Annotated in this window: 55 protein-coding genes, 2 pseudogenes and 2 riboswitches (1 of these 59 cut by a window edge); of the genes and pseudogenes, 18 read left to right on the top strand and 39 right to left on the bottom strand. The window is 54.4% G+C overall.

Annotation, left to right across the window (positions count from 1 at the left end; genetic code table 11):
* Positions 1-161: 161 nt before the first annotated feature.
* The 16 genes from TAMC210_RS09410 to TAMC210_RS09335 form a co-directional block, all read right to left on the bottom strand.
* On the bottom strand, positions 162-1,352 hold the full coding sequence (locus tag TAMC210_RS09410; RefSeq protein WP_173298551.1) for an MFS transporter: 1,191 nt from the start codon (positions 1,350-1,352) through the stop codon (positions 162-164).
* Positions 1,353-1,558: 206 nt separating this feature from the next.
* The gene (locus TAMC210_RS09405) at positions 1,559-3,457 is read right to left on the bottom strand and encodes an aldehyde ferredoxin oxidoreductase family protein (protein ID WP_173298550.1); all 1,899 of its coding nucleotides are present in this window, start codon (positions 3,455-3,457) and stop codon (positions 1,559-1,561) included.
* Between the two features lie 63 nt (positions 3,458-3,520).
* On the bottom strand, positions 3,521-4,669 hold the full coding sequence (locus TAMC210_RS09400; protein WP_173298549.1) for an iron-containing alcohol dehydrogenase: 1,149 nt from the start codon (positions 4,667-4,669) through the stop codon (positions 3,521-3,523).
* Between the two features lie 106 nt (positions 4,670-4,775).
* On the bottom strand, positions 4,776-5,375 hold the full coding sequence (locus TAMC210_RS09395) for a C-GCAxxG-C-C family protein (RefSeq protein ID WP_173298548.1): 600 nt from the start codon (positions 5,373-5,375) through the stop codon (positions 4,776-4,778).
* 290 nt (positions 5,376-5,665) lie between these two features.
* Positions 5,666-6,634 (bottom strand): methyl-accepting chemotaxis protein, encoded by a 969-nt coding sequence (locus TAMC210_RS09390; protein ID WP_254388610.1) that lies wholly within the window; start codon positions 6,632-6,634, stop codon positions 5,666-5,668.
* A gap of 188 nt (positions 6,635-6,822) precedes the next feature.
* Positions 6,823-8,271, bottom strand: a complete 1,449-nt coding sequence (locus tag TAMC210_RS09385) for a sigma-54 interaction domain-containing protein (protein ID WP_173298547.1) — start codon at positions 8,269-8,271, stop codon at positions 6,823-6,825.
* Between the two features lie 386 nt (positions 8,272-8,657).
* Entirely contained in the window at positions 8,658-10,067 is a 1,410-nt protein-coding gene (locus tag TAMC210_RS09380; protein ID WP_173298546.1) for a sensor histidine kinase, read from the bottom strand.
* A gap of 15 nt (positions 10,068-10,082) precedes the next feature.
* Complete coding sequence (locus tag TAMC210_RS09375; protein ID WP_173298545.1) at positions 10,083-10,748, bottom strand: response regulator transcription factor; 666 nt, start codon at positions 10,746-10,748, stop codon at positions 10,083-10,085.
* 84 nt (positions 10,749-10,832) lie between these two features.
* On the bottom strand, positions 10,833-12,677 hold the full coding sequence (asnB, locus tag TAMC210_RS09370; RefSeq protein ID WP_173298544.1) for an asparagine synthase (glutamine-hydrolyzing): 1,845 nt from the start codon (positions 12,675-12,677) through the stop codon (positions 10,833-10,835).
* Between the two features lie 109 nt (positions 12,678-12,786).
* The gene (locus tag TAMC210_RS09365; RefSeq protein ID WP_173298543.1) at positions 12,787-13,524 is read right to left on the bottom strand and encodes a hypothetical protein; all 738 of its coding nucleotides are present in this window, start codon (positions 13,522-13,524) and stop codon (positions 12,787-12,789) included.
* A gap of 21 nt (positions 13,525-13,545) precedes the next feature.
* A complete protein-coding gene (locus TAMC210_RS09360; protein WP_173298542.1) occupies positions 13,546-14,781 on the bottom strand; it encodes an NAD(P)/FAD-dependent oxidoreductase in 1,236 nt (411 codons plus the stop codon).
* On the bottom strand, positions 14,778-15,233 hold the full coding sequence (locus tag TAMC210_RS09355; protein WP_173298541.1) for a 4Fe-4S dicluster domain-containing protein: 456 nt from the start codon (positions 15,231-15,233) through the stop codon (positions 14,778-14,780). The genes TAMC210_RS09360 and TAMC210_RS09355 overlap by 4 nt, the downstream gene beginning before the upstream one ends.
* A gap of 93 nt (positions 15,234-15,326) precedes the next feature.
* On the bottom strand, positions 15,327-16,835 hold the full coding sequence (locus TAMC210_RS09350; protein WP_173298540.1) for a glutamate synthase-related protein: 1,509 nt from the start codon (positions 16,833-16,835) through the stop codon (positions 15,327-15,329).
* Positions 16,817-17,923 carry a class II glutamine amidotransferase gene (locus TAMC210_RS09345; RefSeq protein ID WP_173298539.1) on the bottom strand — a complete coding sequence of 369 codons (1,107 nt, stop codon included), beginning with the start codon at positions 17,921-17,923 and terminating at the stop codon, positions 16,817-16,819. Before TAMC210_RS09345 ends, TAMC210_RS09350 begins: the two co-directional genes overlap by 19 nt.
* A 31-nt stretch (positions 17,924-17,954) precedes the next feature.
* The gene (gene glnA / locus TAMC210_RS09340; protein WP_173298538.1) at positions 17,955-19,292 is read right to left on the bottom strand and encodes a type I glutamate--ammonia ligase; all 1,338 of its coding nucleotides are present in this window, start codon (positions 19,290-19,292) and stop codon (positions 17,955-17,957) included.
* Positions 19,293-19,435: 143 nt separating this feature from the next.
* Complete coding sequence (locus tag TAMC210_RS09335) at positions 19,436-20,035, bottom strand: ANTAR domain-containing response regulator (protein ID WP_173298537.1); 600 nt, start codon at positions 20,033-20,035, stop codon at positions 19,436-19,438.
* A 246-nt stretch (positions 20,036-20,281) separates the two neighbouring features.
* On the opposite strand from TAMC210_RS09335, the pseudogene TAMC210_RS09330 reads away from it, so the two are divergent.
* Together TAMC210_RS09330 and tnpA are read left to right on the top strand one after the other, a co-directional pair.
* Positions 20,282-20,569, top strand: a pseudogene (locus TAMC210_RS09330) (hypothetical protein); the annotation flags it as partial.
* Positions 20,570-21,123: 554 nt separating this feature from the next.
* The gene (tnpA, locus tag TAMC210_RS09325) at positions 21,124-21,444 is read left to right on the top strand and encodes an IS66 family insertion sequence element accessory protein TnpA (protein WP_173298535.1); all 321 of its coding nucleotides are present in this window, start codon (positions 21,124-21,126) and stop codon (positions 21,442-21,444) included.
* A gap of 478 nt (positions 21,445-21,922) precedes the next feature.
* On the opposite strand, the gene TAMC210_RS09320 is transcribed toward tnpA, so the two are convergent.
* A complete protein-coding gene (locus TAMC210_RS09320; RefSeq protein ID WP_173298534.1) occupies positions 21,923-22,612 on the bottom strand; it encodes a hypothetical protein in 690 nt (229 codons plus the stop codon).
* A gap of 268 nt (positions 22,613-22,880) precedes the next feature.
* Between TAMC210_RS09320 and TAMC210_RS09315 the strand changes: the two genes are divergently transcribed.
* The 5 genes from TAMC210_RS09315 to TAMC210_RS09295 all read left to right on the top strand — a co-directional run bounded on the left by TAMC210_RS09315 (position 22,881) and on the right by TAMC210_RS09295 (position 26,513).
* On the top strand, positions 22,881-23,171 hold the full coding sequence (locus tag TAMC210_RS09315; RefSeq protein WP_173298533.1) for a UPF0175 family protein: 291 nt from the start codon (positions 22,881-22,883) through the stop codon (positions 23,169-23,171).
* Positions 23,155-23,637 carry a DUF3368 domain-containing protein gene (locus TAMC210_RS09310; protein WP_173298532.1) on the top strand — a complete coding sequence of 161 codons (483 nt, stop codon included), beginning with the start codon at positions 23,155-23,157 and terminating at the stop codon, positions 23,635-23,637. Before TAMC210_RS09315 ends, TAMC210_RS09310 begins: the two co-directional genes overlap by 17 nt.
* 263 nt (positions 23,638-23,900) lie before the next feature.
* On the top strand, positions 23,901-24,074 hold the full coding sequence (locus tag TAMC210_RS09305; RefSeq protein WP_173298531.1) for a hypothetical protein: 174 nt from the start codon (positions 23,901-23,903) through the stop codon (positions 24,072-24,074).
* Positions 24,071-25,681 (top strand): recombinase family protein, encoded by a 1,611-nt coding sequence (locus TAMC210_RS09300; protein ID WP_173298530.1) that lies wholly within the window; start codon positions 24,071-24,073, stop codon positions 25,679-25,681. The genes TAMC210_RS09305 and TAMC210_RS09300 overlap by 4 nt, the downstream gene beginning before the upstream one ends.
* Positions 25,638-26,513: a hypothetical protein gene (locus tag TAMC210_RS09295; RefSeq protein WP_173298529.1), complete on the top strand. Its 876-nt coding sequence runs from the start codon at positions 25,638-25,640 to the stop codon at positions 26,511-26,513. The genes TAMC210_RS09300 and TAMC210_RS09295 overlap by 44 nt, the downstream gene beginning before the upstream one ends.
* A 472-nt stretch (positions 26,514-26,985) precedes the next feature.
* Here the strand turns inward: TAMC210_RS09295 and TAMC210_RS09290 are convergent, their stop codons facing one another.
* Positions 26,986-27,681, bottom strand: coding sequence for a hypothetical protein (locus TAMC210_RS09290; RefSeq protein WP_173298528.1), 696 nt, complete (start codon positions 27,679-27,681; stop codon positions 26,986-26,988).
* A gap of 222 nt (positions 27,682-27,903) precedes the next feature.
* On the opposite strand from TAMC210_RS09290, the gene TAMC210_RS13655 reads away from it, so the two are divergent.
* A complete protein-coding gene (locus tag TAMC210_RS13655; RefSeq protein WP_173298722.1) occupies positions 27,904-28,137 on the top strand; it encodes a DUF996 domain-containing protein in 234 nt (77 codons plus the stop codon).
* A 213-nt stretch (positions 28,138-28,350) separates the two neighbouring features.
* Here TAMC210_RS13655 and TAMC210_RS09280 read toward each other — a convergent pair whose 3' ends face one another.
* The 4 genes from TAMC210_RS09280 to TAMC210_RS09265 form a co-directional block, all read right to left on the bottom strand.
* Positions 28,351-28,659 (bottom strand): DNA adenine methylase, encoded by a 309-nt coding sequence (locus tag TAMC210_RS09280; protein WP_173298721.1) that lies wholly within the window; start codon positions 28,657-28,659, stop codon positions 28,351-28,353.
* Positions 28,660-28,683: 24 nt separating this feature from the next.
* Entirely contained in the window at positions 28,684-28,824 is a 141-nt protein-coding gene (locus TAMC210_RS09275) for a hypothetical protein (protein WP_173298527.1), read from the bottom strand.
* Between the two features lie 486 nt (positions 28,825-29,310).
* Positions 29,311-30,516 carry an LUD domain-containing protein gene (locus tag TAMC210_RS09270; RefSeq protein ID WP_173298526.1) on the bottom strand — a complete coding sequence of 402 codons (1,206 nt, stop codon included), beginning with the start codon at positions 30,514-30,516 and terminating at the stop codon, positions 29,311-29,313.
* The gene (locus TAMC210_RS09265; protein ID WP_217267338.1) at positions 30,513-31,565 is read right to left on the bottom strand and encodes a (Fe-S)-binding protein; all 1,053 of its coding nucleotides are present in this window, start codon (positions 31,563-31,565) and stop codon (positions 30,513-30,515) included. The genes TAMC210_RS09270 and TAMC210_RS09265 overlap by 4 nt, the downstream gene beginning before the upstream one ends.
* Positions 31,566-31,949: 384 nt before the next feature.
* Between TAMC210_RS09265 and nadE the strand changes: the two genes are divergently transcribed.
* The 5 genes from nadE (at position 31,950) to mqnC (ending at position 37,001) form a co-directional block, all read left to right on the top strand.
* A complete protein-coding gene (gene nadE / locus TAMC210_RS09260; RefSeq protein WP_173298525.1) occupies positions 31,950-32,678 on the top strand; it encodes an NAD(+) synthase in 729 nt (242 codons plus the stop codon).
* A 412-nt stretch (positions 32,679-33,090) separates the two neighbouring features.
* The gene (locus TAMC210_RS09255; RefSeq protein ID WP_173298524.1) at positions 33,091-33,975 is read left to right on the top strand and encodes an MTAP family purine nucleoside phosphorylase; all 885 of its coding nucleotides are present in this window, start codon (positions 33,091-33,093) and stop codon (positions 33,973-33,975) included.
* 13 nt (positions 33,976-33,988) lie between these two features.
* Positions 33,989-35,089, top strand: coding sequence for an aminofutalosine synthase MqnE (gene mqnE, locus TAMC210_RS09250; RefSeq protein WP_173298523.1), 1,101 nt, complete (start codon positions 33,989-33,991; stop codon positions 35,087-35,089).
* Between the two features lie 24 nt (positions 35,090-35,113).
* Positions 35,114-35,962: a menaquinone biosynthetic enzyme MqnA/MqnD family protein gene (locus tag TAMC210_RS09245; protein ID WP_173298522.1), complete on the top strand. Its 849-nt coding sequence runs from the start codon at positions 35,114-35,116 to the stop codon at positions 35,960-35,962.
* Positions 35,943-37,001, top strand: a complete 1,059-nt coding sequence (mqnC, locus tag TAMC210_RS09240) for a cyclic dehypoxanthinyl futalosine synthase (RefSeq protein WP_173298521.1) — start codon at positions 35,943-35,945, stop codon at positions 36,999-37,001. Before TAMC210_RS09245 ends, mqnC begins: the two co-directional genes overlap by 20 nt.
* Position 37,002: 1 nt before the next feature.
* Here mqnC and TAMC210_RS09235 read toward each other — a convergent pair whose 3' ends face one another.
* From TAMC210_RS09235 to TAMC210_RS09215, 5 genes are all read right to left on the bottom strand, one after another.
* Entirely contained in the window at positions 37,003-37,287 is a 285-nt protein-coding gene (locus TAMC210_RS09235; protein ID WP_173298520.1) for a DUF3343 domain-containing protein, read from the bottom strand.
* A gap of 30 nt (positions 37,288-37,317) precedes the next feature.
* Positions 37,318-38,196 (bottom strand): ATP-binding cassette domain-containing protein, encoded by an 879-nt coding sequence (locus tag TAMC210_RS09230; RefSeq protein ID WP_217267337.1) that lies wholly within the window; start codon positions 38,194-38,196, stop codon positions 37,318-37,320.
* Complete coding sequence (gene cbiQ / locus TAMC210_RS09225; protein ID WP_173298518.1) at positions 38,162-38,968, bottom strand: cobalt ECF transporter T component CbiQ; 807 nt, start codon at positions 38,966-38,968, stop codon at positions 38,162-38,164. Before cbiQ ends, TAMC210_RS09230 begins: the two co-directional genes overlap by 35 nt.
* 68 nt (positions 38,969-39,036) lie before the next feature.
* Complete coding sequence (locus tag TAMC210_RS09220; RefSeq protein ID WP_173298517.1) at positions 39,037-39,330, bottom strand: energy-coupling factor ABC transporter substrate-binding protein; 294 nt, start codon at positions 39,328-39,330, stop codon at positions 39,037-39,039.
* Between the two features lie 17 nt (positions 39,331-39,347).
* Positions 39,348-40,046: an energy-coupling factor ABC transporter permease gene (locus TAMC210_RS09215; RefSeq protein WP_254388609.1), complete on the bottom strand. Its 699-nt coding sequence runs from the start codon at positions 40,044-40,046 to the stop codon at positions 39,348-39,350.
* Between the two features lie 326 nt (positions 40,047-40,372).
* Positions 40,373-40,567, bottom strand: a riboswitch (cobalamin riboswitch).
* A gap of 105 nt (positions 40,568-40,672) precedes the next feature.
* Here TAMC210_RS09215 and TAMC210_RS09210 point away from each other — a divergent pair.
* A complete protein-coding gene (locus TAMC210_RS09210) occupies positions 40,673-41,113 on the top strand; it encodes a hypothetical protein (protein WP_173298515.1) in 441 nt (146 codons plus the stop codon).
* 51 nt (positions 41,114-41,164) lie between these two features.
* Here the strand turns inward: TAMC210_RS09210 and TAMC210_RS09205 are convergent, their stop codons facing one another.
* The 6 genes from TAMC210_RS09205 to TAMC210_RS09180 form a co-directional block, all read right to left on the bottom strand.
* Positions 41,165-42,376, bottom strand: a complete 1,212-nt coding sequence (locus TAMC210_RS09205; protein WP_173298514.1) for an aspartate kinase — start codon at positions 42,374-42,376, stop codon at positions 41,165-41,167.
* A 52-nt stretch (positions 42,377-42,428) separates the two neighbouring features.
* The gene (thrB, locus tag TAMC210_RS09200; protein WP_173298513.1) at positions 42,429-43,319 is read right to left on the bottom strand and encodes a homoserine kinase; all 891 of its coding nucleotides are present in this window, start codon (positions 43,317-43,319) and stop codon (positions 42,429-42,431) included.
* 18 nt (positions 43,320-43,337) lie between these two features.
* On the bottom strand, positions 43,338-44,384 hold the full coding sequence (gene thrC, locus TAMC210_RS09195) for a threonine synthase (protein WP_173298512.1): 1,047 nt from the start codon (positions 44,382-44,384) through the stop codon (positions 43,338-43,340).
* On the bottom strand, positions 44,381-45,679 hold the full coding sequence (locus TAMC210_RS09190) for a homoserine dehydrogenase (RefSeq protein WP_173298511.1): 1,299 nt from the start codon (positions 45,677-45,679) through the stop codon (positions 44,381-44,383). Before TAMC210_RS09190 ends, thrC begins: the two co-directional genes overlap by 4 nt.
* A 260-nt stretch (positions 45,680-45,939) precedes the next feature.
* The gene (metX, locus tag TAMC210_RS09185; protein ID WP_173298509.1) at positions 45,940-47,082 is read right to left on the bottom strand and encodes a homoserine O-acetyltransferase MetX; all 1,143 of its coding nucleotides are present in this window, start codon (positions 47,080-47,082) and stop codon (positions 45,940-45,942) included.
* A 31-nt stretch (positions 47,083-47,113) separates the two neighbouring features.
* Positions 47,114-48,400: a homocysteine synthase gene (locus TAMC210_RS09180; protein ID WP_173298508.1), complete on the bottom strand. Its 1,287-nt coding sequence runs from the start codon at positions 48,398-48,400 to the stop codon at positions 47,114-47,116.
* 80 nt (positions 48,401-48,480) lie between these two features.
* Positions 48,481-48,593: riboswitch (SAM riboswitch) on the bottom strand.
* Between the two features lie 422 nt (positions 48,594-49,015).
* On the opposite strand from TAMC210_RS09180, the gene TAMC210_RS09175 reads away from it, so the two are divergent.
* The 4 genes from TAMC210_RS09175 to TAMC210_RS09160 are packed head-to-tail and all read left to right on the top strand — an operon-like array spanning position 49,016 to position 50,240.
* The gene (locus TAMC210_RS09175; RefSeq protein WP_173298506.1) at positions 49,016-49,414 is read left to right on the top strand and encodes a sensor histidine kinase; all 399 of its coding nucleotides are present in this window, start codon (positions 49,016-49,018) and stop codon (positions 49,412-49,414) included.
* Between the two features lie 26 nt (positions 49,415-49,440).
* Positions 49,441-49,635: a hypothetical protein gene (locus tag TAMC210_RS09170; RefSeq protein ID WP_173298505.1), complete on the top strand. Its 195-nt coding sequence runs from the start codon at positions 49,441-49,443 to the stop codon at positions 49,633-49,635.
* A 49-nt stretch (positions 49,636-49,684) separates the two neighbouring features.
* Positions 49,685-49,897, top strand: coding sequence for a sensor histidine kinase (locus TAMC210_RS09165; RefSeq protein ID WP_173298504.1), 213 nt, complete (start codon positions 49,685-49,687; stop codon positions 49,895-49,897).
* Positions 49,898-49,949: 52 nt separating this feature from the next.
* Positions 49,950-50,240 carry a hypothetical protein gene (locus tag TAMC210_RS09160; protein ID WP_173298503.1) on the top strand — a complete coding sequence of 97 codons (291 nt, stop codon included), beginning with the start codon at positions 49,950-49,952 and terminating at the stop codon, positions 50,238-50,240.
* A 245-nt stretch (positions 50,241-50,485) separates the two neighbouring features.
* Here TAMC210_RS09160 and TAMC210_RS09155 read toward each other — a convergent pair whose 3' ends face one another.
* From TAMC210_RS09155 to TAMC210_RS09130, 6 genes and pseudogenes are all read right to left on the bottom strand, one after another.
* Complete coding sequence (locus TAMC210_RS09155; RefSeq protein ID WP_173298502.1) at positions 50,486-52,663, bottom strand: sigma-54 interaction domain-containing protein; 2,178 nt, start codon at positions 52,661-52,663, stop codon at positions 50,486-50,488.
* 468 nt (positions 52,664-53,131) lie between these two features.
* Positions 53,132-54,088 (bottom strand): annotated as a pseudogene (locus TAMC210_RS09150) (MATE family efflux transporter).
* A 300-nt stretch (positions 54,089-54,388) separates the two neighbouring features.
* A complete protein-coding gene (locus tag TAMC210_RS09145) occupies positions 54,389-54,610 on the bottom strand; it encodes a hypothetical protein (protein WP_173298501.1) in 222 nt (73 codons plus the stop codon).
* A 1-nt stretch (position 54,611) separates the two neighbouring features.
* Complete coding sequence (locus tag TAMC210_RS09140; RefSeq protein WP_173298500.1) at positions 54,612-55,646, bottom strand: radical SAM protein; 1,035 nt, start codon at positions 55,644-55,646, stop codon at positions 54,612-54,614.
* A gap of 153 nt (positions 55,647-55,799) precedes the next feature.
* Positions 55,800-56,594 (bottom strand): MBL fold metallo-hydrolase, encoded by a 795-nt coding sequence (locus TAMC210_RS09135; RefSeq protein ID WP_173298499.1) that lies wholly within the window; start codon positions 56,592-56,594, stop codon positions 55,800-55,802.
* A 171-nt stretch (positions 56,595-56,765) separates the two neighbouring features.
* Positions 56,766-57,671: the 3' portion of a DUF169 domain-containing protein gene (locus tag TAMC210_RS09130; RefSeq protein WP_173298498.1), read on the bottom strand. The gene runs 63 nt beyond the window's last position; 906 of the gene's 969 nt are visible here — the last part of the coding sequence; its start codon lies off the right edge, out of view — the gene reads right to left on this strand; its stop codon occupies positions 56,766-56,768.

Below are 57,671 nucleotides of genomic sequence, written 5' to 3'. Positions count from 1 at the left end.
GGTGCCGCGTGGGCGGCACCCTTATGTGCTGCAATAAACCCCTCAGGGAGGCCCCACCCCCAGGCTTTCCCGCGACTATCCGCCCGGTTGTGGGGGCGAGGCTGTCATCCCACCGGCCTCAGATTACACCCGCTTTCTAGTCCTGGACCTTTTCCTGATCTCTAAGCGCTTATCTTGGAAGAGGCCGCCTCTCTGGCGTTCTTGGCCATACCCCAAATAAGGGCGAGAACGCCCATTATCCCCAACCATATGGCCCCGGTGATGAAGGCGTACATATTTATGTCAGAACTCATCAAAGCGGATAAGGGAGTTATAATGTAGGGGCACAAGAAAGAACCAAGGTTCTGTCCGGCCACCACAATGGAGGTGGCCAGGGGCACCGCCACCGGTTTAACCGACATGGAGGTTCCCACCATAATGCTGGCAAAAACCGTAGTCACCGAGAAACCGTATATCAGGCTTCCTAAGTGAACCAAAAAGATGTTGGGGGCAAAGGCTATGATAAGGTAGGCAATCACGCCCATAAACAGCCCCACGGCGAGGCTGGCGTTGCGGGCGAACTGGGCCAGTTTGCCATACACCAGGCCCATCAGGAAGCCGCCGATGGCAAAAATCATGGTGGCCTGCCCGGCGTCGGCTGCGGTTCCCAGGTTGTGGTCGGTCACCAGAAAGGCCAGGTAAGTTGCCAGAATCAATCCGCTTATAAAGAACACCAGCATGGTAACCGCCCACCCATAGGCCGCTGGCGTTAATTCCACTTTCTCTGCTGGCTCGCTCTTGGTAGCCCCCGACTTCATGGGCTTAATAGGAGGCAAGAAAGCCGCAGCACAAATCAACGAAATGAGGGCGATGAGGTGAACATAGAAGGTAATGTTCCATCCCATCATAGCCAGGTAGCCGCTCACAAACACCATAATGGCACAGCCTATCATTTGCGCCGAGGTCAGCTGGCCCATTACGTTGGAGCGCTCATCCCCCTCAAAGGAGGCTGCAACCAACGCCGGGGCCAGCACCTGTACCGTACCTACGCCGATACCGAGGATAGCCCGGCAAACGAGTATCAAGGAAAAAGACGTGAGGAAAGCAGGCAACACCCCTCCTGCCAGAAAGCATATTATACCGAGTAGGACCAGGGTCTTCATGGAAATATATTCCTGTAGCTTGCCTACTATGGGAGTAACCACGATAATGACAACGCACGGAAGGGTTATCAGCAGCTGGATGGAGGTCTGGGAAACCTCGGGAAAGCGCGCAGCAATCACCGACAGCCCGCTGGCAATGGCCATTACACCCATCATCAATATTCCGATACTCATGATGGCCAGCTTTACCCGGCTTTGGGACTGTTGCATAACAGTCACTCCTTTCCGCATTTAATCCCCTGCCTTAGGCAAGGTTTTCCTTCCTACCTCAGGTTGGTCCGCGGCCCGCCTCCCGGGTGCTCACCCTTTTCTGGCGGACCGCGGCTCTTGCAACCCATGGGGGAGGAGGACAGACATGGCGGTCCTCTATCGCCCTGCCCGGAAGGCCCCCCTCCCTGCCCGCCGGCCGGCTAAGATTACTTCCTGAGGGCGGTCCTGGCCTTTTCCACGGCTTCCGCCGTGTATTCCAGGCCCAGCTCTACCAGTTTCTCCTTGGTGGGCAGCCCCGTTTCCTTATCCCAACCCCGGGCTTCATAGTACTCGTCCAGCATCTTGTCGAGGTCTTCGCGGGAAATGAGCTGACCGGCCGAACCCCCGCTCTTTATGGGTTCCTCCATAAGCCTTGGCGGCAGCGTGTCGTCGGCCCGGCTAAAGCCCTCCCGGGCGAGGAAGACCCGGGCCAGGTTCATTATCCTTTCGCCCGCCTTCCAGATGTCTTCAGGAGATAGGCTCAGCCCGGAAGCAGCATTCAACAGGCCGGCTACAATCCTCGGGCCCTCAGGTCCTAGAACCGAGTTGAGGAAATTGCAGAAAGGCGGGGAGTCGAAACAGGCCGCCGAAAAGTCCTGGTTCCACTTACACAGTTTGCCTTTCCCTTCTACGGCCAGCCGATCCACCGGCTCGGGGACGGGGACTCCGAAGATTTCCTGGAAGGCGTAGCCGCGGTTATGGTCGGCTCCTGTGTACGAAGTGATATAATTCAGTCCATGGGCCTTGGCTCCCCGGATGTCATAGGCCGGTAGCTCCAGCCCCTTAATGTGCATGGCGTACCTCTCGGCACCCCGGCCGATACGCTGGGCGGCCAGGCGGGACCCGTCGGCCAGAACATCGCCAAATCCATCGCGATTGGCCATCTTAACGATGAGGTCCAGCACGGCCTGGGCGTTGCCAAAGCGGAGTTCCAGGCCATCGACTTCTTCCCGGCTCAGTATCCCCCGCTCGCAAAGCTCCAGGGCCATACCTATGGTGACACCGGCAGATATGGAATCCAGGCCGTACTCATCGCAGAGCCGGTCACCGGCGATGACTGCAAAGGGATCATCCACGCCCACATTGGTACCGAGGGAGTATATAGTTTCAAACTCAGGGCCTTCGCTCAGCACCCCCGCATACCGGCCGCTCCTTGCAAGCCTTACCTGGCTACAGCCCACAGGGCACCGGTAGCAGGGATTACGCCGGATGGTAAACTGGTCCAGGGCCTGGCTTCCCAGTTTGTCGACGGGACTAAAAACCCCGGTATCCATCCAGTTTTTGGCCGACCAGATGCCCATGGCCGAAGTTACATCAACGGCTGCGGAGGTGCCGACCTTGGACAAACCGGGGTAAAGGGCCGGGTCATCCCGCATGAGCTTGTGCATATCCCTCAAGACGGACGAGAAGGATTGGGGGTCGTCCACTTTGACTTTGCCGCTACCGCGGACCGCAATGGCCTTCAAGTTCTTGCTACCCATCACGGCTCCGACACCCTTCCTGCCGGCAGCCCGCCGCTCGTTGATAATACATGCAATACGGCAGAGCTTTTCGCCGGCAGGCCCTATGCAGGCTACCCGAGTATTGTGATCCCCTACTTCCTCTTTGATAAACAGCTGCGTGTCGGTGGTCATCATGCCCCAGAGCCGTTCGGCACTCCGGAACTGCACTTCACCGTCTTTGATGTAAAGGTACACCGGCTTCTCGGCCTTACCCTCAATTATGACGGCGTCAAAGCCGGCAAATTTGAGCTCGGCCGGGAAATGACCGGCGCTCAAGGCCACGGCCAGCCCGCCCGTTAGGGGTGAACGCGCAACGACGGCCATGCGGCTGGCACACGGCGCATCGGTCCCCGTCATTGGACCCGGCGCAAAGATCAGCACGTTCTCCGGGCTCAAAGGGTCTACTCCTGCAGGCAGAGCGTCGTAGAGGAGCTTGATCCCCAACCCGGCTCCGCCTATAAAGGCGGCAGCCAGGTTTGGATCGAGCTCTTCCACCCTCGTCTCCTTCCTGGTCAGGTTTACTCTGAGAATTTTGCCTGTATATCCGCCCTTAAGCGTTACCACTATTTAACCCTCCTCACATGCCCGTATCTGTTCTCCGCTCACTTCTCTTCACTTCATGAGGACCTATTCCATTGCTCGCAGCAGCTTGGCGGCAATCTCTACGGTCATCTTTTCGGGGCCGAAGTTCGCGCAGTCATCCGTGGGTACATCGGCGGCAATGCCCTCCAAGGCCGACTTGTCAAGGTTCAGCTGTTTAAGCCCGGTAATGCCCACCTTAGCGGCGAAGGACTTGATGGCAGCTGCCACCTCTTGTCCGAGCTCTTCGACCGGCATATCGTCCCTTAAGTCCAGCCCCATGGCTCGGCCGATAATCCTCACTTTATCGGGTACCAGGGACGCGACATGGGCGATGACCGGGCCGATGGCGAGGGCGCAAGCCGTGCCGTGGTGGACGTGGAAGTGGCCCCCCATGGTGTGGGCTATGGCATGGCCGAAGTGAGGCAAGGCGTCGTTAAAGGCAATACCCGCAATCAGCGAGGCCAGGGACATATTAGTTCTGGCCGTTATGTCGGAGCCGTTCTCCACGGCGATGGGGAGGTATCTGGTAATGAGCTGGATGGCCCGCTCGGCCAATATATCGGATATGGGGTTGGCAAGGCCGGAAGTGAGGGCCTCGGCCGCATGGGAAAAGGCGTCCATGCCCGTACCGGCGGTGAGGGCAGGCGGCAGTTTTATGGTGAGGGCGGGATCCACTATAGCCAGGGTAGCCGTACAGTAGTGCCCGATTACCCCGCTCTTTTTACTGGTACGGCTATCGCTAACCACCGAAATAGCGGTGGCTTCGCTGCCGGTACCCGATGTTGTGGGGGCCAGGACCAGCACTTTGCCCGGGTTCTTGCCTACATTAACCCCGTAGTAAGCAGTAATGGGCGGTGGATTGGTGAGGAGCACATTCACGGCCTTGGCCGCGTCCAGGACGCTACCGCCTCCCACTCCTACGACCCCGTCCACTCCTTCTGCCCTAGCTATGGACGCGCACTCCTCAATAGCATAATCCGGCGGGTCAGAGGGGACCTTATCGTATTGAACTACTCCCAGCCCGGCCGAGGTCAAGTGCTTCACTACCTCGTCTGTCACGCCGGCGCTCTTCAACCCGGCATCCGTGACCAGCATGACCTTCTTGCAGCCCAGCCCTTTTACCCTCTCACCGATCTGTTCAATAGCGCCTACGCCGAACAAAATCGGCGACGTACGGGTGATGTAAGATACCATAGTAGATACCTCCTTCTTAAATAATTAATTTCCTTAATTTCCTTAGAAGGGTGCGCAGCGGCGCCCCCACTCCGGCGTCTTAAACAACTCAAAAACTTAGATCCCCTTATCCTAACCGGGCGTTTAGCATCTCAACAGCCCTGGCTGCGGTATCGCCCACAACCTTGGCGCAACGGTCCTTCTGTATGTCTGAGCGAATACTTTCTTTTGCTTCGGCTCCCCACTTGAATAAAGAATCGCTACAGAGGGGGGAATAGGCTATGGTCTTAACCTTCGATTCGAATCTGCAGTAGGCCCCATGCTTATCGCTGGGGAACGGATAGGTGGCATACCAGGCCATGAGCTCCCTGATGACTTCAAAGTATTCCTTACAAACCAGGGCAATTATGGCCCCCGAACCGTTGATGGCTCCGCACACCGTACCCCACCCCACGACTCCGCCGGCGCCGTAACGAAACATGTCCGCCGGGATGCATGTAAAGGGGAAGCCGACCGTTTCCTGCAGGGTTAGCAGCAGGGCAGCAGCGCTCCCGTACATACAGTTGTCATTGTTAAAACAGAGTTCATATCCCCTCCTGCGTACTACTTCAGGGTCAAGCTTTTTATAAGGCCAGGGCAGAGGCGGTACTGCTAAACCTGTTCCTTGTATGTACTGCCCAGCTGCTCCTTCTACGCCGCTCACCGCTACCTTGGTATCACTGCTCACGGCGTTTCCCCCTCATTATTGAAGTGTAAGAAATCGGGGATTCCTGCAAGATAGAGCAATTCTTATAGTTTTCAAACCGCCCAACGTGAAATTATCGCTCCACCCACCTCCCCTTCCCTTGCCGGCTACCTCCTTCAGCCTTCTAGGTCCCCGGGTTTTTCCGCTGTCCCCGCACGTTCAGCATCCACTAGGTGTGGCAACGCTGCCCTGCCCCATCCCTCCCTTCCTTGCGCCCTCTTCTAAAGCCTCCTGTCCTGGGGCTCGGCGCACCTAAACTTAAGGTGCTGTTCTTAAAAGCAGCCTTTTTTGGCCACCTCATCTATCTCCTTTGCCGCCTGATTAAGGATGGCTACCATGGTGTTTATCTCTTCTGAAGCAGCGGCTTGGTTCTGACTCATGGCGTTCAAGTTTCCAACCCTTTCAACTATACCCTCCATTATGCTGGTCATGTGCTTGATCCTGCTCTCCATCTGGATGACGCTCTGCTTAACCCTTTCGGCCAGCTTACGCACTTCCACGGCTACCACCCCAAAACCCCGGCCGTGTTCGGCAGCCCTGGCAGCCTCTATCGCGGCATTCAAGCTGAGCAAGTGGGTTTTGTCGGCTACATCGCGTACCAGCCTGATTACTTCCTCCAAAACTTTCATTCCCTCCTGCAGCTCGGTGGAGTACTCGGTCATTTCGGCCGCCGAAGTGGCCAGCTCCGCAGCCGCACCGGCAATATCGCCCATAGCGTTATGGACCTTGGAGGAAAAGTCGACCAGCTGGGCCGAAATCTCGCGCAACCTGTCTTGTATGCCGGTGGGAAGTATAAAGTTAATGGCGCCGACGACTTTGCCGCGGTCAAATACCGGAACGGCCATCCCGTAGTAGCCCACCCCGAAACGGGATGTTTCCCTCGTCACCTGACGTTCAACCCGTTTCCCCGTCCTGATGGCCTCCCCGGCCACCGTCCCTTCCTGGACGGGGTGTCCCGGGGTGACACCGGTACTAATGGGTAGGTGCTGGGGTTCCTTGATCCATAAATACTCTGACGTATCCGTAACTCCCAGGATACCCCTCTCTCCCATTAGCTGGTAGAAATAGGGCGCAGCAGCGATTAAGTGAGCAAAAACTTCCCCTCGGCTTTCCGCGGTAACAGACTCGTCTTCCGGCTGTAGGGCGGGCAAATCGCGGCTCCCGGCCCCAGTTTCTCTTTCCCCAGGGCAGCTTCCCGGCACTCCACCCCAAGCCCGTTTTCTCGCTAGCTCCCCAGCCACCCTCGTCGTCTCCTCCTTTTGGACAATAGTTTCTTATGCAATTTTCATGCCACTCCCTATGTGACGGACAGTAACAATCCCCGGGCCTGTTCCTTACTTTGGGTTGGTACCTCCTCCGGAACATCATCAGCTAAAAGGGGCCGGGGAGCGTACCATAAACGGTACCATCCCCGGCCCCTTTATCCCCGCTACTTCTGGACCGCCTCGCCCGGACTGGCGAAGCCCGAACGTCTTCGCTCATCATAACTCTTTAGTTTACGATACAAAACAGTCCGATATATCCCGAGTTTCTCCGCAGCTTTGCCGATGCGGCCACCGCATTCCTCCAGAACATGTCTGATATACAGTTCTTCTACCTCTTCCCTTACCTCCCGCAACGTCCCACTCAGCCCCAGCAATTTGATCAACTTGTAAGCTCTGGGCTCGTCCTTCCCGGATTGGCACATCGGTTGGAGAGAACACTGCCCCTCTACGGAAGAACTAATTACCATCCGCTCTATGGCGTTTCGCAGTTCCCGAACATTACCGGGCCAGTCGTAGGCCAGGAGGGACTCGAGGACGCGGTAATCCAGTTCAAAACTGGTTCCATATCTCTTATTGAATTCCTGCAGAAAGTTAAAGGCGAGGGCTACTATGTCCTCGGGTCTTTCCCTCAGGGGCGGCAGCTTAAGGGGAAACACGCTCAATCTGTAGTAGAGGTCGTCCCTGAAGGTACCCTGCTGTACCATAGCCTCGAGGTCCTTATTGGTGGCTGCGATAATTCTAACGTCCACCTGCCGGGCCCGGTTACTCCCTATCCGCCGGACCTCACCCGTTTCTATCACCCGCAGGAGCTTTCCCTGGAGGTACAACGGCAGTTCCCCTATCTCATCCAAAAAAAGGGTGCCCTGATGGGCGCATTCAAATAAACCTTCTTTTCCTTCCGGTTTAGCTCCCGTGAAGGCTCCCTTTTCGTAGCCAAATAATTCCGATTCCACGAGGTGTTCGGGCAGGGCCGCACAATTGATGGTTATAAAAGGTGCCCGGGAACGTTTACTATGCCGGTGTATATACCTGGCCAGTACATCTTTGCCGGTCCCCGTGTCGCCCATCAATAAGACAGTAGTGTCTGTCTGGGCCACTTTGTAGGCCTTGAGGAGCACCTCCCGCATGGCCCTGCTTTCGGCCACGACAGCCGTGGATTCCTCCAGACAGACCGATACATCCGCAACACCCTTTTTGCCACCGGATAGTTCGGCTTCTGTTTTTACATATTTATCGTCTAAATTTAAAAATTTACCTGTAGTAAGGACAAATTTTACTTCCCCGTTTTCGTCAAGGATGGGTGTACTGGTCGAAAAGAAAGTGAGGTTGAGCCTCGTCCGGAGAATTCCTCCCATGGGGCTCTTCCTTTTAACCGCCTCCAAGGCATAAGAGGTATTATAATAGCCTTTGTGTACCAGGTCCCGGAGGTTGGACCCTATAAACTCGTCCAGTGATATTCCTAAACTCAGGGCAGTAGTGGAATTGGAAACCAGAACGTTACCTTTGGGGTCGGTAACAAAGATGGCGTCCAGAAGGCTCTCAAAGACCTGCTTAAGATTGTGGTTGGTAAACTGGATACCCCTCGTAACTTTTTCTGTGGGCAAGGAGAACATATCACTTCACCTTCTCTCGGCAGGAATTTGCCAGAAAAGCTGCCATCCGCCTTTCACCCGTTCCCCAAAAAGGAACTCCCATACTCCCCGCCCCGGCATAACCTGGCCCGGTTCCAAGGGTTCCTTGCTAAACTTGAGGACACCCCCGTCAAAGTTCTCCCCGTAAGTTCCCGCTCCACCTCCCCCGCCGGTAAAATTGCTTATCACAGTTCCCCCGGGCGGGAAGTGAATGCCCTCACTAGAACAGCCTATGGATCACCTACCCTTCGACCGCGGGCGGCTGCGGGAGGGCGAGGCCCTTCCACCCGGCTGGGCAATCCAAGCCCATTATACCACAAAATTTCGGACACTTCCATAAAAAGTATGCACTGCGGAAGCAGGCAGGCTCACCTCTGCAGCCTGGGCAACTGGACGGTAAAAATGCTGCCCTCCCCTGGGCTGCTTGACACCCGGATGGCTCCCCCATGTTGTTCCACAATCCACCGGGCTATGGCCAGCCCCAGGCCGGTACCGCCGGACCGCCGGCTGGCTTCACCCCGGTAGAAGCGTTCAAAAATACGGGACAACTCCTCCGGCGGGATCCCCATACCCGTGTCCCTAACCTTTATTTCGACTTCTCGGTCCTGCAAGGCAGCCTCTAAGGTGACAGCGCCTTCCGGAGGGGTATATTTAAAAGCATTGTCCAGCAGGATAAGAAACAATTGCTTTAGAAAGTCCTCATTGCCCAGGACCAGGCAGCCCTCTAGTTCTCCCAAATCGGCCAAGGAAAAGGAGGCCCGACCGAGGAAGGGTGCCCGGCGGGCTACTTCAGCCAGTAGCCGGCCGATATCAAGGGGCTTCCGTTCGAGGGTAAAACCCGCATCGGCCCGGGCGAGGGTCAAAAGGTTGTTTAAGAGGCGGCTCATGCGCTCGGCTTCTCCGGCAATATCCGCCAGGGCCTCCGGCTGGATGGGACTTCCCGACTCAACCATGTGTTGGAGGAGTTCCACATTTCCCCTGATGGTAGTTAAAGGCGTGCGCAACTCGTGGGATACATCGGCCACAAACCTGCGCTGGGAGGCATAAGCCTCCTCAAGCCGCTGGTACGCGTTCTGGAGGCGGGCGAGCATGCCGTTAAAGGTAGCCGCCAGGCGGCCGACCTCGTCCATGGGGCCATGGTGGGGCAGGCGCCGGGCCAGATCCCTTCCTTCGCCGATCTCCGCGGCCAGGCGGGTCATACGGCTTATGGGATTCAATGCCGCCCGGGCAAGGAGATGCCCCAGGCTTGCGGCCAAGACCAGTACCAGTAATCCCAAAAGGAGGAGTATCTGCCGTAACCTGGCCAAAATCGCCAGGCCGGGGTGCATGAGCCGTCCAACCTGGAGCAATCCTACGGGTTGGTCACCTAGGTACAGGGGGAGGTTATATAAACGCAGCCATTGGTTTCCCACTTGTTTAGTTTCAAAAAAGGTCTTACCTTCCAAGGCCCGGATTAGAGTCTCTCCGTCAACCGGTAAGAACTGGTCGGCCAGGTTGCGGGAACGGGCGACAATTTCTCCTCCCAGGTCTACTACTTGGAGAAAAGTGTAAGGGCTGGAAAAGGCATTTACATCGGGCAAAACAATAGCTTGGGGCCGCAGGGGCCGGCTCACTACCCTGATGGAGCGCAGGACTTCATCGCCCTTGCTCATTAAAGAATAGTCGGTTTCCCACGTTAGATAGCGGGATAGCAGGGCGTAAGTTAAGCTTCCGAATACGAGGAGAGTAAAGGCCAAAACCCCGGTGTACCACAAGGTAAGGCGGCTCCTAAGATTCACTTTCCTCGCCGCCCTTCATTTAAGAACATACCCGACTCCCCGTACTGTATGAATAAGACGGGGTTCCCCCTGCGCTTCCAACTTGTTGCGGAGGTACCCCACATAAACCTCCAAGACGTTTGATTCCCCACTGTAATCGTAACCCCAGATCTTGGTCATCAGGGTTTCCCTGGTCAAGACCTGGCGGGGATGGCGCAGAAATAACTCTAAGAGATCGTATTCTTTAGCCGTCAATTGAAATACCCTGTTTCCCCGCCAGGCCTCCCGGGTACCCGTATCCAGTTTGAGGTCGGCGTACTCCAGCACTTTCCTCTCAGCCCGCCGGTGGCGGCGCAGGAGGGCCCGTATGCGCGCTAGCAGTTCCTCCAGGGCAAAGGGTTTCACCAAGTAATCGTCGGCCCCGCTGTCCAGGCCCAAAACCCGGTCGGCGGTCTCATCCCTGGCCGTGAGCATGAGAATGGGGACCTCGCTCTGTTGTCTTATCTTCTGGCAAACCTCCACGCCGTCTATATCGGGCAACATGAGGTCCAGGATTATCAAATCGGGTTGGCGCGTAGCCAGGGAAAGGGCCGTAAACCCGTCGCCTGCTACCAATACTTCGTAGCCTTCATAAAGGAGTATGCGCTTCAATAAAGAGGTAATCTTTTCATCGTCATCGACCACCAAAATAACCGGCTTCAAGGTCCTCCACCTCCTCTTTGAGGGAGCCGCCGCCCCGTCCTGAACTAATTATACCTCACCAATCCCCTGGGTGCAGTCTTGGATCTAAAGGTCAAGCGACACCCGATATTCCCGCAACCAAAAATCTATCTGGGCCAAGTAGGCCAGGAGCTGCGGTCGTCTCATGAGCTGCCCAAACCACGGTATATCGAACTCGGTACGTGACTCCACGAGAGCTCGGACAACGGGGATATTTATGAGGGGGCGCAGGGGTGAATTAGGCTGGTGAACAATATCCCGCACCCAGGCACCCACGGCATGCAGAAAAGCAGGATTATGCGTTTTGGGATACGGGCTTTTGCGCCGCGCCAGCACTTCGTCTGGCAGTACACCTGCTAAGGCCCGGCGCAAAAGACCTTTTTCTTTGTCGTCCACGTACTTTACGGCCCAGGGAACATTCCAGACATACTCTACCAGGCGGTGATCGCAAAAGGGTACGCGGAGCTCCAAACCCACCGCCATGCTCATACGGTCATTGCGGTCCAGTAAGGTGGGCATCCAGCGGGTAAGGGTCAGGTAGAAAATCTCGCGTATGCGGGCTTCGAAAGGATTTTCTGCCGGAAGTCGGGGTACCTCAGCCAGTGCCTCAGCATACCGGTCCGCTACGTACTCCAAGGGCCGGATCTCCTGGGTTAGCTCAGGCGAGAGCAGGCGCACCCTTTTCTCTATTTCAAGGGACCAGGGAAAGGTCCGGGCCCGGAGTGCCTCCTGGCGCCTAAACCATGGATAACCCCCAAAGACTTCGTCCGCACATTCGCCTGACAAGCCTACGCTCGCCCCTTTCTTAATTTCGCGGCAGAAGAGGTAAAGGGAGGCATCGATATCTGCCATGCCTGGCAAATCGCGAGCCTGGACAGCCGCTGTTAAGGCTTCGACCAACTCGGGAGTATCAACCACGACGGTATGATGATTAGTACCCAGAAAGGCCGCAACTCTTCTCCCCCAATCCCTGTCAGAGGTGGGTTCGAACTCATTAGGCCTATAATAGCTCTCGTTGCCTGCATAATCTATGGAATATGTCTTAAGGGGTTCCAACCCCTTCCGTCGCAGTGCTCCGGCGGCAAAGGCGGTAATAGCGCTCGAATCAATGCCACCGGATAGTAGAGTGCAGAGAGAAACATCAGATATAAGCTGCCGCTCGACGGAATCCTTTAGAAGGTCCCTGACCTTAGCAACGGTGGTATCCAGATCATCCGGGTGAGGATGACTTTGAAGCCTCCAGTACTGGCGTATAGAGATACCGTTTTGGTGATACAGCAGGCAGTGTCCGGGTTTGAGCTCAGCAACACCTTTAAACACTCCGTGCCCCGGTGTGCGGGCCGGGCCTATAACAAAAATCTCGGCCAGCCCTTCGGCATCTATTTCCGGACGAACCGCTGTGTGGGTAAGGAGGGCTTTTAATTCCGAGGCGAAAAGGAAAGCGCTACCCCGCTGGGCATAGAATAGCGGTTTAACTCCCAGGCGGTCGCGGGCTAAGAACAGGCTTTGCTCCTTTACATCCCAGATGGCGAAAGCAAAAATGCCGTTCAGACGTTCGACGCATTCCATTCCCCATTCCATGAAGGCCACCAGGATAATTTCAGTGTCAGAACGGGTTTGGAAAGAATACCCGCGGGCCTCCAGTTCTCTGCGCAGCTCTGGCATGTTATAAAGCTCGCCGTTGTAAATTATGATGTACTGTTCCTCCCCTCTCTTGCGAACCATAGGCTGAACACCGCCCTCAGGGTCGACTACTATCAGGCGGCGGTGGCCCAGGCCCGCCCGGGGTGAAATCCAGATTCCACCGGCATCGGGTCCGCGGCAGGAGAGGGTTTCGGTCATGGCTTCCAAGGTCGGCCTGTGGCGGGTCACATCTACTTCCCAGTCTATCCACCCGCTAATGCCGCACACTAATTTCTACCCCCCATTAAGAAAAATAAAAGACGCCCCCGCACATAATGCGAAGGACGTCGTCGCCCTCTTGTTCATTATATGATCGGGGGGCCGTCCCGTTCACGGCCTAATGGGCGTAGAGGTTGCCGTAAGGACGTCTATTTAAAGGAATCAGCTTTATAAAGGATTCAGATAGAATTCTATCGCTATCGAGGCCAAAATAACTGGCAAATTCCTCTACAATAGACTTGAGGCGCTCGTAGTCCTCGCGGCTGGGCTCAAGGGGTTGCGCCTCTTTACCTAAGAACACTCCCTTGAGTTCCCCGCGGATGAAAATTTCTCCACCGTGCATACCGGTAGCCAGATAGTTGCCCACGAGTCTTTCACCTGGTCTGAGATCCAGGCCCAAGAGTACCAGGGTTCCCCCGGCCATATATTCGCCCAGAAAGTCCCCTGCCCGTCCCCCTACTACAATTAAAGGACTTTTCTCCTTAAAAGCCTTCATATGAATACCTACACGGTAACCTACATTACCGCGAACAAAAATCTTGCCGCCCCGCATGGAATAGCCGGCAATATCGGTAGCGTGCCCGTGAATGATAACCGTACCGTCGTTCATGGTATTGCCCACTCCATCCTGGGCGTTGCCATGAACCTCAATATGCAGACCATCCATAAGGGCACCGAGATTGTTGCCCGGGACCCCGTAGATTTTTAGTCTGGCTTTACCTTGTATCCCGGTGCCGATGTATCTCTGTCCGTTAACATTCTCAATGACCAGTTCATCTTCGCCGTTATCGAGGAGCGACCTGATTTTCTCATTCAATTCCCGGTAACCCAAACCGCGGGCGTTTATCTTTTTCACCCCATCGCCAGCCCCTGCCTTTCACTCCCCAAGTTTACCCTCCCACAGCTCCCCAGGGAGATGCAGAAAACCAAACCCCTTTTGTAAAAGGTTATCCTTAAAAGGTGTAACGTCCACCTGCTCTTCTATCAAACGCCGGTAGAGCCCGGCACGGTCGAACTCATTAATAAAGAGAGCTCCTACTAGGCGGTTGTTATCCAGCACCAGCTTCCGATAGATCCGCCCCTCTTCCCGCTTTTCGGCCAGTATCTCATAACCCTCCTCCGGTTCAGGGGCACTAATACCTATGCTAATGGTGTGCAAGCCCAAAAAACCGAGAGCATTATACGCCGGTCCCGCTATATACTTTTCCCGGCCCCCGGCCATATTGCGGCCGGCTATGCGGCCCTGCCTCGCAGCATGGGGTAAAAGGGGAGGGCCGCCCGCCACCACATCTCCTGCCGCGTAAATACCGGGGAGGCCTATACTTAAATATTCATCTACCACTACGCCCCGGTTCAGATTCACGCCGGCCACCTTTTCCAGCAATTCGGTATTGGGCCTAACACCGATGGCCACGACCAGTATATCGCAGGTTAACTGCCTGCCGGACTGGAGGTCGAGCTCTAACCGGCCCTCATTATTACGCCTGCCACCTAGGATAGTATCTTGCAAGATTACAGTTACCCCCTGCTCCTCAAGAAAGCGGGTAATCAGGGCTGCTGCCTCTCGGTCCAGAACAGGAGACCATATACGAGAAGCCAGTTCTACTAAGGTAACGCGCGCACCCCTTGTAACAAGGCTTTCCATGGCTTTTAGCCCGCTGGGCCCGGCCCCGAGAACTACTGCCTCCTTGCCCGGTGAGGCCCTCCGGGCTAAACGGAGGACGTCGTCATAAGTTAGAAAAGCAAAGTAATCTTCAGCTGTAAGGCCGGTAAGGGGCGGAACTATGGCTTGACCGCCTGTGGCTATGAGGAGGCGGTCGTAGGGTAGGGAAGAACCATCGTCTAATTTAACTTCCCGCCGGTTAACATCCAAGCCCACGGCTTTTTTCCCTAAGAGCACGTTTATTTTATTCTTTTGGTAAAACTCAACAGGTTGGTAAGGCATTTTTTCAGAATCAGTCTTGCCTTCCAGCCAGTAAGATATTAAGGGGCGACCGTAGGCGTAGTAATTTTCTGCTGAAATAATGGTTATAGTACCTTCCCTATCCAGTTCGCGTATCCCCTGGCAGGCGTTAACCGCGGCCACAGAATTGCCGATAATTACATACCTCATGTTCCGGTTCCCCTCTCCTGGTAGACCAGGGCGCCGTTGGGGCAATGGACTACACAGGCCGGTTCAGGGAGGTCCTTGCACAAGTCGCATTTTAGCGGGACGGGTTTGCCATGGCGATGGCCCGGGCGAATAGCCCCATAGGGACAACTGGCTACACAGGTCCAGCACCCCACGCATTTATCTTCCTGGCAATAAACCATTCCTGTATCGGGTTCCTTGACCATAGCCCCGGAGATGCACCCCTCCACACAGCGCGGTTCAGGGCAATGGCGGCACTGGACAGCCAGAGATTCGGGCCACTTTTCTTCTACCAAGACGCGGTGAGTACCGCGTAAGTCTTCCCGTTTAAAAGCCTTCCATACGTCACGGCTCCTGGAGTGGGCAGTAATACAGTACACTTCGCACAGGTGGCAGTTCATGCAATATTCCCGGAGCGCGTAAACTTTTTTCACCACTGTTCACCCCTCTTCTCCCTCTCCCCCGAGGCCGGCCTAAGGGTACCCCGGTGGATTTCTACAAGGCTCGCACGGGCCGGGAAGGCCCCCCTACATACCCTCTCCGGCATGCTTGACCCCCAGAAGTCTTAGTTCAGTCTCCTTCAGGCCAACACCCCGCAAGTGGAGCCGGTTACCCCGCAGGCTATCGAGGGAATTGATGCCCATCCCGCCGAGCATTTCCTTGATTTCATGGGACCATCCGTGGAGCAGATTGTAGAGCCTTTGCGCCCCTATTTCCGGATTTATACGCCTGGTCTTGTATGGGTCCTGGGTGGCAATGCCCCAGCTACACTTACCGGTGTAGCACCTTTGACAGAGATGGCATCCCAGGGCTACCAAAGCCGCAGTGGCAATATAAACCGCATCGGCTCCCAGGGCAATGGCTTTTACCACATCGGCACTGCAGCGAAAACCGCCGCCGGCTACCAGGGAAACCCGATTGCGGATACCCTCTTCCCGCAGCCGCTGGTCCACGACGGCAATAGCCAGTTCTATGGGGATGCCCACATGATCCCGGATCATCAGAGGAGCAGCGCCGGTGCCGCCCCGGAAACCGTCAATGGCGATAATATCGGCACCGGCCCGGGCAATGCCGCTGGCAATGGCGGCCACATTGTGCACAGCAGAGATTTTTACCGATACGGGTTTCCGGTAACGGGTGGCTTCTTTCAAGGTAAAAATAAGCTGTCTCAAGTCCTCAATGGAATAAATATCATGATGGGGCGCCGGGGACAGGGCGTCTGTACCTTCCGGAATCATGCGGGTGGCTGCAATAGAGGCCGTAATTTTCTCCCCCGGTAGATGGCCCCCGATACCCGGTTTAGCACCCTGGCCGATTTTGATTTCAATAACCCGGGCAGCATTGAGGTACTCGCTGTGGACCCCGAAACGCCCCGAAGCCACCTGGACTATGGCATGGTCGGCATATTCGTAGAGATCTTCGGGCAGCCCACCTTCTCCCGTGTTAAAGAGGGTACCGTATTCCCTGGCGGCCCTGGCCAGGGCTTCAAAGGCCTGGTGGCTGATGGCACCGTACGAAATTGCCGAAAACATAATGGGGGTTTCCAGGGCCACCAGGGGCGGCTGGCCGGACGCATCGCCCTCGTCGAGGGTGACACAATCCGGGCGGCTGCCCAGATACGTCCGGAGTTCCATGGGCTCCCGCAAGGGATCGATGGAAGGGTTGGTGACCTGGCTGGCATTGAGCAGCAACCGGTCAAAGTAACCGGGAAAAGGTTTATCGTTCCCCATGCCGGTAAGAAGGACACCCCCGGTAGCCGCCTGCTTGTTAATGTTATGAATATATTCCGGCGTCCAGTGGGCATTAGCTTTATAGGGCACCGGGTTTTGTTCGATACGTAAAGCCCTGGTAGGGCAAAGGCAAACACAGCGCTGGCAGGCTACGCAATTATCCTCAATAGTATAAACCCGGTCCTCTTCCGCGTCGTATTGCTGGGCTTCAAAACCGCACTGGCGGACACACACCAGGCACTTGATACATTTTTCTTCATCGCGGATTACCCTGAATTCAGGTGGGTTCATGCTGATAGGCGGCATACACACTCCTCCTCCAGTTTACCGAGGACGGGTTCACCCCCCGAGGGGTACCATACCCGCTCCAGCTCTGGACAGATCTCCCTTATGGCCGCCTCTTCGCTGGCCACATAAAGGGTTGCGCCGTGTTCCCCGGCAACCAGAGGCCGCAGCTTTATGCGGTCGTTTAAAGCCATCAATCCCCCAGGGAAACCTACGATTATAGAGAAAGGGCCATTAAGGAGGAGGCTCCCGTAAACCACCCGTAACCGGCGATAGAGTATTTGCCTCGGGGGCTCCATTCTGTCAATTTCCTGCCAGAACGGCGGTGCCAGTACCTTAGCCGCCACTTCCATGGGCAGGCCGTGCCGCCTTACTAACAAATCTACGGCATAAGCAATAACTTCGGTATCCGTTTGCAGGGTAATTTTATAGCCGAACATCTCCAAAAACCGGCGGTTAGCTCCGTAGGAAGAAATTTCTCCATTATGGACTACCGACCAATTTAGAAGGGTAAAGGGGTGAGCTCCTCCCCACCAGCCCGGCGTATTGGTGGGAAAACGGCCGTGGGCGATCCAGGTATAGGCCTTGTATTCATCCAGCCGGAAAAACTCGCCGATATCTTCCGGGTAACCTACGCCCTTAAAGGCTCCCATATTTTTTCCGCTGGATATCACATACGCGCCCGGGATGGCGTCGTTGATGTGCATCACTAATTGGGTCATAAAATCTTCTTCGTCCTCTTGGGCCTCTCTTATCTTGGACAGGCGCGGTACCACGAAATACCTCCACAGCCCGGGAGCCTTGTCTATTGAGCGGACACGACGAGTGGGAATGCGGTCCTCGGCTTCAATATGAAAGTTCTCTTTGAGCAGGTCTTCTACCTGGTAGCGGCTGTGCTTATCATCGAAAAGCAGGTGCAGGGCGTAATAATCTTTGTGTTCCGGATAAATGCCGTAAGCAGCAAACCCGCCGCCCAGGCCGTTAGAGCGTTCATTCATCAGGGCAATGGACTCTATAATGCGTTCTCCCGTCTCCCGCCTGCCGTCGCGGTTAATAAAGCCGCTGAGGGCACAACCGGCGGGAATCCGCCGTTTACCTTCCCGATACATCTATTTCCTCCTTCCCGAAAGCGAGCACCCGTTAGAACTTGGTAAGGTACCGCTCTATCTCCCATGGGTGCACCGTCGTCCGGTACTGTTCACATTCCAGCCTCTTGGCCACCATAAAACGCTCATAAATATGGCTTCCTAAGGCCTCCTTGATTATCTCGTCTTTCTCCAGTTCGTTCAGGGCCTCTTCCAGGGTGGACGGCAAAACGCCTATACCTTCTCGGGCCCGTTCTTCGGAAGTCAAGGCATAAATATTCTTATATACGGGGGGAGGGGGTACCATCCGCTTTTTAATGCCGTCCAGTCCAGCTTTAAGCAGGACGGCAATGGCCAGATAAGGATTGGCCGAAGGATCGGGATGCCGCACCTCTATACGGGTGGAGGGCCCTCGTTTAGCAGGAACACGTATAAGAGGACTCCTGTTCCTGGGCGACCAGGCAATGTAAACCGGAGCTTCATAGCCGGGTACCAGGCGCTTGTAAGAGTTGACCGTGGGATTGGTAATAGCCGCCAGCGCCCGGGCATGAGCCATGATGCCGGCTATAAACTGATAAGCTATTTCGCTGAGCTCCAGTTCTCCCTGGGGATCATAAAAGGCATTCTGCCCATTTGAGAAGGAGAGAGAAATGTGACAATGCATACCGGAACCGTTGATACCATATATGGGTTTAGGCATAAAAGTGGCATGGAGGCCGTGACGCTGGGCTATAGTCCTCACCACAAATTTAAAAGTGGCAATGCGGTCGGCCGTGGTTAAAGCATCGGCGTATTTAAAATCGATCTCATGCTGTCCCGGAGCCACTTCATGGTGAGAAGCTTCAATTTCAAAGCCCATCTGTTCCAAGGTTAGTACCATATCCCGGCGGGCATCTTCTCCCAGATCTATAGGAGTAAGATCGAAATAGCCGGCCCGGTCGTGGGTTTCCAGAGTAGGACGCCCGGACTGGTCGGTATGGAAGAGAAAGAATTCGGCCTCGGGCCCTACGTTCAGGACAAAGCCCATCTCCTCAGCTTCAGCCAGTACCCGCTTCAAAGTATTACGAGGGCAGCCCGGGAAGGGAGTGCCGTCGGGGTGATAAATATCGCAAATAAGCCGGGCTACAGTCCCCTCATGGGGCCTCCAGGGAAAAACGACAAAAGTATCCGGATCAGGATAAAGATACATATCCGATTCTTCAATACGGACAAAGCCTTCAATGGAAGAACCGTCGAACATTAATTCATTATTTAGGGCCTTAGGGAGCTGGGTTACTGGAATGGCTACATTTTTCAATACACCCAATATGTCGGTAAACTGCAGCCGCACAAATTTGACTCCCCATTCTTCCGCCTGCTTTAAGATTCTAGCCCTCTTTTCCTTGTCATTCATAGGAGAAACCTCCTTTTGTAATTTATTGAAAGAAAAATTAAAAGCGTCCCCGCAGAAGGTAATTACGTTTACCTTTCTGCTTAGAGGACGCCGTTGCCCTTAAATGAATAAACTATAAAAACTAAAACTACGCGATAAGAGTTTTATTTTTTATGCTGTTCCTCTTTTTGCAGGTCGTGAGCCACAATTATAGCCTCGGCGATAGTTTTCATGGGAACACACCTATCCATACTTTGCCGCTGGATGCGGCGATAAGCCTCTGCTTCTGTTATACCTAAAGTCTCCATAAGGATTCCTTTCGCCCGCTCAATAAGCTTGCGGGCAGCCAGAGTTTCTTTTAATTTGTTTACTTCTTCTTCTAAACGGGCCAGCTTTTCATAGTTAGCCAGGGCCGCTTCTACAGCCGGTAAAAGGGCGTTTTCCTGCACTGGTTTGATCAAGTAGGCAAACACCGGAAAATCCCGCGCTTTACTGATGATATTGCGGTGCCAGGAGGAAGCCAGCATAATAATGGGCGCTACTTGTTTTTCATTGATGAACCTCGCAACCTCCAAAGCACCGGTTCCTATTAGTTCACTATCGAGAATGACCAGATCGGGGTGCAAGGTATGAATTAACCTCAGGGCTTGGGAACCGTCCTGGGCCGTTCCCGCTACCAGATACCCTTCCCGCTGCAACACCTGCCTCAAAGACTGAAGGGATGTCTGGTCGGCCGATGCCAGAAAAATCCTGGGCTGACGCACTGAAGGCCCCACCTCTACAATAAATACCGATAACATCGCCACCCCTTTGCGGCCAGTCTAGGACACCATTGCCCTGTTGCTTTATCATTATAGGTTAAGGTAGAGGCAAAAACAATAGGTTAAACCGCTGAATACTGTATTATGAAAAAGATTTTCGTATTATAAAAACCCCTCACCCGGGCAATTTCTCCATCGGCGGGCATATATTGTCCTAGAGAGGTTTTGCAGGTCAAAAGGGGGATCCGTATGCCTCAGGGGAAATTACGAAAGGTCTTTCCTGGCGGTAACACTTGTTACGGCTTTTACTCTTTTTACGATTACATTATCGAACCGGATGCCACGCGCATATTTGTGGTCAAAGGCGGGCCTGGAGTGGGCAAATCAACCTTTATGCGCAAAATCGGAGAGACCATGCTGGCAAGGGGGTTTGATGTGGAATTTCACTGCTGCTCCTCTGACAACAATTCCCTCGATGCTGTAGTAATACCCGGCATAAAAGTAGCCCTTATCGACGGCACGGCCCCGCACAGGGTCGTGTCTATCCAAGAAACAACGGACAAGCCTTCGAAGTAGTGGTTTTTAAATAAGGTTTGCGGCGGTTCCTAATTACCGGCATCTTTCAGCCAACGGCTGAAGGATGCCGCTTTTCCCCCGCCGGACGGTCGCTGCGTAGGCGCGACGGTCCTGCGGCCTTTTTCTCACGCCGCCCGACCATCAGAAGCGGCGCGAGTGGCGTGACCTGCAACTATGTCAGCACGGTGACTTATCAGTATACTTACATCTCTACATAACAGTATATTGACATGTATTCATGTCAGCATACTGATATGCCAGTACGGTGGTAAGCCATATTACCAACTTACCACCATATTGACTTACATACGTGCTTTTATGTTGCTATGTAGACATGCTTCATGTTTCCTTCCGTTTTTCCATCTCAAAAACGTGATGACAGACCGGCGGCGCAAGCATCCGGCGGCCATTCTCACGCCGCTCAATGTAAGCGTCAAATATAACCCACCTTGGCATTGTGCTCGAGTTTAAGGGATAATCTTCCTCAGAAAACTAACTGAGGAGGATTTCCCCTTATGACCAGAGCCGAATTACAGCAACTGTGGGAAGCTCGTATAGCCGAATACAGGGAAAGCGGGCAAAGCGTTAAAGAATGGTGCGCCTCCCATGAGGGCATTAGCCCCAGGCAGTTATGGTACTGGCTGCGGAAGTTTAAGAACCAGACCACAGCTCCCCCGGAGAGTTCCAACCGGTGGCTGCCAATAGAAATAAGCGAGCAAGGTTCCCCAGAACAGTCCCTACTGGTCAAAATAGGACTGGCCAGCATCGAGGTAAGACCCGGCTTTGACCCGGCCTTGCTCATCCAGGTAGTACGGGTGCTGGTAGGCTTATGCTAAACGAAGTTAGCATCGACCGGGTTTATCTCGCCTGCGGCGCTAGACCCGGCAGAAGTTTACTATGGAAATGGCTAAGACATATTATGCCAAATATGGAATCTAAAAAATTTGTTCATAAACTATTCCATGCTACTATTAACCAAATTAGGTTTATCTTTCCACGCTTAAAATTTTAAAAATCTTCGATAGAATAATTTGCTATAGCTTAGACTTGCTCAATCTAGCTCAGAAATAATAAGGAAAATAAAAAATCATCCTAAGGGGAACCCATAGAAAATAATTTCTATGGTGTGTTACCTCTCTTCAATTTTTGTCCCTTTAATACGGGCAAATGATACCCCAAATTTTTTGTATGCTACTCCAATAGGCTGAAATTATTTCTATACCGGTCAAACTTCGGGCGGGGTGCCTGCGTTTTCCTGCAGTTTGCCGAAAGAAGCGGTGCTGCGAAAAGGGCGGCCTTCACGTCCAGTATTTCTCACGGATTTTCACCCCTTCCAAGGACAGCTCTCGTAAGCTCCTGGACTTCCCCCGCGGGGGTTTCGAAGAGGTGCCGCAATTCGGAATTAATTCCAGTATAAGGGCTTCTCCAGGGCAATAAGCCCTTCCATGCCCTCAATTGGCCTGCCAACCACAGGTACCGGTCGAGTTCCCGAGTGGTCACGGGAAAATCCAGGGCATCCTTCAACGCTGAAAAGCCCGCCGCAAACTGCTCATACGAGAGCCCTTCCCTGCCCTTCCCATTCAAATGGTATGTGAGCATCTTAACCGCATATGAGTCGTAAATCGGGAATTGATTCGGATCAATAAAAAAGTGGGCGAATTTGGATGCAAAACTCCGGAACGTCCATGTTATGTGCTTTGACCCCCTGACAAATTTCACCTTTGCCAGCTCCTCTACGAGGGCGGGAGTAGCCGGTAACGTGGTATTTCCCAAGACGCTGCATAAGTGTTCGGCCACCTCTACTACGGCGTAAACCTGGGTTCCGTAGAGGGCGTTGACGGCTGCCGCTTTGAGCAAGATCGATTTGAAATCGAAGTCCGGAAAAGACCGGGCAAGGGAATCCAGCGCCTCATCCGTCGCCTGCCACCCCTTGCATTTCTGGTATAATTGCAGGGCAGCTTCCATCTGCCGGCGTTCAAGAAGAACGGCCGGTTTTTTAAACATAACTCATTTCATCCCCTTCATTTGTCACTGTTGCCCGGGAAGCTGTTTTGGGCTTTAGCAGTCTTTCTGCTCGGCTGATGTCTATGGCTGTCCCAATCATCGTTATTCTCTATTGACTTCCTGCCTGCCATAAGCAAGCCTTACAAGCTGTTACAGATTTTTTCAAGATGACAATATCACAGATGGACTATAATAAACATAAAATTGAGGATGTGTATCTCTCTATGGTATGATTTTGCTAAAGTTGGTATTACCGGGAGGCGCTAAAATGCCGGACCAAACTATAAGGATTGATCTCGAGTTGCCAAAAGAACTGTTCATCAAAGGCCGGGCATCGGCTCAACGGGTAAAAATGGAGGCCTTGAAGAGGCTGGTGGCAACCTTTTACGCAGATGGGAGTTTATCCCTGGGCAAGGCGGCGGAACTGGCCAACGTTTCCAAACAGGAATTCCTCGATTTCTTGGCCGCACATAACATTCCTCTCAATTATGATCTCGACGAGCTAGAGGAAGACTTGGCGACCGTTAAGGAGTTTTTGCAAAATGAAAGTGGTCTCTAACTCGACACCACTTATTGCTTTAGCCCGGATTAAGCAAGTAAACCTCCTGCATGCCGTATTCGGACGAATTATTATTCCTCAAGGTGTATACAATGAAGTGGTATTACAGGGAACTGAACTTCCCGGTGTGAAAGAAATCAGAGAAGCTACCTGGATCGAGACCCTCCAAGTACAAAACGCTCTGGCGGTTTCCTTACTTAGAACCGACCTTGATCGGGGAGAAGCGGAAGCCATCGTTTTAGCCAAGGAAGTTAAGGCGGATTATCTTTTAGTTGATGAGAAAAAAGCCCGACGTATCGCCAGAAACTCGGGCTTAAGGATTATGGGTACCTTAGGCGTTGTGGCGCTTGGTGTAAAAAAGGGGTTATTGCCTGCTATTGATCCAATCCTCGATAGCCTGGAACAGAATGGGTTCCGCTTTAGCGAAAGGGTAAGAACAAAAATTAAGGAAGCAATTGGGAAATAAACTGACGGCAGAAACGTATACCAGCCCCTTCACCAGCAAGGTGAAGGGGTTTTTGTTGTCTCCGCCTTGCCGTCTCGACGGCCCAAGGCTTAGAAATGGTAATTATTTCTCCCCGGGTCGTCCATAGACACCTCCAGCATAAACTGAATTAATGAAAAAAGTGCAGTTATTTGCTTGATAATTGGAATCTGCTTCGAGTACCGGTAGGCTTAGAGGTGGAAGGGTTTTTACCCGTCACCGGGCCTTAATAGGAGGTGGGGGCCATGGCAAAGCGGGAATTTGAGGTGATCATAACCCGCAGCGGCTCCCAGGATGAACGTGAACAAGCCTACCGGAAAGCGATTCGCTTTCTTTTGTTCCGCCTTCCTGAACAGAGCAGGAAATTCTCGCAAGCACGTCAAAGTAAAGTTACGCTGAAGGAGGGACACGGAACGTGAGCGCTGCACTGATATATTTACGAGTGTCCACTGAGGAACAGGCCGAACGCGGCTATTCAATTGCGGCGCAGCGGGAGGAATGCAGGGCCAAGGCCCAGGAATTAGGCGCAACTGAAATAACAGAATTTGTAGACGAAGGGGTCTCGGGCTCAATCTTAGAGCGCCCCGCCCTGGTGGCGGCGCTGGAAAAGCTTAAAACCGGCGGCATCCGCTGGTTTATTTGTTTAGATACCAGCCGTTTGTCACGCAGCGTGGCACACCAGCTTTTATTGATTGACGAGATTAAAAAAGCGGGAGCGGAGCTGATTTTTGTCAACTCCAAGTTTACCGACACCCCTGAAGACCGTTTTCACTTAACTGTACTTAGCGCCGTTGACGAATACGAACGCGCCAGGACCAGGCTCCGCTCCTTGATTGGCAAAAGAGCCAAGGCAAAAGCGGGAAAACTTACTCACAGTCCTGGACTGTACGGCTATGAATTTGATAAAGAAACAGATACCCTCCATATTATCGAAGAAGAGGCTAAAATTATAAGACTTATGTATCAATGGTTCACTTCTGAAGAAGACGCCAGTCCTTATGAAATAGCGCGGCGATTGAATGCCATGGGCATCCCTAGTCCCAAAGGCAAACAATGGGCCAAACAAACGGTCAAACGTATTTTAGCCAATAGCGCTTATGCGGGCATCCTGTATATCCGCCGCTATGATACTAAGGACGTCAAGTTCAATAAATATAAGCCGCCTGAAGAAAGGGTAAGCCGAAAAGAAAGGCCCCGCGAAGAGTGGGTCCCTATTTCTGTCCCCGCCATTGTTGATAAAGAGACCTGGGAGGCAGCCCAAAAGCGTTTTGAGAACTCTCGAAGGCGCTGGCGCAGCTACAGCGCTTACCCTTATCTTCTTTCGGGCCTTATGCGCTGCGGAAAATGCGGCGCGACTATACACGGGAATCTTGTTACGTCAAAAGGAAAGAAGAGGGCTTATTACGTCTGCACTGCGAAATCGCCAGGCATACCGGGTCGGGAACGCTGTAAATCCCAATATCTTAATGCTCCGGAATTAGAAGAAATCGTTTGGGAAAGAGTCTCAGGTTGGCTGACAAATCCGGAAAGGCTTCGCGCAGAGCTGCATGCCGTTTTCCCTGACGAGACTGCCAAAGCTTTGGAAATCGAGCTTGCCACCACCGAAAAAGAATTGGTTCAAGTCTCCAAAGAACGGTCACGGGTAGCGACCATGTTCCAAAAAGATTTGATACCGGAAGTTGAAATGGAACAGCGGCTCAGGGGAATAAAGGAGCGCTGGGAGTACCTGTCGCGCCGCCGGGAGCGGATTTTAAGGGAACTTTCCCGGCACGACCTGGCGGCGCAGGAATTGGAACGGTTAGAAGAGCTTGCTGCCCAGGTCGGAGATGCTCTCGACACTCTTTCTCTTGAAGAGAAAAAGCGCCTGGTTAATCTCTTGATTGAAGAGATTACTGTTACCGGGAAGCGCATTGACATCAAAGCCAAAATTCCCGACACTATACCCGAAAACGTAGCCATTCTCGAAACTGCTGCTGCGGGCAATGGTTTCTACGGTAGACACGACGCTGCACATCGTCGATCCTAAGAATCCCGGGGCTGTGGATGAGATTGTTCACCTTGGTGACTTCTGGGACGAGGAACAAATGCGGCAGCACAAAGAGGAGATCCTGGAAGCCAATGCCCGGGTAAAACGTCTCTTTCGTATAGCCTATAGTGCCCTAAAGGAGGCCAAGGTGATCCGTGATGAATGGGAAGATTATGTGGCGGAATGCACTAATCAGGCGTTAGTCAACCGCGCCGAAGCCCGGCTCTTAGAAGCCGTATTTGACGGGGTCGCAGCCCGGTACGATCGACCTCCCAAGGCCCGCCACCTCTTTGCCACTGCCATCACCCCGGAAGGAATTGTAACCGGCAATGTAGAGACTTTGCTCCACGAGGTTGACCGCATTTATACTGTATCCGGAGAACCGGGCTCGGGAGTTACCAGGATACTCGAGCGGATCGCTAACACCGCCCTCAGCAAATGCCTATTTACGGAAATATACCACTGTCCCTTTAACCCCGATAACTACGATCTCATTATAATCCCGGAAATTAAAGTGGCGGTCATGAATGTAGAACCACCCCATACCTTCGATCCCTCTCCCTTCGGCCACCTCATAGCTATGTCTATAAATCTAAACGGGTACATTGATAAAAAGAAACTCGCTATATATACCCACGAAATGTTAAGCGCCAAATTCCGCTATCAGGCCTGCCTGGACCGGGCAGTGGCCTACATCCGCCAGGCCAAACTTACCCACGACTACATGGAGAGCTTCTACATCCCGGCCATGAATTTCGACGCCATCAATGCCAAGCGGGAAGAAATACTGGCCCGTATCTTGAAATATGCGGCCGAGTTCAACGCGGCGTGAACCGGCAGCTAACAACATAGGGAGCTTAGCTCACCCGAACTTGCTCCTCCCCAGAATATGGCAGGGGGTGGCCTTTTTTTAAGTACGGAAGGAGTGCCGGTGTGACTGTAATAGGGATGTACCCGACTAAAACTAGCTGACCGTTCTTTTCGTCTAGGGTCATGCTATTGATTGCTCTAAAAGCGGATCAATAGTCGGCGGGTTTACAGGGGGTGGCTGGCGCTCAAGACGATTTGTAGCCACGATTGCCTGCCAGCTCATTGCATGGACATATGGCAGCCGGCCCCATCTCCTGGTATCCGGCACGTCAGCCAAGGGATGGCACGTCTAAACCATATGATTATGGTAAGGGTAGCGAAGCGCCTGCTCCATCCTCGCCGGTAGTGGTAGGGCTGAAATGGTACCGCTCCGCCACCTCCGGCGGCAGATAAACATTAAACTAAAACAGGATGGGAAAATGCCAATTAAGCCGCTAATCTAGATAAAAAGAATGGATGAGCCTTATCATTTCCACCCTGTCCTCGTCCTTTATTGTTCCATTTACGAGACTGCCGTCGTTTTTGTTGAAATCGAAGATTAAATAACCTCCATCTTCCACTTCAAACCAACCTTCCAGCGTGCCTTCTCCATGACGGCTCTCGGGTTCTTTGTATTTGGCCCGGTATTTTGCCAGGACATCTCCGGCGGTATCTCCCACCTTTGCCCCCAGGTCAGTTTTAAAGTCCGGGCTATAAACCATTATGTCCAGTACTTTTGAGGAATCCCTGCCTATCACAATATCTATTCCCGCATCATACTTCCATATATACTGCCCTTCGCCGTAATAGGCCGGTTCTTCATTAAGGGTTTCCTGGTATTTATTTCCGAGAAGCCTTAGCACGTCTTCCCGGGTATCACCCAAATGAATACCTGCTATACTGGTCCTGGCAGCGGATTTGTCTCCCTGTCCGGATGCCGGGCTTTGTACCGGGGTGTCCGGACCTCCAGTTGGAGCCTCACCCAGGGTATCCGATGGTAACGGGTTTTTGCTTGCCGAATCTACCTGCCCGGAGTTCGTATTCGATTCCGGAGGGTTACCTGCACCCTCTTCCTTCTCCGCGCAACTGCAACTGATTAACGCCAGGGATAAAATAGCGATAAGCACTATTAACAGGATTTTGGACCGCATCGATCGTTATCAGCTCCTCCACTAATCATGGTTTTAAGTTTTCCTCTAAAATTGATAGACGCCTCCGGCTCAAAAAAGTTCCCTTAAAATCATAACAATATATACCATATTTACATGTTGGGGACTTTTTTTCCCGGCAGCCGGGCCATCTTGAAAGATAGGCCGGTGATCTTAGAAGCGTTTGAAACTAATAGCCACATAGTATAAAGCCCGACAAGGGTCATAGCCGCCTACTTCCAGTCCTGCTCCCTGAAAGGAGCGGGTGCGCGCCTGCAGCACAAGTGGTTTACCTGGGCCGGGCATGCCCTGTTCTGGGGGGCGGTGCTCAGCATAATCTTCGGCCTCGGCGCAGTCATCATAATTATCGGTGCCATTTTCACGGTCATTGCCTTTTTGACCATGCCGGTCACTGTGCCGGACGCGCCGTCGCAAGGTACACGAACCCCTTCTAGTTAACGCCCACACGGACGCACAATGAAGAGGACGGTCTGGGTCCCAAGGAGAGGAGTTTCGTGCACGAACTCCGGCAAGCCAAGAATTTAGGAATCGCTAGCCTGGCAGTCATACTGTTTTCACCCGTACCCTATGCGGGGGCGATCTTGTCTATTTCCGGGCATGACGACATCCCCCAAAAAGAGGATCTTTTCCCGGGACCAACACCAGCAGAGGTCACTCATAATTTCTAATAACTAATTCCGTTACCGGCCCCCTCCGGTCGGGCCTGCAGTTTATGGCCCGCCTGGCGCAGACCACCCGGATATCGCATGCCGAATAGAGCTCACGTATGAAGGGTGTATCTGAATTGCTGAGCATTACCAAACAGCCACTTCTATCTAGTTCTCTAAATACGGCCGCCAGTCTCTTCTGGTCCTCCGGCCCGAAAGCGTCCGGAGTGTAGCCCGTAAAATTGGCCGTCTCGGATAAGGGGTAATAGGGAGGGTCGAAATATACAAAGGCACCAGGCCGGGCGAACTCCAGCGATCCCCAGGAAATCGCCCAAGACTATCTGGCCAAGGCCGGCCTTGAGGCCAGGCCGCAGGGTTCGTACCCTCCCACCTGGCTGATCCTTGCGCTGACCGTCTTGTTCTGGCCCGTGGGGATTATCCTGGCCTGGATTTCGCCCGCCTGGAGGCTCAGAGACAAGATTATAGCCACCCTCATACCGGTAATTGTGTTTCTGCTTTTCGTTATGTCCTTCTTTGCAGTGACCACTTCAGTAGGAGAAGTCCATAAACTGACTCCGCAGATACAGGTTGAAACGGAGGTAGAAAGATAAATGGATGGCGTTGCCGTGCGCAGTATTTTTGGAGTCCTCCTAACGATTCTCTTTTTTGCTTCCTCCCTTATTTCAGCTATTTACCTGGCGGTCACGAAAAAGCCGGGGTACTAAAGGCTTAGAGAAACCCCGGCATAAACCCCAGCTACCCACAAGGGCCGGCTCGCCTTGAAAGGTTAGGAGCTTGACGGTTGGTTATGTTTGTTCGGCCGCGACCGGGGCAGCCCTGGTGAACCAGTCGCGGATTCCCCTCCAGGAGCTCCTGCCGGAAGTTCCGCGGGCTTTACCCAGCAAACCGCGTACTGGTCCCCCGTCAAACACTTCGCCAATTCCGACCACCTTCCTTAGCCCTCCTAGTAAGCAAGGGCGGCTATCCGCCGGCGCAATTCGGCGATCATTGAAGGGACGTCAATGCTTACCGGGCAACGTTCCACGCAACGGCCGCAGCGGAGACAAGTGTAAATCAGGGGCGCCGCGTTCTCCAGACCTCCGGCCACAAAAGCCGTCCATATAGCCCCTATTCCCCCCAGATAACGATAACCGAAATACCCGGCGGTGAGTTGGAATACCGGGCATTCGTACATACAACCCCCGCACCTTAAGCAGTACAGTCCATGTTTAAACAAGGGATCGGCGGCCATTTCACTCCGACCGTTATCCACAAAAATAACGTGCAGCTCCCTGGGCCCGTGAGCACCATAAGTAGTTACTTTTTCGATATCTCCCGTCTTGCTGGGCCCGCTGATTATATTTACGTAACCGGGAACGGGGTAGTTAGCATAACGCCAGGTGACTTCCGCCACCTTCATGGCATCCTGAAAAGTGGGCACCACTTTTTCGATACCCACCAGGGCTATATGCACCGGGGGCACGGCAGTGCATAAACGGGCGTTGCCTTCATTTTCGATAATGACCAGGGCCCCGCAGTCGGCGGCCACCACGTTGGCACCGCTAAGGCCGAAATGGGCCTTAAAATACTTTTCCCTCATAAATTCCCTAACGGCCCCCACTTCGGCAGCAATATCCGGGGGGATTTCCCGGCCGAAGAACTCGGTGAACACCTCCGCAACCTGCTCCCGCGGCACATGGATTGAAGGAGAAACAATATGCATAGGCCTTTCATGGCGCAACTGCAACAAAAACTCCCCTAGATCTGTTTCCCAGACCTCGTTGCCTTTTTCGAGGAGGTACTCCCTTATTTCCAGTTCTTCCCCCAAAATACTCTTGCCCTTTACTACTATCTTGCCCGTACCAATGATGTCAGCCACCAAGTTTAAAGCTTCTTCGGCCGACCTGGCCAGATAGGCACGTCCATGGTTGGCCTCAATAGCTTCCCTGGCCCGGGCCACCAGGTCATCCATGCGTTCAACGGCCGATTGCTTGATGGCGCGTACTTCCTCTGCCAGCCCGACAGTATGGGGAAAACGTTTGAGGGCGGCTGCCGTGTTCTCCCGGTAAGATTTGACGGCCCTGGCCAGGGCCAGCTGGATATTGGGATCGTTGGAAGCCCTATTAAGCTCCGTCGTATACTTTTGAAAGGCGCGTGCAAGACTCCTCACTCGGCCATCCCCCTGTACATAAACTCGATGATATCCTGAATCTCTATGCTTCTTTGTCCCTCCCGCCGGGCTTTGTCTAGGGCAGCCAGGCAATAAGGGCAGAAGGTGACCACTACATCGGCTTCGGTACTCATAAGTTCATCGAGCCGGCGCGCAGCTATCTTTCCGGCCAGTTCGGGAAACAGCACCTTACCCGGCCCGCCGCAACAGGTGGTCCATCGCCGGTTGAACTCCGGCTCTATCAAGGAAACTCCCTTTATCCTCTTAAAAATTTCCCTGATCTCTTCTGTGATACCCAGTTCCCTGGCCATCCGGCAGGAATCGTGTACCGTGACCCTTCCATTAAAGGACGCGACCAGCCGCCCGGGGGCGCTGTTACACAAATCCCAAAGGGCTTCGGTGAAGGTTTTTACCTCGTAATGGAAATCCTCGATTATGCGGGGATAAATGAGCTTAAAAACTTCGGCCGAATGGGGTGACAAGCAGATGATGGTCCTGGCCCCGGTCCCTTTAATTAACCCGGCCAGCTTGCGGGCGTGGCGGCGTAAGTCATCCATGAAGCCATACTCATAGAGCAAGGCGCCGCTGTAAAGCTCTTCTTCGCCCAGGTAACATATTTGTAGACCCATCCTTTGCAGGACCGCCGCGGCTTGTCGGCTCACGTTCCGGTAGCGCTCCCTCTGTCCTGAAAGCACACCGGCAACGATCTTTTCCGGGTTAACCCCCACCCTGTCCACTAGGTTGCGGAAACCCATCATCAGGGAGAAACCCACACTGCCTTGGTCCACCTTGGTGAGCATGTCGACCAGGCCGTCGATATAGGGAACCAATTGATATTCCCCGCCGGTGTATAAAAGCACTTCCCCTTCTCGGGGCAGGTTTAAGTCGCTGGCCCAACCGGCAATTTCTTTACCAGAAAGACCGAGGGGATTGCCATATTTGATAATATTACCCCTCACAACCTCTACCGTGGGCGGTAAACGATACTGGCTGCTTTCTCCCCTTAGCTTTAACGCCATTTTCTTCACCTCGATTAAATACCTCTTCAACCCTCCGGCGTCCTCTAAAGAAACAACAAGGGCCGGCGCTTCGAACTCTGCTTAAAGCAGTAAGACAAGTATTCGACGCCGTCCCTAAAAAGTCCTGGTATGTCGTCAAAGTATTTTGTGCACGTAAATACGGCCCTTGGCCCTAGAATCCCTGTTTTAAGCCCCGAACCGCCAAACCGGGCGGCCGCGAGGATTTATTCCGGTAATTGCTGCGCGGGCCCGTATTTCCTAAAATCAAACCACCGGCTCTACGGATGGTGTGGGAGCCACCCAAACCTTGACTTGGGGCGGCGGAGCGGTATAATAAGAACAGGCAACGAGGCCGCGGTACTCTTTGACACTTTTAGGGACGCCGGCCTTTTCTTATTTTTGTGCGATAGGGTGATGGGTGTGGAAGAATTAGCCGGCAGGTTGGTTTCCTGGATCCAGGAGAAAGTGCATGAAAGCGGCTGTCAAGGTGTAGTACTGGGGCTAAGCGGGGGCCTCGATTCCGCAGTCGTAGCCGCCCTCTGTAAACAGGCCTTCCCGGAAAATAGCCTGGGCTTGATCATGCCCTGCCATAGCAATCCCCGGGATGCTGCCGATGCCGAACTGGTGGCCCGAAGCTTGGCCCTCCCCACTAAGACGGTAGTCTTGGATGGAGTTTATAACGCTTTGGTAGAAGCCTTAAGGGGCAGCCCCTATGTTCCCGGCGAGCGCTCCCTTGCCCTGGCCAATATTAAGCCCCGCTTGCGCATGACTGCCCTCTACTACTGGGCCAATCAATTGAACTACCTGGTGGTCGGTACGGGCAACAAAAGTGAGGTTACCGTAGGCTACTTTACCAAATACGGCGACGGCGGGGTTGATATTTTGCCCCTTGCCAATCTGGTAAAGGCCCAAGTACGGGAGTTGGCCCGCCATCTTAACATTCCGGAAACAATTATTAACAAGCCCCCTTCTGCCGGTTTATGGGAGGGTCAAACCGATGAAGGCGAAATGGGGCTAACCTATGCCGTGCTGGACCGCTACCTCCTCACCGGCGAAGCTCCCCCGGCGGCTGCCAAGCGCATTGACGAGCTTATAGCCCGAAGCCGGCATAAGAGGCAGCTTCCGGCCACACCTCCCTTTTAAAGCCCTTTTACGGCCGGCGTAACCCCTACGGTTGCCGGAGGGAAGGAAGCCGGGAAGCGAGACCGTGCAGGGCTGAGCTATCCCCACTTTTTAGCCATGGGTGATTTAGTTTCCCCTCGCACCAATAGCCTCGCGGGCCGATACTGGTTCTCAATTTTGCTATGCCGGCGGGGTTCCCGGCTCATTGGATTTCCGCGTTTCAGGGGCCGGTTGCAGGCCTCTCCGGCCTCGACCCCGCCCCCAGCCTTAATTCCCCAAAAGATCTGTGTTCCGTTTGGCTCAAGTCGTTCGCTTACGAGCTAAATCACGCTCTTAAAAACCGGGGATAACTCAGCGACCAAAGCCATTGACAGGACCTCTTGACGCCGCGACAATAAAAGGGGTACAGTAACTACTAAAGAGGAGAGGTCATATGAGCTGTACGCAGCCGACGGAGATACCGCAGGTGCCCATAGCCTTAATTGGAGGTTCAGGTACTTTTTCCCTCCGTCTCCCCGAAGACCTGGCTTGGCCGGGCGTGGAAGTATTAGAGGACGGATTAGTTTACGCCACCCCGTGGGGGCCAAGCCCCGCCTTGAAGCTCTTCTCCCTACCCACAACTCCTCCGCGGCTGGTGCTAACGGTCAAAATGCACGGCCGGTTACCGGGAGTTTCCTGGGGAGAGGCTTCTCGCCGCCTATTCTGGGTTTTGCGCCAGGCCGGGGTCAGAAAAGTCGTGGCCGAAGGTGGAGTGGGAAGCATCAATCCGCTCTTAGATCCCCTGGATATCGTCGTCCCTACTGATTATATAGATTTTTCCCAGCGGCGAGATGTGGCCCTGGGCGAGGACTATTTGTGCATAATGCGGCGGCCCATATGCCCTTCCCTGCATGAAACCCTGGTCAGGGTAGCCGGGGCCCAGCCCCTGAACCGGGTTTTCAGCCGCGGGACATATCTGGTTACCGAAGGCCGCCATTTTGAAAGCGAGGCGGAGATTAAAGTCTTCCGGCAGTGGGGAGCCGATATTGTGGGTCAGACATTATGTCCCGAAGTGTACCTTGCCCGGGAGATAGGCGCCTGTTTTGCGGGTATTTATCTGGTGGTCAATTATGCCGAGGGTACGGTCAAACCCTGGGAACACAAAGTTTTAAAGGACATTTTCTTTGAAGGGGCCGAACCCTTCGCCCGCCTGATCTTGCAGGCGTTGATGGAAATCCATCTGGATTCTTCCTGCGGATGCCGGGAACTGCGCAAGGACACCCTGCTACGGCCGGAAAATATCGGCCGTGCCCGCCGCCGGGGGGACAACTCTCAGTAAAGAGGGGAAAGGCATGCTGGAGGAAGCCATCCTTAAAGGTCCTTTAGGTGATATTGCTGAGAAGGTGTTCCAGGGGGAGAGGTTAAATCGGGAAGACGGTCTGCGGCTAATGGAAACCAACGATCTTTTAGCCATAGGCTATCTGGCCGACTACGCCCGCCGCCGGAAGGTGGGCGACGAAGTGTATTTCATCAACAACGCCCACATTAACTACACCAACGTCTGCCGCAACCTCTGCCGCTTCTGTGCCTTTGGTAGAACCCCCGACGCGGAGGGCGCTTACACCTTAAGCCTGGAAGAAATAGCCGAGAAAGCCCGGCAATTTAAAAAATATAATCCCACGGAAATTCACATTGTAGGTGGGCTTAATCCGGAAATTCCCTTTAGCTATTACGAAAACATGCTGAGAATAATAAAAGAAATACTTCCCCAGGCCCATCTGCAGGCCTTTGATGCAGTAGAAATAGCTTTTCTGAGCGAAATATCCGGTTTGAGCCTTAAGGAAGTTTTAGTGCGCCTGAGGGAAGCAGGTTTAGGATCTTTGCCCGGTGGTGGAGCGGAGATCTTTAATCCGGAGATACGTCAGAGAATCTGCCCCCGCAAGATAAGCGGCGAGCAGTGGCTGGAAGTTCACGCCGTAGCCCACAGTTTGGGAATCCGCTCTAACGCCACCATGCTTTACGGGCATATTGAAAGCCTGGCCGACCGGATAGACCACTTGCTGGCCCTCCGCCGCCTCCAGGACGAAACGGGAGGCTTTCTCGCCTTTATTCCCCTACCCTTTCACCCGTCCAACACCGGATTGTCCGAACTCCCTCCGACCACCGGTTATGACGATTTAAAAACCCTGGCCATAGCCAGGTTGCTTTTGGACAACTTCGACCACATAAAGGCCTTCTGGATAATGCTTACCCCCAAGATGGCCCAAATTGCCCTGAACTTTGGAGTCGATGACCTCGATGGTACGGTGAGGGAAGAGCGCATCGCCCACGACGCCGGAGCTGAGACTCCCCAATATCAACCGGCGGAGGAGTTCTTGCGTCTGATACGGGAAGCAGGAAGGGTTCCGGTGGAGCGGGACACCCTTTATAACATAGTACGCCGCTACCCCTAAAATTAATCCCAGGAGTGGAACCGGATGAGCCGTCCACGCATAGGCAGGATCAGTTACATTAATTGCCTGCCTATTTTCTATGCACTGGAAGAAGGTCTGGTAAAGATTCCGGCGCAGATAGTTTACGGCCATCCCAGCGAGTTAAACCGGGCTTTGACCGAGGGCCATATAGAAATCAGTGCCGTGTCGTCCTTTGCTTATGCCGAGCAATGCGACAAATTCCTGGTACTCCCCGACCTGTCCATTTCTTCCTGGGGGCCGGTAAAAAGTGTGGCTCTGCTGAGCAAAGTGCCCTTGCCGGAACTAGCAGGCAAACGGGTTTCCCTTACGCCCTATTCGGCCACCAGTGTGGCTTTATTGTCCATCCTGGTGGAAAGATTTTATAACCTTCAAGTAAAGTTTTTTACCCGGCCACCGGGCACTTCTCCCTGGTGGTCGGACCCGGAAGCCACCCTCGTTATCGGCGATGAGGCCCTGTTGCAAGTCAACCGCCAACAGGGGTTATACATATACGACTTGGGCCGGGAGTGGCAGCGGTTTACCGGCCAACATATGGTATTCGCCCTGGTGGTGGTGCAAGAAGAATTCGCCCGAAGTTCTCCCGGCCTTTTAAAAGAAATATGGCAGGGCTTAATGGCCGCTAAGGAATGGGGGAGGCAGCATCTGGCCTTGCTGGCTTCCCAGGCTTCTTCCCTTACCGGATTGCCCCTTCCAGACCTTATAGACTATTTCCACCACCTCCAGTACGATTTGACACCGAAACACCTGGAAGGGCTGCATACTTTTTATCAATATACCTACCAACAGGGATTGCTTCCTGCTCCCGTTAACGTCAAATTGTGGAGGGCAGAAGATGAAAAGGATAACGGCTAAAGTCCAGGCGGGCGAACGGTTGACACCCCAGGAAGGGCTGGAACTCTTACGTTCGGCCGATCTCTTGCTCCTGGGTCACCTTGCCGATACCGTCCGCAAGCGCCTTCACCCGGAGAATATAGTGACCTTTGTGATCGATAGAAATATCAATTACACCAACATATGCACTTGCGGCTGTCGCTTCTGTGCCTTCTACCGCCCGCCGGGACACCCGGAAGGCTATTTCTTAAGCAAGGAAGAAATTTTTGCCAAGATTGAAGAAACAATAGCTGTAGGCGGGACGCAAATCCTAATGCAAGGCGGTCTGCATCCGGAGCTATCCCTTTCTTATTTTGAAGACCTGTTTAAGAGCATTAAAGAACGTTATCCTATAAAGCTCCATTCCCTTTCTCCAGTGGAGATAGATTACCTGGCCCAGAAGAGCGGCTTGAGCATTGAGGAAGTTCTGCGCCGCCTCATAGCCAGCGGTCTGGACTCCCTGCCGGGCGGCGGAGCGGAGATTTTGGTTGACCGTGTACGCCAGGTAATAAGCCCCCGCAAGACCAGGACGGAGAGGTGGCTGGAGGTCATGGCTACAGCCCACCGGTTAGGCCTTAAGACTACGGCTACCATGATGTTCGGGAGCCGGGATACCCTAGCCGACCGTATAGCCCACCTGGAAGCCATTCGCTCTTTGCAGGATAAAACCGGGGGCTTCACCGCCTTTATTCCCTGGACTTACCAGCCCGGAAATACCGCCCTGGGAGGTACAGCGCCTACGGCCCTGGACTACCTCCGTACCCTAGCCGTAAGCCGCGTCTACCTGGACAATGTGCCCAATATCCAAGTTTCCTGGGTGACTCAGGGACCCAAGGTGGCTCAGATAGCCTTATCCTTCGGCGCCAATGACTTCGGGTCCACCATGCTGGAAGAAAACGTAGTCAGGGCTGCGGGAGCTCATCACCGCTGCTCCCAAGGGGAAATTATCCGGGTGATTAAAAATGCCGGCTTCCGGCCGGCTCAGAGGGACAACGTCTATAACATCCTGCGGTATTTCTGATTTACTCTGGGGGAGGGCACAGTTCCTGCACTTCCACAATTTTTTCTACCAAACCCCTTGACTTGATGGCCCTTACCTTTTTTTCTATCTTTACAGAAGAACGCAGCACAGGCAGGACCTTTTCTTCTTCCGCAGTTTCGACCTCGAGGGCCAGACCGCATAAAGAGCTGAGCTCTCGGGGCATGGGTATTAGCTGGCCCTGTAACCCCGCTTCCTTCAAAGCCCTCTCCGCACTCAAGGCATAATAAGTTGAAGGAAAAGTGAAAAGAGTAACCTCGCGGCCCACCTTAACACCTCCGTTTTATATATTATAGCACTACCCCTTGGCTAGTTTGAGCATCGGCCCGGGGGCTTGGGAGGCCGAGGGAAGGCAGGCCCAAAGGGCTTCTTTACAGCGGGGTGGCCTAGGCCCTAGGGACCAACCTCTCTTTTGGAGCTCCAGGTACACCTCCAGTATCCACGGTAAAGTCAACCCGGCTTCCTGGATCATTTGAGACTGGAGAAATACCTCTTCCGGCCGCCCTCCGGCCAGCAATTGCCCCGATTTCAGGACAAAAATCCGGTCGGCCCAGGAGTAAGCCAGGTCTACATCATGGGTGGAAAGGACCACCGTCTTCCCCGCTCGATTAATTTCATCCATCAGACCGATAACCTGACTGCTAAGGTAAGGATCGAGGGAAGCCGTGGGCTCGTCTAAGATTATCACCTCCGGTTCCATGGCCAGGACGGCTGCGATACAAACCCTCTTTTTTTGTCCATAGCTCAGGAAATGGGTGGGCTTATCCGCCAGGTCCGTTATGCCGGTGGCAGCCATCGCCTCTTCTACCCGCCTCTTTACTTCGTCCGACGGCAGACCCACATTTAAGGGGCCAAAGGAGACCTCCTGGAATACGCTGGCCGCAAAAAGCTGGGAGTCCGGGTCTTGAAAAACGATCCCCACCTTCTGGCGCAAACCGGCCAATGAGGAGCGGTCATAGTGGACTTCCTGCCCTTGCCAGAATATCTTCCCCCGCCGGGGCCGAAAAATACCGTTAAAATGCAAGAAAAGGGTCGACTTGCCCGCCCCATTAGGGCCCAAAACGGCCACTTTACTCCCCCGTTCTATCTCTAGAGAAAGGCCCCGCAAAGCGGCGGTTCCATCGGGGTAGGTAAACTCAAGGTCACGGGCGGCCAAAATAGCCTCCAAATCCTTCACCTCCGCCGTACCGGTCCAGGACTACCAGGAACACCAACCAGAGAACAATAAGGAGTATACGGCGCTTGGAGAAGCAGTAGGCGGGCTCCAGCACCCTAAACTCACCGTCGAATCCCCGCGCAAGGAGGGCGGCATTCAGCATTTGTGACCTCTGAAAGCTTTTTAGAAACAGGTTGGCGACCAATTGGCCTAGTGACGATAAGGATCTGCACCACGAGCTGTATCCCAGCCGGGAAGCTTGGGACACATACATACTTGCAGCTGTCTCCCATAACACAAAAGTAAAGCGATAGACCAGGGCCATCAGTTCCAGGAAAAGGGACGGTATCCCCACCCGGCGGAACACCCGCATAATTTCTGTTACCGGTGTAGTAAGGGCCAGGAAGTAGAGACAGGAAACGCCGGAGAGGACGCGTAATAAGAGCCTCCCCGCCCTGACCACATCCTGCCCGGCTATTCCTACCGTTAAACTTCCGATGCTCACGCTGTAGAGCATCTCCCGAGATCCTTCCCACGTCACGGTAATTACTAAGGCTATAACGCCGGCCGCTAAGAAAGCAAGGGGTATCACCAGCAAGCGGAGGTAGAAGCGGAGGGGGACGCCGGCTACGGCGACCAAGAGCCAGGCCGTTAAAGCCAAGATGGCTAGAGAGGTCCACAGGCACCCGGCGTTCAAAGCCAGGACCAAGGTGCCTACGGCTAGGGCCACTTTTTCTCCCGGGTGGACCTTCCGCCATTTATTGCTGTAGGCGTATCGCTCTATACTAAGCATACTCCGGTCGCTTCCTTGCCGGGTCTCGGTAAGGGTCCCGCCCCCGGGAATAACCTACGCCCCTGGTTCTACCCCTGTCTTTTCTCACTTACAGCCTTGCCCTTCAGGTAGCCCAGGTAGTAACAAACAAACCCACTGCCCAGCGCCGCCTGCACTGCAAACAGGAAACTCTCTACCTCGCCGCTGGGGGGTTCCCATAAAGAGGAAAACCAGGGCTGATATCCGGGCTGGACCTCCCCGATAATTTCTTGGGCCTTCCCGTCGGCTCCGGCGAAGTCGGCTCCTTGTTGAACAATAAAGGGGGTTAATATTAGCGCCAAAGCAAGTAAGAGGAGGATAACATTCTTGTGGGTTATATTCACCTGCTTTTCCCCCTCTCTTAGCTGAGCACGGCCAAATCTTTCAATTCTTGCCTGCTATAGGCGACCAGGAAGTTAAACACCACAACCGTCAACAATCCCTCAATGACGGTCAAGGGTATCTGGGTCAGGGCAAAAATACCCATGAACTTTATAAAGGAAGCACTAATTCCTCCTTGCTGAGCCGGGAAAGCCAGGGCTAACTGGAAGGCCGTAGTAACATACGTTAACAGGTCGCCCAGGGCGGCAGCCAGGAAGGTGGCCAGCCACAGGGGAGCTTTCACTTTCTGCAATAGCTTGTAAGTACCGTAAGATACCAGGGGGCCAACCACCGCCATGGAAAAAGTATTGGCTCCCAGGGTGGTAAGACCCCCGTGGGCTAATAGCAGAGCCTGAAATAGCAGCACAATGGCTCCTAAAAGGCTCATTACTAAGGGCCCAAAGAGTATAGCGCCCAGCCCTACTCCCGTGGGATGCGAGCAGCTTCCCGTCACTGAAGGGAGTTTTAACGCCGAAAGCACAAAGGCGAAAGCGCCGGCCAGGCCCAGCAATAGCTTTAAGGAGGGGTTCCCCTGCACTTTAGCCTTTACGGCGAGCAAGCCTGCCACCCAGAAGGGAATTACTGCCAGGAACCAGAAGCCTGCCCACCCCAGGGGCAAAAAGCCTTCCATAATGTGCATGGCATAGGCCGGGCGCGGCAGGATTAAAGAAATTAACATAAGGTATGTTCCTAATATCCCTATTAAAGAGGTGCGCCGGTACATACTCTTCCTCCTTTGATAAAATTCCATGGACATCCCTTGCCGGATAATCCTTAAAATTCCTCTCGCGAACCCTGTCGGCGAGTTTCCACCGCCCCGGCTTAAAAGGCCGGCCTCAAAAATCCCTTCACAAGGGGATTCTTAGGCGAGCCCTCCTTACCTGCCAACTAGGCACCCCGTTTAAGTTTTGAGGGCTTTCCTCCCAAATAAAATTAAAACCTTCCGCCCTACATGATCACGGAAGGTAGCTAACCCGCACCACCCCCTATCCGCCGTAGGGATATGGTACCATACGGGAACGAGCGGGTCTCCTGGCTCCAGTTCCTCGCTTGCCCACGCCTTCCCAGGCCAAGGCCCAGTGGCTCTTTAGTCTTTAGTTTGTGGGCTCGCTCCCTGTCACAGTGGCGGGACCGCGTCAGAATCTCACTGACTTCCCCTCGCTGCCGTCAGGCAGCTTAACTCGTCCCCTAGTAGGTAAGTTGTGGCTGGTTCTATTATACCGGAACCTCCCCGAAGTAGCAAGGCCCCGGCCGCATTAATATCCTGATTATAAAGCATATTATTAAAGTCAGGGGTGAACGGCCATGGATGATCTGAGCCAACTCCTGGGGATCCTGGGGGCCATCTTTGCTGCTGCCCAGGGAATAGTAGAACAGCTCAAGGGGCGATGGCCGTGGCTGGGGCAGAAACTAGACGACCCCGTGCTGGAAAAAAGGCGGCAACTAAGGGTCTTGCTAGCCAATGCCATCGTTTCCGCTCTTCTGGCAGGTATAGCAGCCGTGGACGTCTTTGGCCTCTTAGGATTGGGCGCCGCCTTTGCCGGTATAAAAACATCCTACCCCGGCCTGTATCTGTTGCTTAACATGATCGCTGTGGGTTTAATGTCTACCTTTGGTAGCCCCTTCTTGCACGAGATATTGGATATACTGATAGAATTCAAGCGCAGTATTCGCATCCGCAACCAGGTCTCAGAATTTAGCTCGAGCCAAACCCCTTCCGAAAAAGTCCAAACCCGGGGTAACTGAATGGACCCCGGGCTTGTTAATATTTAGGTTCACCGGCAATTACCTTCGGGTTTAGTCCAGTCCGAACCATTTATGCAAAGCTCGCATGGCCCTGGCGAGATGTTCTTCGTCGATAATACAGGATACTTTAATCTCGGAAGTACTGATCATATGGATATTGATGCCTTCTTCCGCCAGGCAGGCGAACATGCCCGCGGCCACACCCGGGTTGGTAATCATGCCGGCGCCTACAATGGATACCTTGGCCACCTTATCATCATAGGCCACGGAGGTGGCCCCGATCTCTTCCTTTGCCTTTTGGGTGACTTCCAGGGCCTTGGCCAAATCATCCCTTGCTACGGTAAAGGCGATGTCGTTAACGCCGTCCCGCATGGCGCTCTGGACGATCATATCTACGTTAATGCTCTCCCGGGCCAGGGCTTCAAAAAGAACTTTAGCAATCCCGGGACGGTCGGGTACGTCGTAGATTGCTATCCTGGCCACATTCCGGTCACCGGCGACCCCGGTCACCACCATTTGCCTCTCCATATCGTTCACCTCTTTTACCAGGGTACCTTCATGGTAATTAAAGCTGGACCGGACTTCCAGCACCACCCCGTGTAATTTGGCAAATTCTACCGAACGCGGCTGCAAGACCTGGGCTCCCAAACTGGCCAGCTCTAACATTTCATCGTAGGATATGGTCGCCAGCTTGCGGGCGCCGGGAACAATTCGCGGGTCAGCGGTATAAACCCCGTCTACGTCGGTGTAGATCTGACATACTTCGGCCTTCAAGGCTGCCGCTACGGCCACTGCTGTAGTGTCGGAACCTCCCCGGCCCAGGGTGGTGATCTCGTTGTCACAGGTGACGCCCTGAAAACCCGCCACGATTACGATCCTGCCCGCGTCGAGTTCCCTCCTCAGGCGATCACAGCTCACCTCCAGGATCCGCGCTTTGGTATGGACGCCGTCGGTAAGAATGCCGACCTGCGCTCCGGTGAGAGAGATTACAGGTTCACCCAGCTCCTGGATGGCCATGGCCAAGAGGGCAATGGACATTTGTTCTCCCGTGGCCATAAGCATATCCAGCTCGCGGGCCGGCGGATTGGAGGTAATTTCCTTGGCCATGGCAATGAGCTTATCGGTGGTGTCTCCCGGGGCAGAGACCACTACGACTACCTGGTTGCCGGCCCGTTTGGTTTCCACTACCCTCCTGGCCACGTTCTTTACTCTTTCTGGCCCATCCACCGACGTACCGCCGTATTTTTGCACGATAAGTGCCATGGATTAATCCTCTCCCACTCTAACTTCTTCCTATATCTTTTTAGACTTTTCTTTAACACAGGGTAGCTCCTTCGCGGCAAGGTTGCAGTTCTTTAATCTGGCAATCCACCCCGTGTTTTTGAAAGGCCTTTTTCATGGCCTCCCCCACCCGGGGACAGCTACCGCGACAGTAGGCGATGACCGTAGGCCCGGAACCGCTCAGGGTTACCGCCAAGGCGCCTGCTTCCATGGCCGCGGCAAAAACACGTGCCATTCCCGGTACCAGAGGGAGCCGATAGGGCTGGTGCAGGCGGTCTTCCATGGCCTTGCCCATCAATTCCAGGTTCCCCACCTGGGCGGCTGCAATTAGAAGGGCTGTGCGGCTGAGATTGAAGACTGCATCCTCGACGGAAACCATTGATGGCAGTACACCGCGGGAAACCCTGGTGGAGAGGCTGAAGTGCGGTACGGCCACCTGCAAACAAAGACCCTCGGGCGGCTCTAGCCTCTGATAGTACACTTGTCTCCCGTTTAGGGCCGCTACCACCAAACCCCCGACCAGGGCGGGCACAACATTGTCGGGATGGCCTTCCAGCTCGGCGGCCAGGGAGACGAGTTCTTCCTCCCCAAGGGGACAACCCAACAGGGCATTGGCTCCTACCAGGCCGCCCACTACCGCCGCGGCGCTGGAACCCAGCCCGCGGGCCACCGGGATGCTGTTGTCAAATGTAATGCGGAAACCCGGAGCCTCCCGTCCTACCCGCGCATAAACCGCCCGTACTGCCCGGTAGGCGATATTTTCCGGTCCCCGCGGGATGCTTCCCTCACCCTCTCCCCGGACTGTTATCTCCAATCCAGGCGCTTCTTCTACCGAAATATAATCATATAGATTTAGGGCCAGCCCTAAGGCATCAAAACCAGGGCCCAGGTTGGCCGTCGTAGCCGGCACCCGCACTCGGGGCATAACCTTTTTCCCGCCTTCCTACAAAACAACATCCAGTACAGCCTGCTCGTCGGCCGGTAGCGAAAGGGGCTCTGCCACCTGCTGGATGGCGATATTGGGGTCCTTAAGCCCATGGCCGGTAAGGACGCAAACTACGCGGTCCCCGGGCCTGAAGAGGCCTTTCTGCCTGTATTTAAGCACCCCTGCCAGGGAGGCGGCCGAAGCCGGCTCCGCAAAAATCCCCTCCACCGTTGCCAAAAGGCGCTGGGCCGACAGGATCTCCTCATCGCTCACGCAATCAATAAACCCGCCCGATTCCCTGGCCGCCTCTACTGCGGGCTTCCAGCTGGCAGGGTTTCCAATACGGATGGCGGTGGCCACCGTCTCGGGATTGGGTACTACCTCCCCCCTTACGATGGGAGCAGCTCCCTCGGCCTGAAAACCGATCATCCGCGGCAGCCTCTCCGTTTTCCCGGCGGCCCGGTATTCCTTAAATCCCCGCCAGTAGGCGGTTATATTGCCAGCATTGCCTACGGGGATGGCCAGGTAGTCGGGGGCTTCCCCTAAGGCATCGCAAACTTCAAAAGCTGCAGTTTTTTGGCCTTCGAGGCGGTAGGGATTCAGGGAATTCACCAGGGTGATAGGATGTTCGGCTGTGATTTTACGTACAAGGTTCAGGGCAGCGTCAAAATTCCCTTGAACGGCTATAACCTGGGCACCGTAAAACAGAGCCTGGGCCAGCTTTCCTAAGGCGATGTTCCCCTCGGGTATCAGCACGCTGCATTTCAGCCCGCACCGGGCAGCGTAGGCGGCGGCGGAGGCAGAAGTATTGCCGGTGGAAGCACACATGATGGCCCGCGAACCGCTCTCCACGGCCTTGGCCACCGCCATTACCATGCCCCGGTCTTTAAACGATCCCGTTGGATTAAGTCCTTCGTATTTAAAGTACAGCTTTATGCCCAGGTCCCGGGAAAGATTGGGGGCCGGAATGAGGGGGGTGTTTCCTTCCAAAAGGGTAATAAAAGGAGTCTTCTCATTCACGGGCAGGAATTCTTTATATGCGGCGATGACACCGGGCCACCTCAATGGGCCGTTCCCCCTTCTACACGAATAACGCAGGCAATTTGATTCACTACCGGAAGGCCTTCCAGAATCTCCAGCGCCTCCCTTAGATTTCGTTCCCGGACCAGGTGGGTGATAAAGACCAACTCCGCTTGTTCCCCCACCATTCCTACTTGAATGACGGAGGCCAGGCTAACCTGTCGCTCGCCAAAGACGCCCGCGATGGCCGCCAGGACCCCAGGCCGGTCTTTTACTATCATCCTGAGGTAATAGCGGGTTACGATGTCTTCTATAGGCTTGATGGGCTTCTGGGTAAAACAAGTGCAGGAGATGCGGCCCCTGGTGCCGTGGATAAGGTTACGGGCGGCTTCCATAATGTCCCCTACCACGGCGCTGGCCGTGGGCATCTCACCCGCTCCTTGGCCGTAAAACATGGCTTCCCCTACTGCGTCACCTTCCACAAAAATGGCATTAAAAGCTCCGCCGACCGAGGCCAGGGGATGGGTTAAAGGCACCAGAGCCGGGTGTACCCTGACTTCCACCGCTTCCCCGTCATCCCAGGCAATACCTAGAAGTTTGATGGCATATCCTAGATCGGCAGCATACTTGATATCCTGGGGATGGAGGTTGGCTATCCCTTCATGATAAACTTCCGGGTAGGTAACACGCGTGCCGAACGCGATGGAGGCCAGGATGGCCATCTTGCGGGCCGCATCGTCACCCTCGATATCGGACCGGGGGTCCGCTTCGGCATAACCCAAACGCTGGGCTTCGGCCAAAACTTCGGCAAATTCCCGTTCCTCCCGGCTCATCTTGGTGAGGATGTAGTTAGTAGTACCGTTAACAATACCCATAACCCGGCTAATTCTGTTCCCTGCCAGGCATTCCTTCAAAGAGTGCACAATAGGAATGCCGCCGCCGACACTGGCTTCAAAGAAAAGATCGGCTCCTCCCGCATCGGCAGCCGCAAAGAGTTCCTTGCCGTAAAGGGCCAGGAGATCCTTATTGGCGGTTACCACGCTCTTCCCCTGCCGGAGGGCCTTAAGGATATACTCCCTGGCAGGTTCCAGACCGCCCATCACTTCCACTATGATGTGGATGTCGGGATCCTCTAGAATTGTCTCCGCCCGGGCGGTTAGCAGTTCGGGCGGGACCTTCACCGCCCGGGAACGGTTTAAGTCCCTGACCAGGATCCTTCTTATTTCTAAAGGCCGGCCCAGCTTCTGCGCTATGGCCCGGCCGTTCTGTTCCAGAAGCTTAACCACTCCTCCGCCCACGGTACCTAAACCCAGTAGGCCGATATTTACCGTTCTCCTCACTCAGGCTCCTCCCCGCAGACTTGCATCTGCTTTATTGTAGCACTATCGGCGCTAAAGGGGCAATACCCTAGCGCCCTGGCGCATCCCAGTCTCGCCTCCAGGCCTGCTTGAATTATAGCCGCCCCGGAAACCCTCCCGGGCCAACTAGCGCCAGGCTTAAAAGCTCAAGGCAGAATTCCCGGCAAATCGGACGTCCCGTCTTCCATTGCCGGCCGCGGCCCCGTCCACAGCCTCGGCCCGCCTGCGTCCCCAATCTCCCCTTAAACCTTCTCCTGGGGACGCTTATCGATTTGGGCCAAAAACTCTCTAAGCATGGCCCCCAGCTTGGCAAACTCGATAAGAAAGGCATCATGGCCATACGGCGAATTCAATTCCCAGTAAAAAGCCCGTCCGCCCCCTTGATTAATGATCTCGGCAATCTCCTTTACCTGATAGGTCGGAAAGAGGATATCACTGGAGATGCCGATGGCCAAACACGGGCATTTGATGCGCGCCAGGGCTTCCTCATAGGAGTTAAAGCCCCTGCCCACGTCGTGGAGATCCATGGCCTTGGTTAAGTAAAGATAACAGTTAGCGTCGAATCGTTCTACCAGCTTGCGGCCCTGGTAGTGGAGATAGTTCTCTACCTCAAACCTGCCGTCGAGGCAAAAGAGGTCGCCTGGCCTGCCGTTCATGGCCCGGGCAAACTTAAAAGACCAGGACTCGTCGCTTTTATAAGTAATGGTCCCGATCATGCGGGCCAGGGCCAGGCCCCTCTCCGGTCCGGGAGTGCCGTAGTAGTCGCCCCCCCGCCAGGCCGGGTCGTTATAAATGGCCTCCCGTTGCACAGCGTTAAAGGCTATGTTCATGGCCGAAGTACGACCCGGTGCCGCAATCACGATGACCGAAGACATAAAGTCGGGATAAAGGACTCCCCATTCCAGGGCCTGCATTCCCCCCATGGAGCCGCCTACGGCGGTGACCAGGTGCTTTACCCCCAAATGGTCCAGCAAGGCCTTCTGGACCCTGACCATATCCCGGATGGTGACCAGGGGAAAATCCAAACCGTAGGGTTTCCCCGTAGCCGGATTAAGGGAAGCTGGCCCGGTGGTTCCGTAGCAGCCCCCCAATACGTTAGAACAAACAACGAAGAAGCGATCCGTATCCAGGGGGCGGCCAGGGCCCACCATGGGATCCCACCACCCGGGTTTCCTCTCACCTATCCGGTGCCAGCCTGCTACATGGGCGCTTCCGGTAAGGGCGTGGAGGACCAAGATGGCGTTATCCCCCGCGGAGTTAAGCCGACCGTAGGTTTCATAAGCCACAGTGATGGGCCCCAGCTTCTTTCCGCACTCCAGGACCAGTTCCTGAGGGGGGGCGGCAAAGGTGTAATATTGTGTCTTCACCAGCCCAACATCCGGCACTTTTCCTTCACCTTTTTCGGTTGAGGTAGAGTTACACCACGGCCCGGGACAAGGCCTGATCCAGGTCGGCCATGAGGTCTTCCGGGTCCTCCAGGCCAATGGACAAACGGACCAGGTCTTCTGTTACTCCGCTGGCCAGTTGCTCTTCTACCGTAAGCTGCTGGTGGGTGGTACTGGCCGGGTGAATGACCAGGGACTTGGCATCTCCTACGTTGGCCAGCAAGGAAAAGAGCTTTAAGTTATCGATGAACCGCCGTCCAGCTTCCTTCCCGCCCCGGATGCCAAAGGTGATGATGGCCCCGGCTCCCCGGGGTAGATACTTTTGGGCCTGGGCGAAGCTGGGGTGCCCGGGTAGACCGGGATAACTAACCCACGCCACCTTGGGGTGCTCCTGCAACCAGCGTGCTATTTGCAGGGCATTCTTGCTGTGCCGTTCCATTCTCAGGGGCAGGGTCTCCAAGCCTTGGAGGAAAAGAAAGGCATTAAAGGGGCTTAAAGTGGGCCCGAAATCCCGCAAGAGCTGGGTACGCGCCTTAACAATATAGGCTGCCGGGCCAAAGGTGTCCACGTAGCTTACTCCATGATAACTGGGATCGGGATCGACCAGTTCGGGGAACTTCCCGTTCCGCCAATTGAACTTACCTGAGTCAACGATAATGCCTCCGATGCTGGTCCCGTGGCCGCCTATGAACTTGGTGGCCGAATGCACCACTATATCGGCTCCATGCTCAAAGGGCCGGCACAGATAAGGGGTGGCAAAGGTGTTATCCACGATTAAAGGGATCCCCGCCTCGTGGGCTACGGCTGCCACAGCCTCCAGGTCCGGCACGTCCAGTTTAGGATTACCGATAGTTTCTACATACACAGCCCGGGTCCGGTCGTTAATAGCCCGCCGAAAATTTTCCGGGTCGCTACCGTCAACAAAGCGGACCTTGATCCCCAGTCGGACAAACGTAACATTAAAAAGGTTATAAGTGCCGCCATAAAGGCTGCTGGAAGAGACGATCTCTTGCCCCGAGGAAGCAATGTTAAGGACGGCCAGGGTTATGGCCGCTTGGCCGGAAGCCGTGGCCAGAGCCCCAACCCCCCCTTCCAGGGCAGCCATCCTTTGCTCAAAAACCTCTGTAGTGGGGTTGCCTATGCGGGTATAAATGTGTCCGTCTTCTTGCAAGGCAAAAAGGGCAGCAGCATGATCGGCATTTCGGAAAACGTAAGAAGTCGTTTGATAGATGGGTACGGCGCGGGCACCGGTAACAGGATCGGGCTTTTGGCCGGCGTGTACCGCCAGGGTAGCAAAGCGATAAGTTTCCTGCTTCATTTATTTTTCCCCTCTCCTTACTGGGATTTAATTTAGGTATGAAAAAAGCCTCTCCGATAAGAAGAGGCTTTTTATTACCCCTCTTATCTCTCAGAGCAAAACGCCCTGCAGGAATTGGCACCTTTACCCCTGACCTTCAGGAGCAGGTTGCCGGGTTTCATCGGGCCAGTCCCTCCACCACTCTCGATAAGAGTTGCAGCGCCTTTATTCTTTTGTTGCAAGCCTGTGATATACTATACCGTTTTCCCAGGAGGTTGTCAAGAAAAAAGAATTATCAGGTTGTAGATAGGCCAGAGTTTCGTTCACAGTACTTTGAGAGGGTCAAACAGGTATTGCAAAGGGTGGGTATCCCAGGGAGACCAGCTACCTCTAGAAAACAGCCGCTTCAAACCTCCGCAAGCCCCTTCCCACTATACTCCCGTGGATATAGTCCACGCGTACAAATACTCAGGAGTTATAGGAGATTACAATATTTTTATAAGTGTTTCAAATGTCGGCGGGCGGGAGTGGAGTTACGTCATAGGTTTTCCCTACAAATACGTGTCGAGGTTCGTGTTCTATCTAAATGTCTCCAGGCTGTTTAGCTCCTGGAAATGGGTGATGATTTCGGCGTTTTTGAGCACGGCTCTCGTCACCATCCTCATCAGTTACCTTTTCGGCAGGAAGCTGGCCGCTCCCCTTTTTAAAATCATGGACGGCATCAAAACCCTCTCTGAGGGGGAATACGGAAAACTTTACCCGGAAAAGGGCCTGTACAAAGAAGTGTACGGCCAGCTGAACGCCCTTTCCCGGGAGCTGCAGGAAGGCGAACTTCAAAAAAGAAAACTGGACCGCCTACGGGAAGAGTGGATCGAAAACATATCCCACGACTTGAAGACCCCCCTCACCTCCATAAAGGGATACGCGGAAATCCTGCTGGAGGATTCCTACCGTAAAACTTCCGAAGAAAAGACCCGGTACTTGAAGGTGACAAAGGAAAAAGCCGACTATATAGAACAGCTGCTGAAGACCTGAGGCTCACCTACAGGCTAAAAAACGACATGGTCCCCCTCAAGCTGGAAAGGGTAAACCTGGTGGATGAAGTGGCCGAAATAATCATAGATATTTTAAACCATCCGGAGTTTGAGGGGCGAAAGGTTGACTTTCAGTGCGAGCAAAAATATATCGAGCTTTGTGTAGACAAGCTCCTGTTCCAGGGCGGTGGGAAATATCATCTACAATGGCCTGGTGCATAACCCTCCCGAAACGATTATACGGGTATCGCTATAAAAGGAGGCCGGTGTCGTGGTGCTGGAAATAAAGGACAACGGCCGGGGCATCCCGCCCGAAGAGCTGGAAAATCTATTCGAGAGATACTATAGGGGCACCGGCACCGGAGAAAATCCCCGGGGCAGCGGGCTGGGCATGGCCATTGCAAAGAGAATAGTAGAAGCCCATAAGGGCCGGATCCTGGCCGAAAGCGAGCCCGGCAAAGCCTGCTGGTGGCGGGAAAAGTAATATAGACGCTCCCGGCAGCATACCCTATGACCTCATACTGGGAAGGCCCCTTATGGCGTATATAGCCTCGCTGCCCCTAATGATAATCACTTTTCTTTTGAGCATAAACATTTCCCAGATGGGTATACCCCTGGGTACCGGTATCGGGTTTACCCTCCCCTCGCTGTTGGTGGCCAATACCAGATACTGGGTTTTCTACCCCTGGACATACCCCATCATGGCGGCCTTGGGAGGAGATTTCTTTGAAAAGACATATTTCCCCTTCGCGGCGGGATTGCTGATTTTCTCGGCACTGTCTTTGGCCAGCCTGCGCTGGTTTAAGGACAGGGATGTCCTGGATTGAGCTGAATATTGTTGGATTTACCTGGCCAAAGTGCTGATGATTTACTGGAAATTCCTCCCGTATCGCACTTACTAGGATCCTACTTCCGGCTTTCTAGACACTGTTTTTCACCATGAGCTTTGAGTATCCAGGAAAGTTGGATTTCAAGCCGCCCATACGTTACCCCTGCCGCTACCTGCTGAAACTTTACACGACACAACCAAGAAACCCTACCGGGGAGGACTTCCCGGCGGTTAACTGCACGTCTATCCCTTGGAGAGATTGTAGTCCCGGATCTTGCGGTACAAGGTAGATTGGCCCAAACCCAAAAGGGCCGCCGCCTTGCGCACGTTGTAGTTCGTCTGGGCCAGGGCCTGCTTAATGGCCCTCTTTTCGAGTTCCTTCATGGGTAGGGGTCTTACCTCCAGGGCTTTCTCCGCCGCCTGGTCTTCCCCGGAACCGCCGGCACCAATTACCATCCCCGGCCTCCCGCCGACGGAGCCGCCGTCCTCCGTCCTCCCCCCCTCTCGAATCTCCGCCGGCAGGTCCTCCGGATAAATTATCCCCCTCCTGCACATGGTCATCGCGTAGAGCATGGCGTTCTCCAGTTGCCTTACGTTGCCGGGCCAGTCGTAGGTTAGCAAAATCTCTTCTGCTTCCCTGCTCAGAGCCGGTGCCGGGAGCCCCTCCCTGCGGGCGATGGCCATTATAAAATACCTGGCCAGTTCAAGGATGTCCAGGCCCCGTTCCCGGAGAGGGGGAATGATTATTTTAAATACCGCAATCCTGTAGTACAGATCCAATCTAAACTCCTGCTTCCGGGTGAGCTCCAACAGGTCCCTGTTGGTCGCCGCGATCAGCCGGAAATCAACCCGTACGGGGCGGCTACCGCCCACACGCATAAATTGCTTCTCTTCCAATACCCGCAGCAGGACCGGCTGGATCTCCAGGGGCATATCACTTATTTCGTCCAAGAACAGAGTGCCCCCGTGGGCCAGCTCGATTTTTCCGGGCCGCCCCTTGCGATCCGCGCCGGTAAAGGCTCCACCCTCATACCCGAAAAGTTCGCTTTCTATGAGGCTCTTGGGAAGGGCGGCACAATTAACGGCCACAAAAGGCCCCCACGGTCGGCTGAGGTTGTGGATGCAGCGGGCGAAAACTTCCTTGCCCACTCCGCTCTCGCCTTGGAGCAGAATATTCGCACTGCTGAGGGCAGCCTTGCGGCTAACCTCTATGGTCTGGAGCAGGGCGGGCGAGCTGCCCACTAGGGATTCAAAGCCGGAACCATTCTCCCGATCTTTAAGCACCCAGGCCATGCCGGAAGTCCCACTGTCCCTCCGGGTTTCCGGAATACCGGTTCGCCTGCCGTTTTGCTTCGCGCCCCCGAGGGTAACCAGACAACCGTATATTTTCCCCGCCCCGTCCTTTATGGGTAAAGCAGAGCAACCTGCCAGCACCCGGTCAGACTCTTCCAGCCTCAACTCCACGTCTTCAAAGGCTTCCCCGCGTTGGAGAACCGCTTCGATAACCGGCTGCTTTCCCAGTAAAACCTCGAAGGGCTGGCCTACCAGCTCCTTACCAACCCCCACCAGCACCGCACGGGCTTTATCGTTAGCCTGGGTAATGACGCCCTGCCTGTTAGTTATGAAATAGGCCTGGAGGCCGCTCTCCGCCTTTTCCAGGAAGGATCGCTGTTCGGTCCTCTCCAGGTTCTGGAGGCGGTTTTGAATGGCCCAGGCCGCGGAGATCGCCATACCCAAGGCGTAGGGATTCTGGCGCAGGTAGCAGTCAGCGCCGATGCTGAGGGTGCCCGCCAGGTTCCCGGCAGCGTCGAAAATGGGTGCCGAGGAACACGTAATCTGGTCCCACCCCACGTCACTGTAGTGCTCGGGTCCCCATAACTGGATGGGCTCTTGGTGAAGGGTACACAGGACGTGGGAGCAAGTTCCTACTGTGGCTTCGGTCCACACCGAGCCGGGAACCAGCCGCAGTCTTTCCCTTATCCTTCTTCTAGTCGACCCGTCCTCGCTGTGCAGTACTCGCAGCATAATACCATTTTCGTCGGACAAGAGCACCGAAGAGCGGCGGTTAGAAAACATCTCGACCAGCCGTTCCAAGTACCCGTCCGCGGCCTTAAGGAGCAGTCTCTTCTCTTCCAGCAGCCCCCGTAGCACGCTGTTTTCCAGGACCGGGCCATAGTAGAAGCACGAAGTTTCGAGGCCGTACTTCTTGGACCGTATCCAAGACCGTACAACTTCGGCCCGCACCAGGGAAAGGTCGCAATCCTCGGCGCCCCGGTATACCACCTCATGTTTTAGTCGGCGGATTTGTTCGGCCAAATCGCGCTGTTTCCTGACCGTTTCTTTCAGCAGGGAAATACGAGCTCGGGAGAGGCGAGACGTGGTCAGGGATACACAACTCAAAAGATTCTCTAAAGATTTCATATCCGCCTACCCCCCGCGAACGGGTCACAATGCCCTACCAGCCGTATCCAAAATCCCGGCAGGCCCTATCTTTGTGCCGGAGAGTACATTCATATGTACAAAAACATCCCCCTGAAACATCACCCAGGCCTTCGCGGTGGAGCCTCCCAGGTTTTCACCTAGTTTTATTATGGACCCGCCGCCCGGGCCATGTCAACCGCCAATTATGTATTATAATATGTCGTAGCTCGCGTAAGAGATAGGCGCCAGGGCCCCGGGGTAATACGCCGGCACCCGGCTTGGAAATACCTCGGAGCCATCCCGGACCAGTAAGGAGGGTAACAACTGTCCCAAGCCATAGTGGTAGGCGTTAACCTCAGTACGCGCCCTTGAAGACTGAGGGTATTTATTATCGAGTAATAAAAGACGGCCGGATAAAGAAGGGCGACCGGGTTATCTTAGGCCCTTCCTCCTCGCCCGTTTAAACCCTTAAATCTTCCCGGCCGCCATTTCGGTTTCGGGTACGGTTCCCTCCTTTGATAGCAGCCTCACTTCGCGGAAAATGAAAGAAGCCGTTACTGTAGCGGAAAGAGCGTCGGCAATGGGGGCGGCTCTCCAGACACCTTCTATGCCCCAGAAGTGGGGAAGAAATGACGAGCAGCGGAATGAAAAACAGGAATTGGCGGGACAGGCTAAGAATAGCTGCCTTTACCGCCTTGCCGACGGCCTGGAAATATTGGGAACACACCACCTGAAAACCGACTACAAAACCCATTGCGAAGAACACGGTCATGGCATGGGCGGTCATGCCGGTGAGGGCCGGGTGGCAAAGAGTTGACCTATGACCGTTGCCAGGGCCGAGCCCCTGATCCCCTTGCCGAAGTGGAAAATGAATATATAGTTTAAAATCCCGTTGATTAAAGCCCCCAGTACCTGGGTGGACATGGCCCTCATAGGGTTCCCTTCGGCCCGGATAAAATTGTTCATTCCCATGCCCAGGCTTCCGAAGACGGAACCGAGCATAATGATGTGCAGGAAATCACGGGCATATGGCATCGCCTCATCGTCGGCGCCGAAGAGTCTCAGGAGTGGCTCCGGAAACGTAAGATAAATAAGGGCAAAACACAGGGGCATTAAGACCAGCAAGGCTGCACCGTTAGCGGCCACCACTTCTGCCTCTTCCTTTTTTTGTTCCCCCAGGCGGAGGGAAATCAGGGCGGTGGCTCCTACCCCGATCAACAGGGAAATAGCCCTCAATATTACCATCAGGGGAAAGGCTACGGTCGTGGCGGCAATGGCCAGGGGGCCGACTCCACGACCAACGAAGGCCCGGTCCACCACATTGTAAAGGGCATTACACAGCATGCCCACGGTAGCCGGCCAGGAGAAGTTCCACAATAAGCGGCCTAGAGGGGCCGACCCAAGCTGCCGTGAACGCTCATCCATTATGTTAATACCCTCCTCTTGCAGGCGCCCGATCGGTAGGATAATTATTGGCCCTTCTCTCCTCCCCCGCTCTTTGGTTAGAAATATTATAGTATGAATTCTAACATAGGGGGCCTCTCCGGATCAATTGTATTTCCCCCCACCAACAGACTTGACAAAAATGGATGGTGGCCTCTTACCGGGAAAAGCCGGTAAAGAGGCCTCCATCCCGCATAAATGTGCAAAAAGGTTGTCGCCGTGACGAAAAACCGGCCCGCCGGGGCACTCCTGGCGTGAAGCCTTTAACCTAGCCGACCCCTTTTATCCCTTGGGAAGCCTATCCCGGCCGGCTTCACCTTTCGGGGCCCTCCGCCTCGAGGCCTCCTGCTGGGTGGGCGTGCCCATGGCCAAATACTTGATTCTCCGGCCGTCGTGTCCCTTCCCCAAGGGATTATTACTACGTTTCCCCTTGGGGCCCAAAATCCTTAACCCAAGGGCCTCCCTCGATTCCTCCACCAGCTCCTGGTACATCTGACGCCACACCTCATACCACCTTTTTCTGTAGCCCGCCGGCTTTGGGCCGCCAAATCACCGAAGGGCCTTCTAGCACCCTCCAGCCGGCCTCCCAATACATCCTCTTAACTTCGCCCACCGAGCGTCCACGCGTTCTCTCGCAATCCTCATGGGTATCCCGCGGGTTGGATCCTGTTTCCGCCCACATGACATTGACCCCGACCAGGGGACCGAGGGTGCTCGGCTCATGCCAGCACATGCCGACGATTTCCTGCTGAGTGGCCAAACGGATCACGGCGAGAAGATGCGCCTGCCGGGCCTCGGTAATCATTCCACGTTCCCCCAGCTCGGTACCCGGCACGGCGACCCGGCGCATACAGCCGCTGTAGACAGCGCCGCACTCCCGGGCTACGATGGTGGCCTCTACCAGCTCCTCGGTGGTATGCTCGGGCCCCACGGGCTCGACGCACGTTCCCAGGGCAAGGCCGGCCTCCCGGGCGGCTCGCATGGTGGCCATCCTTCTGGCAGGCTCGATACTCGAATCCTTCCCTTCCCTCAGGCGAAGGGCATGGTACACCCCGTCTAAGCCGGCGTCCTTCAAGGCGTACGCTTCTTTCACTGTGAAATCATCGACGTTCCCGATCAGTACCGCATCCGGCGTCAAAGCGCGACGCACTTCCCGGATGATTTCCAGCAGGTGCCCGAAGGGAAAAGCCCCTGTAGCCATGAGGTAGACGGCGTTGGCGCCCTGTTCTTCGGCCTGCCGGCACCGCCTTACTATCTCTTCGGTGCTCATTACGCTCATGCGCCCGAACACTTTACTGGCTGCGGCAAAGGAACACCACTTACAGTTGCGGGCGCAGCATCCCACGTTGATGCCGACTTGCGCATGGACCTCTGCCGTATTATTGCTGACCTTCGAACTGATTTCTCGGGAGGCATATCGAATATAGGCTGACTCGGGTGTGAAAGGGTCTATTTCAAAAAGCATCGCCATCTCTTCGCGGTTAAGCAGCTCTCCCGACTTCGCCTTATCCACTAGATAAAGGATCTCTTTCCGCAGCAACTTCCCTCAACTCCTCCCCCGAAATTGGAACTCCCTTAGCACGCCCGCCCTCACGTTAGCACGAAAACACCCCATTTACTTAGTAGCCGAACTTCTTCTGGAGCGGGGGATCCCTGCGGGAATACCCGTGTTTTTATCGTCCTTCCTTAATACTTAATACAGTTCAACCTTTAACCCGTCATAGCTGGCCAGGACCCCGTCTAACCCAGCTAGCTCCCGGTTCAGCTCTTCCACCGTCACCGGAGAGCTGTAGTGCATGGAAAGGTGGGTAAGAATGGTCTGCCCTGCGCCCACCCTCTTCCCCAATTCTATGGCCTCGGCCACCGACATATGGGTATCAGGATACCAGTTCTCTCCGTAAAAGGTGGCATCGCACACCAAGTAATCTATCCCTTGCAAGGAGAGTAGGGTTTCCTCCGGGAGCCACGAAGTGTCGGGGAAATAAGCCAGCTTCTTGCCAGCTTCGATGAGGACCCCGCCTGTTTCGATGCCGTGATTGGCTCGTAACAATATAACGCTGGTCATTCCAAAATCGTACCGCCGCCCGTACTCCCATTCTCTCAAGTCCACTACGTCTATCAGACGACAGAAGGTGGAAGTAAACTCTCCGGTGTAGCCAGGCGGCAGGTAAATGGGAAGCCGGCGGCCTTTATCTTTCAATCTCAGGTAGTACTCCAGTTCCCCCAACCCGGCAAAATGGTCGTGGTGCCAGTGGGTGAGGAACACAGTATGGATATCCTGGATTCCTTCCCGGCACAACTGTACCCTGAGATCGGGCGAAGCGTCTATTAAAACTCCTTTGTCGTCCATGGTGAGCAGGGCCGTACTCCGCGTCCTGGCGGCCGATGGATTGGTCCTGGCTTCTCGGCAGGCCGCACATTCGCAAAAGAAGGCCGGGACCCCCGGCCCTGCTCCGGTACCCAATAACTTGATTTCCACCCCAGCCATATATCGGTCAACCTCCACTACGGTATTAAGCTACATAATATACTAAGGCTAGCTATAAGAGTCTTCTTATCCCCGGTATGGCCTTAAGCCGTCAACCTCTCCCGTTCGGACAGGCCTGTCATAGGTTAAAGGCGCCGGACCATTTCCTCCCTAGGACCCGTGTCCCCCATACTAACTTTCCACCAGGGTGATGGCCCTTGACGGGCACTGGCCCACACAGGTATAGCAGGCGGTGCAAAGATCCGGCCGCACGGCGGAAGCCACCAGGCGCCCCCTTTCCCCGGGGATTAGTTGCAAAACACCGTGGGGACAGAAATCTACGCAGTTCCCGTCACCCTGGCACTTATCTTTGTTGATCATGATGGTGACGGTCTTCTGTACCTGGCAGTCCGCTTCTTCCCCGGCCTCGCCGAAGCCCACCACCGGGGGAGCATAAATCTTTTTCCGCTCTTCCGCCATTGCCTTGCGGGCTAGTTCTTCCAGGGCACTAAGGACATTATCCACACGCTGGGCCGGGATGGAAAGGAAGGTCTCAAAATCGTCCATGTCGCTGGAGGCCCGGCTTCCGTAGCAACCGAAGGAGGTGTTTATGCGTCCGGTCTTCACGGGGCGGACCGTCAGTTCGGCACAAACCGAATTATAAGATGACGTCTCAAATATCTGTCTCTCCCCGGTAAAATAACTGTCCGCACTGCAGAGCCACATGGCTTGTTCGGGCCAAAGGGTAAATATTATTACGTGGGGCTCAAAGTTAGCCTGGGCCAGCGGTGCTATGGCCACCGCCGAATACTCACCTGCTTCCCAGACAGGCCGCTCCTCGATCATCCGCCTGGCGACCTTTAGATCGGGCAGTTTCCGAAACCGCAGGTAAAGTTCCCCGGACTTCAATTTCGGCGACATTTCTATCAAACCGAGTATGGCCGCGCCGTCGGGGCAAGCATGCCACTTGGGCGCCAGGAGGAGAGAATAGCCCCTCCGCGCAGCAACCACCGCCTGGCAGTACCTTAATCTGATATGGGGTTCGCCCAGGCCCTCCGGCACCTTTTCCCCCCTGCGGAGCAGCCGTACTGCCACCGG

The sequence above is a fragment of the Thermanaeromonas sp. C210 genome, assembly GCF_013167955.1.
Lineage (GTDB): Bacteria > Bacillota > DSM-521 > Neomoorellales > Neomoorellaceae > UBA12545.
Note: the sequence above shows the minus strand (reverse complement) of the source record. Positions and strands in the feature narration are given on the sequence as shown.

Coding starts and splice junctions, on each gene's coding strand:
- TAMC210_RS09410 (WP_173298551.1), bottom strand. CDS start 1,352: ATGCAACAGTCCCAAAGCCGGGTAAAGCTGGCCATCATGAGTATCGGA.
- TAMC210_RS09400 (WP_173298549.1), bottom strand. CDS start 4,669: ATGGTATCTTACATCACCCGTACGTCGCCGATTTTGTTCGGCGTAGGC.
- TAMC210_RS09385 (WP_173298547.1), bottom strand. CDS start 8,271: ATGTTCTCCTTGCCCACAGAAAAAGTTACGAGGGGTATCCAGTTTACC.
- TAMC210_RS09360 (WP_173298542.1), bottom strand. CDS start 14,781: ATGAGGTATGTAATTATCGGCAATTCTGTGGCCGCGGTTAACGCCTGC.
- TAMC210_RS09350 (WP_173298540.1), bottom strand. CDS start 16,835: ATGCCGCCTATCAGCATGAACCCACCTGAATTCAGGGTAATCCGCGAT.
- TAMC210_RS09345 (WP_173298539.1), bottom strand. CDS start 17,923: ATGTATCGGGAAGGTAAACGGCGGATTCCCGCCGGTTGTGCCCTCAGC.
- glnA (WP_173298538.1), bottom strand. CDS start 19,292: ATGAATGACAAGGAAAAGAGGGCTAGAATCTTAAAGCAGGCGGAAGAA.
- tnpA (WP_173298535.1), top strand. CDS start 21,124: ATGACCAGAGCCGAATTACAGCAACTGTGGGAAGCTCGTATAGCCGAA.
- TAMC210_RS09320 (WP_173298534.1), bottom strand. CDS start 22,612: ATGTTTAAAAAACCGGCCGTTCTTCTTGAACGCCGGCAGATGGAAGCT.
- TAMC210_RS09315 (WP_173298533.1), top strand. CDS start 22,881: ATGCCGGACCAAACTATAAGGATTGATCTCGAGTTGCCAAAAGAACTG.
- TAMC210_RS09310 (WP_173298532.1), top strand. CDS start 23,155: ATGAAAGTGGTCTCTAACTCGACACCACTTATTGCTTTAGCCCGGATT.
- TAMC210_RS09305 (WP_173298531.1), top strand. CDS start 23,901: ATGGCAAAGCGGGAATTTGAGGTGATCATAACCCGCAGCGGCTCCCAG.
- TAMC210_RS09295 (WP_173298529.1), top strand. CDS start 25,638: ATGGTTTCTACGGTAGACACGACGCTGCACATCGTCGATCCTAAGAAT.
- TAMC210_RS09290 (WP_173298528.1), bottom strand. CDS start 27,681: ATGCGGTCCAAAATCCTGTTAATAGTGCTTATCGCTATTTTATCCCTG.
- nadE (WP_173298525.1), top strand. CDS start 31,950: ATGGGTGTGGAAGAATTAGCCGGCAGGTTGGTTTCCTGGATCCAGGAG.
- TAMC210_RS09255 (WP_173298524.1), top strand. CDS start 33,091: ATGAGCTGTACGCAGCCGACGGAGATACCGCAGGTGCCCATAGCCTTA.
- mqnE (WP_173298523.1), top strand. CDS start 33,989: ATGCTGGAGGAAGCCATCCTTAAAGGTCCTTTAGGTGATATTGCTGAG.
- TAMC210_RS09245 (WP_173298522.1), top strand. CDS start 35,114: ATGAGCCGTCCACGCATAGGCAGGATCAGTTACATTAATTGCCTGCCT.
- mqnC (WP_173298521.1), top strand. CDS start 35,943: ATGAAAAGGATAACGGCTAAAGTCCAGGCGGGCGAACGGTTGACACCC.
- cbiQ (WP_173298518.1), bottom strand. CDS start 38,968: ATGCTTAGTATAGAGCGATACGCCTACAGCAATAAATGGCGGAAGGTC.
- TAMC210_RS09215 (WP_254388609.1), bottom strand. CDS start 40,046: ATGTTAATTTCTTTAATCCTGCCGCGCCCGGCCTATGCCATGCACATT.
- TAMC210_RS09210 (WP_173298515.1), top strand. CDS start 40,673: ATGGATGATCTGAGCCAACTCCTGGGGATCCTGGGGGCCATCTTTGCT.
- TAMC210_RS09205 (WP_173298514.1), bottom strand. CDS start 42,376: ATGGCACTTATCGTGCAAAAATACGGCGGTACGTCGGTGGATGGGCCA.
- thrB (WP_173298513.1), bottom strand. CDS start 43,319: ATGCCCCGAGTGCGGGTGCCGGCTACGACGGCCAACCTGGGCCCTGGT.
- TAMC210_RS09180 (WP_173298508.1), bottom strand. CDS start 48,400: ATGAAGCAGGAAACTTATCGCTTTGCTACCCTGGCGGTACACGCCGGC.
- TAMC210_RS09170 (WP_173298505.1), top strand. CDS start 49,441: ATGGTCCCCCTCAAGCTGGAAAGGGTAAACCTGGTGGATGAAGTGGCC.
- TAMC210_RS09160 (WP_173298503.1), top strand. CDS start 49,950: ATGGCGTATATAGCCTCGCTGCCCCTAATGATAATCACTTTTCTTTTG.
- TAMC210_RS09155 (WP_173298502.1), bottom strand. CDS start 52,663: ATGAAATCTTTAGAGAATCTTTTGAGTTGTGTATCCCTGACCACGTCT.
- TAMC210_RS09135 (WP_173298499.1), bottom strand. CDS start 56,594: ATGGCTGGGGTGGAAATCAAGTTATTGGGTACCGGAGCAGGGCCGGGG.